Source organism: Rathayibacter iranicus NCPPB 2253 = VKM Ac-1602, from assembly GCF_003149025.1.
Classification (GTDB): domain Bacteria; phylum Actinomycetota; class Actinomycetes; order Actinomycetales; family Microbacteriaceae; genus Rathayibacter; species Rathayibacter iranicus.
In genome coordinates this window covers 397290-454960 of record NZ_QGDV01000001.1, presented here as the reverse complement: position 1 = coordinate 454960, position 57671 = coordinate 397290, and the positions used below count along the sequence as shown (strand labels likewise).

Below are 57671 nucleotides of genomic sequence, written 5' to 3'. Positions count from 1 at the left end.
CCCTGGTCGCCTCCCTGCTCACCATGGGCATCGCGACGGTGTTGATCGGCTGCCTGCCGACCGCCCTCACCCCAGGCTGGGAATTCTTCGCTCCGTTTCTGCTCGTCGTGATGCGCTTCTGCCAGGGCCTCGGGCTCGGCGGTGAGTGGTCCGGAGCCGCGCTACTCGCGACAGAGAACGCCCCGGCCGGCAAGCGCGCCATCTACGGCACCTTCCCGCAGCTCGGCGCACCCATCGGCTTCATCGTCGCCAATCTGCTGTTCCTGGCGCTGTCGAGCACGATGAACGATGAAACCTTCGCTGCATGGGGTTGGCGGGTGCCATTCCTCGCGAGCGCCGTGCTCGTCATCATCGGCCTCTACGTGCGCGTGAAGTTGGTGGAAACCCCCGCGTTCCAGAAGGTGGTTGAGAAGGGCGAGGTGGCTAAGCTGCCCCTGGTCCGCGTGTTCGTCACCAGTTGGCGACCGCTGATCCTCGGCACCTTCATCATGCTGGCGACCTACGTGCTCTTCTACCTGATGACCACGTTCACCCTGACCTACGGCACCGCACCGGCTGACGGCCCCGCCCCGGGCCTGGGCTACAGCCGCAACAACTTCCTCATCATGCTGATCATCGGCGTCGTCTTCTTCGGAATCTTCACCCTCGTATCCGGACCCCTGGCGGAGAAGTTCGGGCGCCGCCGCACGCTGCTCGTTGTCACCACCGCAATCCTCGTATTCGGCTTGCTCTTCGTCCCCCTGTTCAGCGGTGGTTTCGTCGGCGTGATGGCGGTCCTCATCCTCGGCTTCACCCTGATGGGCCTGACCTTCGGACCGATGGGCGCGGTCCTGCCCGAACTCTTCCCGACGAACGTCCGTTACACCGGGTCGGCCATGTCCTACAACCTGGCGTCGATCCTCGGAGCCGCGCTCGCCCCGATCATCGCGGTCGCGCTCTGGCGGTCGGCCGGCGGCAGTACCGTCCTGGTCGGGCTCTACCTCAGCGCCGCAGCGGTACTGACGCTGATCGCACTGCTGCTCTCGACGGAGACGAAGAACGCCTCGTACACCGACAACGTCTCGTAGGAGGCCCTGCTCGCGCGCGATCTGCAGGGCCAGGTGCGATGTGCAGGGACACGTGCGATGTGCAGGGACACGTGCGATGTGCAGGACTACGTGCGATGTGCAGGGGATCTGCGAGGAATCCGTCGATCCGCCGTTGGCTACGTAGGCGGACATGTGCATCCCCTGCACATCGCACACGCCGTCGCCGCCAAGGTCGCCACCCGTTGACGCAGGTGCAAGCGCCACCCTCGTGTCGACCAAGATCGACAGGCGTCCGCGCCCCGGCCTGTTCGCAGCGAGGAGGGGGCACAATGAACGACGGCACGATCACGGCGCTCGCGGACGACGCCGGAGCCGACGATCAGATCACGGCGTGGCGCTCTACCGTGTAGAGAACTCGATCGAGCAGAGAGTGGCGCCGTCAGGCGGGCGCGCACCGCGAATGCGTTGCGGCAGCTGATCGCTCTCGGCGTCAGCGGTCAGCCGGTGCACAAAAAGTACGGCCGAGCATGAGCGGGGAAGAACGAGCGATGAGCACCACGGGCACGAGGCGGAGCGGACGACGACCGGGCAAGGACGACGGCCCCCGCGCCTCCTTCTCGCAGCTGGTCCCCTATCTCCTCGAGCACCGCGGCGTTCTCTCGATCGTCGTCGTGCTGAGCCTGTTCGGGGCGGCGACAAGCCTCGGGCAGCCGCTCCTCGTCGGGCAGGTCATCACTCGCGTGCAAGAAGGACTCGACCTTGGTCCCCTCGTCTGGGCACTCGTGGGCCTCGTCGTTGCCTCCGGTCTCCTCTCGGGCTTCGCGCACTACCTGCTCCAGCGCACAGGGGAGGGCATCGTCCTGTCGAGTCGGCGCCGCCTCGTGGCCCGGCTCCTGCGACTGCCGATCCGCGAGTTCGACGCGCGCCGCACCGGCGATCTCGTCTCCCGCGTCGGCTCCGACTCCACGCTGCTGCGCGCGGTCCTCACCCAGGGGCTCGTCGACTCGATCGCGGGCTCGCTCGTCTTCGTCGGTGCGATCATCGCGATGGCGATCATCGACTGGGTGCTGCTGCTGATCATCGTGGTCGTGGTGGCGGTGGCCCTCGGACTCGCGCTGACGCTCGGGCGCGGTATCCGCACGGCCAGCCGTCAGGCACAGGAAAAGGTCGGCGATCTGGCTGCCTCGGTCGAGCGCGCAATCAGCGCCGTCCGTACGATCCGGGCAGCGGGCGCCACCGACCGCGAGATCGCTGTCGTCGACCGGCACGCAACAGAGGCATACCGGCTCGGCCTGCGCGTGGCACACGTCTCCGCCCTGGTGGTTCCGGTCGCGGGCATTGCCATGCAGGTCGCATTCCTCGCGGTCCTCGGAGTCGGCGGCTACCGGGTTGCGTCCGGAGCGATCGACATCGCCCAGCTGGTCTCCTTCATTCTCTTTCTCTTCATGATGGTGATGCCGCTCGGTAACTTCATCGGCGCAATCACCTCCGTCAACTCCGCGCTTGGCGCCCTCGGCCGTATCCAAGAGATCATCGACCTGCCGATCGAGGGTGACGGCGACGGCTCGGCGGGCGGGCTGGGCGCCGGCGTAGCGGAGAAGGCGATTTCGTTCGAGGACGTGATGTTTTCGTACGCGGAAGGCCCGGTTCCTGACGGACTCACCTCACCGGAGCGCGACCGGACCGTTCTGCGCGGCGTCTCGTTTACCGTGCCGCGCGGCAAGCGGACTGCGCTCGTCGGGCCCTCCGGCGCCGGCAAGAGCACGATCCTTGCGCTGATCGAGCGGTTCTATGACCCCGAAGCGGGTGTCGTTCGCCTCGGCGGAGTGGACATCACGGCGATCGACCGCGATGCGCTCCGAGCGCAGATCGGCTATGTGGAGCAGGACGCGCCGGTGCTCGCCGGCACGATCCGCGAGAATCTCGTCCTCGGCCGGCCCGACGCCGACGACGCCGACTGCTTCCGCGTCCTCGAAGCCGTTAACCTCACGGACGTGCTCGAGCGCACTCCGCTCGGCCTGCACGCGCCGGTCGGCGAGAACGGCGTGATGCTCTCGGGAGGCGAGCGTCAGCGGCTCGCCATTGGACGCGCCCTCCTTGCCGCGCCGCCCGTCCTCCTTTTGGACGAGTCGACCTCGAGCCTGGACGGCCTCAACGAGCAGCGCCTGCGCCTCGCGATCGACGCAGTGGCCGAGAACCGCACGCTGCTGGTCATCGCGCACCGCCTGTCGACCGTCGTCGACTCTGATCAGATCGTCGTGCTGCACAAGGGCGAGGTCGTCGGAGTCGGTACCCACTCCGAGCTGGTCGAGTCAACGCCCCTCTACCGCGATCTCGCCAAGCACCAACTGCTGGTCTGACCACCCCTGCTCGTTTACCACGGACCATGCCGGTCGCAGAGCCCCTGCACACGACCTATCGACGCCCGCGTCAGCCCGTCGGAGTCTCGGTGGATGACGCGTCGCCACCCTCCTGGGGCGCTTTTTTCGCCATCGCCATCGCCTCGGCGGAGCAATTCGTCAGCGTCGCGTCGTACGTCTCGCGCAAGCGCTGGGCCGTGACCTGGTCCTGCTCCTGCGCCAGCGGGTTGGCCGGCGGAGGCCGCTGATCCAGCCCGTACCGGGAAAGACAGTCCTGGATGAGCCGGGTGATAAGTGCTCCGTCCGGGCCGTTGATGTCGGGGGTACCGGGGTCAGTGGGGGTAGCCGAATCGACGGGTACGGCGGGCGCGCTCGACGTCGACTCCTGCACCGAGCCTCCCGGAACGTCGGCCGGGCGAGGCATGCAGCCTGAGAGGCCGAGCACGAGACCCACAGCAACTAGCAGAGCGACAACCGGGCGGAGCCTCGGACGCTGGAGCATGGGCTACCTCGATCACGACTGCGCGGGTGGGAGTGGCCCCACGGTAGCGCAGCGATGGTTAGCGCGGGAGGACGGGCGCTCTCTCCTGCCGAGTGGCACCCTTGAGGGGTAAGGATGCTCACGAGTAACCACCGACCGAAGCCTCATGTCACATCGGCCAACGCCCACATCGCGACGGCGCTCGCGGCCGCAACGTTCAGCGAGTCGATCCCGTGCTGCATCGGGATCTGCACAGCGATATCGGCCGCGGCGAGGGCCTCCGGCGAGAGGCCGTCGCCCTCGGTCCCGAGCACCAGCGCAACTCGCTCGGGAGCTGTGGCCGCGAAATCGCGCAGCGGCACCGCCTCCGGAGTGAGCGCCATCGCCACGATGGTGAAGCCCGCACCGTGCAGGAGGCGCTGCGTCGCAGGCCAATCCCCCACGCGTGTCCACGGAACCTGCAACACCGTACCCATGCTCACCCGGATCGCGCGGCGGTAGAACGGGTCAGAGCAGCGCGGAGTCACCAGCACAGCATCCGCCCCGATCGCTCCGACGGAACGGAAAATCGCACCCACGTTCGTCGGGTCGACCACGTCCTCGAGCACGACCACCCGTCGCGCTCCCGCCAGCAGCCGCACCGGGTCGGCCAGCTCCGGGCGGTCCATCGCGGCGATCAGCCCGCGGTGCAACGTGTAGCCGGTGAGCTCCGCGAGCAATTCGCCGGGCCCGATGAAGATCGGCACGTCGCGGTCTCCCACCAGTCGCTTCGCCTCGGCTGCGGACCCACCCAGCGCGAGCACGGACCGCGGTTGGTGGCCTGCGGCCAGGGCCCGCTCGAGCACGCGAGCCGATTCGGCAATGTAGAGGCCATGCGGACCCCGGGCGTTCTTCAGCGCGACATCCGTGGCGTGCGCGTAGTCGCGCAGGCGTGGCTCCGCGAGCGAGGTGACCTCGATCATCTCCACCGGTTCAGGCGAAGGGATCAGGGGTGAGCGTGTACTTGGTGCTGAGGTACTCGTGAATGCCCTCGAGCCCACCCTCGCGTCCCAGTCCTGACTGCTTCACCCCGCCGAACGGCGCCGCCGCGTTCGAGACGACCCCGACGTTCAAGCCCATCATCCCTGTGGCCAGCCGATCGATCATCCGCTGCCCACGGGCCAGATCACGGGTAAAGACGTAGGAGACGAGGCCGTATTCGGTGTCGTTGGCGAGAGCGACAGCCTCGTCTTCGTCGTGGAACGGCACGATTGCGACGACCGGCCCGAAGATTTCCGTGCGGAGGATCTTGCTGCCGCCGTCGACATCGGAGAGCACGGTCGGCGCGTAGAAGTGGCCGGGGCCTTCACTGCGCTTCCCGCCCGTTCGCAGCCGGGCTCCCCGCGAGACGGCGTCGTCGACGAGGGAGGCAACCTTGGCGACGGCCCGCTCGTCGATCAGCGGACCGATGCTCACACCATCGTCGGTCCCGCGGCCGACCCGCAACTCCAGCACCCGCTCGGTGAGCCGGGTGGCAAACTCCTCGGCGACCGATTCGTGCACGACAAAGCGGTTGGCCGCCGTGCAGGCCTGCCCGATGTTGCGGAACTTAGCGAGCATCGCGCCGTCGACTGCGCGGTCGAGATCTGCATCGTCGAAGACGACGAACGGCGCGTTTCCGCCCAGCTCCATCGAGGTCCGGAGCACGTTCTCGGAGGCCTGCTGAAGCAAGGTGCGCCCGACCGGGGTGGAGCCGGTGAACGACAGCTTGCGCAGGCGCGGATCGGACAGGATCGGCGCCGAGACCGCTCCCGCCGACGAGGTCGTGATCACGTTGACGACGCCCTCGGGCAGGCCCGCCTCGGCGAGCAGACCGGCGAACGCGAGCGTGGTCAGCGGAGTCAGCTCGGCGGGCTTTACCACCATCGTGCAGCCCGCGGCCAACGCCGGTGCGATCTTGCGGGTCGCCATGGCGAGCGGGAAGTTCCACGGGGTGATCAGGTAGCACGGACCGACCGGGTGCTGCGAGACGATCATCCGGCTGCCGCCCTCGGGCGAAAGACTGTACCGGCCAGAAATGCGTACCGCCTCCTCACCGAACCAGCGGAGGAACTCGCCGCCGTAAGCGACTTCGCCTAACGCCTCCGCGACCGGCTTGCCCATCTCGAGCGACATCAGCAGGGCGAAGTCGTGCCTGCGCTCGTACAGAAGATCAAAGGCACGGCGCAGGATCTCGCCGCGTACTCGGGGCGCCGTCGCTGCCCATGCCGGTCCTGCCGCCACCGCCGCGTCGAGCGCCCGCACGCCGTCCTCCGGCGTCGCGTCCGCGATCGTCGTGAGGACCGAGCCGGTGGCGGGATCTTCCACGTCGATCGTGCCACCTCCCGAGGAATCGACCCACTCACCGCCGATCAGCAACTGTGTGGGAGTATGCGCGAGGAGAGCTGCCTCGGCGGAGCGGGCGGCGGCGGAATCGGTCACGGGAGGGAACCATTCTTCGGATCGGTCCGCGCCAGCCACGCGGTGAGGGGCTTTTTTCGTTCCTCCAGCTTAGGTTGAGCGGTTCGTCGACGGAGCCGAGAAGACCCGATCCTGCAGTACTGCCCCCCGCGCTGTGCCTGTGGAGGGACGACATGGCGGACGGCTTGCCCGAAACGAGACGGCCGGTTAGCGGGACTGCTCGATGCGGACTCCTGCTGTAGCAAGCTCGCGCAGCGCCTCGGCGCTCCTTTCACCCGAGACACCGGCGACGAGATCCTCGAGCACACGCACCTCAAGCCCTGCCCTTCGCGCATCGAGTGCCGAGGCGCGCACGCAGTGGTCGGTCGCGAGGCCGACCACGTCAAGCACGGTCACGCCGAGGCCCGCCAGGGTGTCCGCAAGGGCCTGACCGTCAGTCGTCGTCCCTTCGAACGCCGAATACGAGGGCCGCCCCTGCCCTTTGCGGATGTGCACGTCGATCCGATCGAGGTCGAGCGCCGGGTGGTACTCCGCTCCCGGCGTCCCCGCTATGCAATGTACCGGCCAGGTGTCGACGAAGTCGGGCTCTGCGGCGAAATGCCCGCCATTGTCGGAGGAGCCGTCATGCCAGTCGCGCGACGCGAGCACCGTCGCGTATCGCTCGGGGTGGGCGGCGAGGTGCGCAGAGACCCCCGCCGCGACGGCCTCGCCACCGGACACGCCGAGCGCACCGCCCTCGGTGAAGTCGTTTTGCACATCGACGATGAGGAGTGCCGTGGTCATAGTGGTCCTTCCGAATCAGGAGTCCGAGAGCGAGCCGCCGCAGCGGTAGAAGCCGGTGACGAGGGTGTCGATCGCGATCTTGGCGGAGTCGGCGACATCGCCAAGAGCGTAGACCGCAAAAGTGAGGACGGTGCCGTCCTGCGCGGTGACGATTCCGGCCAGCGTGTAACCGGTGTCGATCCAGCCCGTCTTTGCGCGTACCGCTCCATCGGCGACCGCATTATCACCAGTGAAGCGGTCGGCATAGGCCAGCGAACCCGTCTGACCCGACACGGGCAGACCGTCGAGAAGGACGCCCAGCTTCCCCTCTCTCGCCGCCACCTTGCGCAGCAGCTCGGTGAAGGAGGCGGGAGCGACGGCGTTGTCATCGCTCAGCCCCGAACCGTCCACGATCGTGATGCCCGCCGTGTCCACTCCGTCACCGGCGAGACCCTGCACAATCCCCGCCTGTTCGGCGCCGAAGTCGCTGCCCGACCCGGTGCGGATCGCGACGAGCCGCGCCAGCATCTCGGCAATCGCGTTGTCCGAGACGAGCAGCATCTGCTGCACGAGCGCGCTCACCGGTGCGGATTCGACAGTGCCCAGCACCTGAGCACCCGCGGGCGCGGTGCCGGTCGAGATCGCCGGCGACCCACTCAGTTCATCAGCGAACGCCTCCCCCGCCCGCCCAACCGGGTCGGTGCCGCGCTTGGACGTGGAGGCGGACGGGTCATCGCGGTCGCCGTCGACCTGGAGCGCCGTGATCTCGGGCATGTAGCCGTCGACCTGCTCCTTGCGGTTCCAGCTCGCCCGCCACGTCTCGCCCGAGTAGAGCGACGCGTCGAGGACGAGACTGGTGATCGGCGTGCCGACTGTCGCGGGGTCGGCGTCCCGCGCACGCTCGACCTGCGCCGCGAGAACGTCGAGGTGCGCCGCTCCGGCGTAGGTCGATTCCTCTCCACTCGGCAGCCGCGTCAGCGTGAGATCGCCGCCGCCGACCAGGACGACCGACCCCGGCTCACTGCCGCGGACCACGGTCGTCGGGATGCGCGTGTCCGGCCCGAGCACCTCGAGTGCGGACGCAGCGGTCAGAATCTTGAGCGCCGACGCAGCACGGGAGGCTGTCGTGCCGCCACGATCGAACAGCACCTCGCCGGACGCCGCGTCGACTGCACGGGCCTGCATCGAACCCAGCCGCGGGTCGGCAGCGAGATCTGCCACGGAACAGGTCCGCAGACTTCGGGCCTGTGCCTCGGCGGTCGGACGCGCGACAGTCGTCGGAGTCCATGTCTCGCTGGGCGTCGCGATCGACGCAACGGGCAGCGCCTCCGACCCGACGCGACTGCCCACAGCAGTGCCCATTCCGAACGCACCCGCACCAGCCACCGCGAGCACGGCTACGATCGCGAGCGTCCAGCGACGGGGAGGGAACTCGATCATCCGCGCCATGGTAATCGCATCGGCATGGCCTAAGGGTGCAGGAGGAGGAGAGCCGCCTGTGGGAATCGAACCCACGACCTTCTCATTACGAGTGAGACGCTCTGCCGACTGAGCTAAGGCGGCGTGCACACGGGGCCGGAGCCTCGGACACGATTACAGAGCATAGCCTGCCCGCACGCCCCCGGGTGAATCGAGCGCGGGCTGTTCCTCAGACCAAGACGTCGCGCAACTCCTCGAAGGAGCGGGAGATCCGACCAGACAGAGACTCCCGGCCGTCATGGTCGACCCAGGCTGCCCACGCATGCCGCATCGCTGCAAGACCCAGAAGGGTCAGCATCCTCGCGTGGCTGCGCGCTCGTTCGGCGTCGTCGTCATCACGCTGAAGGCGCTCGACGACCAATCCCTCAATGACGAGTTCGAACTCGCGCATCCCCGCGATCTTGAGGCCCACCAGGTGGGGCTGCTCGCGGAAGAGAGCACGCCGCAGTACGTGCAACTCGCGGTCGTCCTCAAGCTGCTCCATGACCGCGACGAAGACGCGCTGCAGATCATCGAGCACCGGCCCCTCTCCAAGAACGAATGCGGCGGCGGTCTCGTCGGAGATCACCGGAAGTGTGCCGACGAGAGCGTCCTCCTTCGAGGCGAAGTAGTTGAAGAAGGTCCGGGTCGAGACATCCGCGGCCCTCGACACGTCCTCGATCGTCACCCGCTCCGGCCCACGCTCGCTGGCGAGGTGGAGAACGGCAATCTCGATCGCCCGCCGAGTCGCGAGCCGCTTGCGCTCACGGAGCCCGGGCAGCTCGCGAGGTCGCTCCTGTTCGGTCAGCACTGCGGATCCTCCTCAGGGACGGTGCCGTCGATCAGGTACGCGTCGACCGCGTCGTTCACGCACGAGTTCGACTTGTTGTAGGCGGTGTGACCCTGGCCGTTGTAGGTGATGAGGTGGCCGTCCGCGAGTTGGCCCGCGAGCGCCTGCGCCCAGATGTAGGGCGTCGCGGGGTCCTTCGTCGTGCCGACGACGAGAATCGGTGCAGCGCCCTCCGCTCGGATCGGCGCGCGCGAGCCCTGAGAAGCGACCGGCCATTCGCCGCAGGCGATGTCGCCGTACGCGAGGTACCGACCGACGGTGGGCGCCGCCTCCTCGAGAGCGGCGGCGTCGGCACGCATTGAGGCGGTGTCGGCGTTGAACGAGTAATCCATGCAGTTGATGGCGAGGAACGCCTCTGTGCTGTTGCCCGAGTAGGTCCCCTTGGCGCTGCGGCTGTTGTAGGCGTCGGCATACTGGAACGCGATCTCGGCGCCGCCACGGCGCACATCCGAGAGCATCTCGCTCAGCGGGCGCCATCCGTTCGCGTCGTAGAGCGGATAGATGATTGCCGTCCAGAGCGTGTTCGCTCCGAGCTTCCGACCGTCGTTCGCCCGAATCGGGGACTCGTCGACCTGCGCGAGCATCGAGTGTAGCTGCGTCATCGCTTCGTCGACCGAGCCGGTGAAGGGGCAGCCCGAGGAGCCGAGGCAGTCAGCGAGGTAGGCCCGCAGCGCTCTCTCGAAGCCTTTCGCTTGCTCGCGGAGGACATCGAACGAGGTCGCCGCAGGGTCGATCGCTCCATCGAGCACGAGTCGTCCGACACGCTCCGGGAACAGGCCGGCGTAGGTGGCGCCGAGGTAGGTGCCATAGGAGTACCCGAAGTAGTTCAGTCTCTCGTCGCCGAGAGCCGCGCGCAGAACGTCCAGATCGCGGGCGGCGTTGGGCGTGCCCACCTCGGGCAGAAGGGGACCGCTGCGCTGCTCGCACCCGGCGGCGAAGGCCGCAGCCGAGGTCCGCTGGGCCTGGATCCACTCGTCGCTACCTCGCTCGCCCGGTGTGATGTCGTAGAGGTAGGAATCGAGGCCGGCAGCATCGAGGCACGAGACCGCAGTCGAGGCACCCACGCCGCGGGGGTCGAAGCCGACCACGTCGTAGCGGGCAGCGAGCCGGGTGTCGACAGCCAACGAGGCACTCTTGCGGATGAAATCGACGCCCGAGCCGCCCGGCCCGCCGGGGTTCATCAGGAGGGAGCCGAGAGCGGGGCCCTCCGTCGCTGGCCGGCGCACAAGCGCGATCGACGCGGTGTCACCGGCCGGGTTATCCCAATCGAGCGGGACCGTCGCATCGGCGCAGAAGGCTCCGCCGCCGCAGTCGTCCCAGACGAGGACCTGCGAGTAGTAGCGGGCAAGGTCGGCGTCAACGCTCTGCGGCGCCGGCGTCGAGGTCGTCGCAACGGTCGAACCGGTCGTGAAGCAGGCCGTCAGGAGCGAGACGACCACGACGAGGGCCGCGAGCGCCCAGGAGCGATGAGCGCGCGTCATGCTGCCACCGCCTGGCGAGCGGCGACGACCAGCATCGCCTCGAGGGCAAGCACCGGGGAGACGTTGGCGTCGATCCGTTGACGTGCAGCGCCAACGGCGTCGAGTACGTCCAGGGTGCGCTCGGGCGAGGTGGAGTCGGCGAGGGCACTCATCTCGGGCCGCACCTCCTCGTTGATCACTCCCCCCGGCGCCCCCAGCTGGAGGCGGACCACATCGCGATAGAGGGAGAGCAGGTCGACGAGGATCCGGTCGAGACCGTCGCGGAGGCTGCGAGTCGCCCGCCGCTTCTGGTCCTCTTCGAGCGCCCGCAGTTGCGAGCGGAGCTGCGCAGGCACCGTCCCGCCGGGCTCGACGCCGAGGGAGCGCAGAGCCTGCTGCCGCTCCACCTCGTCGCGCTCGAGGGTGATCGCTTTCGCGTCCTCGGTCGCGACCTCGATCATGCGGGCCGCTCCGAGGACTGCGTCCGAGACCCCCCGCAGGCGCAGGGCGATCCGGAGCGTCTCCTCGCGCCGCTCCCGGGCGTTCGCATCGGTCGCGAGCCTGTGCGCCATTCCGATGTGGCTTTGCGCCTGACGAGCAGCCCGTTCCGCGGTCGCTGCGTCGACGCCGTCGCGACGCTGTAGCAGCCCAGCCACGTCGTCAACGCTTGGCACCCGGAGGCGCACCGAGCGTGTCCGGGAGCGGATCGTGGGCAGGAGGTCGGCTTCGCTGGGTGCGCAAAGGATCCACACGGTGCGCTCCGGCGGCTCTTCGAGTGCCTTGAGCAGAACGTTGGAGGTTCGTTCGCTCATTCGGTCGGCATCCTCAATCACCATGACGCGGTAGCGCGAGATCGAGGGGGAGTATTGCGAGCTGCTGACCAGCCGACGTACCTCCTCAATCGAGATGATGACGCGTTCAGTCGTCAGGACGGAGAGATCGGGATGCGAGCGCGCCGCGACTTGGCGGCAGTCGGGACACTCGCCGCAGCCCCCACGCCGACACAACAGTGCGGCGGCGAAGGCGTAGGCGAGGTTCGAGCGGCCGGATCCGGGTGGACCGGTGATCAGCCAGGAGTGCGTCATCGAGGTCGACTCGTGTCCGCGGTCATCCCGGGGTATGGAGGCATCCTGCAGGGCTCCGATTGCGTGTTCTTGTCCTACGAGGTGGCTCCAGACGTTCATGCGCACCAGGTTAACGGCGGGCCCTGACAGTGTGCCGCTGGAGCGCCACGACCCGGGCGCGCACCTGCTCGGCGATCACGGAGACGGAGAGTGCGGCATCGACCACGAGAAACCGCTCGGGATCAGCCTCGGCGATGGCGAGGAAGGCCTGTCGGACGCGCTCGTGGAACTCCTCCTTCTCGGCCTCCAACCGGTCGAAGCGGGTGCGGGCCGAATCGAGGCGCGTGCGAGCGAGGGAGGGGTCCAGATCGAGCAGCACCGTGAGATCGGGACGCAGGTCGTGCGTCGCCCACTCCGAGAGCGCCCGAACTTCGCCTGCATCGAGCACGCGTCCGGCGCCTTGGTAGGCGACGGAGGAGTCGATGTACCGGTCCTGCACAACCACCTCACCCCGCTCGATTGCCGGGCGGACGAGCGTACCGATGTGCTGGGCGCGGTCAGCGGCGTAGAGCATCGCCTCGGCGCGCGGATCGATCTCGCCGCGATGGTGCAGGACGATTTCGCGGATCTGGACGCCGACGTCGGTTCCGCCGGGCTCCCGCGTGCGCACCACTGTCTCGCCGCGCGCCGCCAGCCATTCTTCGAGCAATCGGGCCTGGGTGGTCTTGCCCGCGCCGTCTCCGCCCTCCAGGGTGACGAACAGCCCGCTCACGACTCCGTCGCGCCCGTCGTCTTGGGAGCGGCAGGCTTCTTCGCGGCCGTCCTCGTTGTAGCAGGCTTCTTCGCGGCGGTCGCCTTGGCAGTCGTCGCCTTCGCGGCCGTCGTCTTGGCAGCCGCTGTCGTCTTCGCGGCCGGCTTCTTCGCCGGTGCCCGCTTAGCCGGCGCCTTCTTGGCCGGACCCTTGGCCCGCTTGTCGGCGAGCATCTGGACCGCCTGCTCAAAGTCGATCTCCTCGATCGTCAGACCCTTCGAGATCGTGACGTTGGTTTCACCGTCAGTCACGTAAGCGCCGAAGCGGCCGTCACGGATACGAATCGGCTTTCCACTGACGGGGTCGGCGTCGAACTCCTTGAGAGCGCTCGAGGCACGGCGGGCGCCGTACTTGGGCTGCGCGAAGATCTCGAGCGCCGCTGGCAGATCGACCTCGAAGATCTGGTCCTCACTCGTCAGAGATCGACTGTCGGTGCCCTTCTTGATGTAGGGACCGTACCGCCCGTTCTGCGCGGTGATCGGCTCGCCGCTCTCGGGATCCGCACCCACCGTGCGTGGCAGGTCGAGCAGACGCAGCGCTGTCGCCAAGTCGATCGACGCGACGTCCATCGACTTGAACAGGGAGGACGTACGCGGCTTCACGACGGCCGGCTTCTTGGTGCCGCGCTTCGCGGGCGCTGGCTCGACAATCTCTCCGGTGGTCCGGTCGGCGGTCGGCTCGGGTTCTGGATCGGTCTCGGTGACGTACGGGCCGAACCGGCCGTCCTTGACAACCACGGTCTTGCCCGTCTCGGGGTTGCTGCCAAGCACGCGGTCCGTCTGCACTGGCGCATCGACAAGTTCCTGCGCCTTGGCCGGGGTGAGTTCGTCGGGTGCGAGTTCGAGCGGCAGGTTCACCCGGCGAGGCGCCTCCTGACCCTCTTCCTGCGCGACTTCGAGGTAGGGCCCGTACTTGCCGATCCGCAACGTGATGTCGTCGGTGATCCGAAGCGAGTTGATGCTCTTCGCGTCGATCTCGCCGAGGTTGTCGACAACGTGGCGGAGCCCGGGGTGGGTGCCGCCGCCGAAGTAAAAGCGGTTAAGCCACGTAACGCGGTCCTCCTCGCCGCCGGCGATCCGGTCAAGATCACCTTCCATCTCGGCCGTGAAGTCGTATTCGACCAGGTCGGAGAAGAAATCCTCGAGCAGGCGCACGACCGAGAAAGCGATCCAGTTGGGCACGAGCGCCGTGCCGCGAGGGGTGACGTAGCCTCGATCGACGATGGTCGAGATGATCGAGGCGTAGGTCGAGGGGCGCCCGATCCCCAGCTCTTCGAGCGACTTGACGAGGCTGGCCTCCGTATAGCGCGGGGGCGGTGAGGTCTCGTGGCCCTTGGCCTCGACCTCCGAGACGACCAGGCTCTGGCCGACCTCGAGCGGAGGCAACTTGGCATCCTTGTCGTCGCGGGCGCCGTGACGCTCCTCGTCGCGGCCCTCTTCGTATGCGAGGAGGAATCCGCGGAAGGTGATGACGGTTCCGGATGCAGTGAACTCGGCGGTCTGAGCGATGTCACCTGTCGGCTCGGCCAGGATCGTCACTGTCGCCGTCGACCCCTTCGCGTCCGCCATTTGCGAGGCGACCGTGCGCTTCCAGATAAGTTCGTACAGGCGCAGGTCGTTGCCACGGAGAGTGCCCGAAAGCTGATCGGGAGTGCGGAACGTCTCGCCTGCGGGGCGGATCGCCTCATGCGCCTCTTGCGCGTTCTTGTTCTTGCCGGAGTAGAGACGCGGCTTGTCGGGCACGGTCTCGGACCCGTACAGCGACGCCGCCTGCGTCCGCGCCGCGTTCAGAGCCTGCTGCGAGAGCCCGGGCGAATCGGTCCTCATATAGGTGATGAAGCCGTTCTCGTAGAGCGACTGCGCGACGCTCATCGTCTGGCGCGCCGAGAAGCGGAGCTTGCGCGCCGCCTCCTGCTGGAGCGTCGAGGTGGTGAACGGGGCTGCGGGGCGGCGCGAGTAGGGCTTGGACTCAAGGTTTGACACCCGCACGGTGGTGGCCGGATCACGCAGCGCCACCGCGAGCGCGCCGGCACCCGCCTCGTCGAGGACAGTCACGTCGCTCTTCAGCTGGCCGCGATCGTCGAAGTCGCGCCCACTCCCGACACGCTTGCCGTCGAGCCGCGCCAGGCGCGCGTCAAAAGCCGCCGCCGTATCGGACTCGGGGGCGAGCACGGTTGCAAGGTCCCAGTAGGTCGCCGAGACAAAGGCGAGACGCTCGCGCTCACGGTCGACGACGAGGCGGGTGGCCGCGGACTGTACGCGTCCGGCGGAGAGCCCGGGTCCGACTTTGCGCCACAGGACGGGGGAGATCTCGTATCCGTACAGCCGGTCGAGGATGCGGCGGGTCTCCTGCGCGTCAACGAGGGACGTATCGATGTCGCGGGTGTTGTCGCGGGCTTTCTGAATCGCGTCCTTCGTGATCTCGTGAAAGACCATTCGGTGCACGGGCACCTTGGGCTTGAGTTCTTCGAGGAGATGCCATGCGATGGCCTCGCCTTCGCGATCCTCATCAGTGGCGAGATAAAGTTCGTCGGCGTTCTTAAGGGCGCGTTTGAGATCGGCGACCGTCTTCTTCTTTTGGTCGGAGACGACGTAGTACGGCTCGAAGCCGTTGTCGACATCGACGGAAAACTTGCCCAGCGGGCCCTTTTTCAGCTCCGGAGGAAGGTTCTTCGGCTCAATAAGGTCGCGGATGTGCCCGACGGAAGCGAGCACCTCGTAGCCGTCGCCCAGGTACTGGGCGATGGTCTTGGCTTTCGCCGGTGACTCGACGATCACCAGCTTCTTCGTGCCGGACACAGTTCTCCTCGATTGATGCTGTCGGGTTGGACGACCAGTGGTCCGATGATCCCCTGCTGCGGGGAGGCGGTGCGCGGGGACGTGGTGCGACGAACGGACACGCGTCCGCATTGGCGGAGCGTCCGACAGGCACACCATACACACTGACTCCGGACGTCCTGCCCCCTCCCTCTACCTCGGGGGGCTCACGACGCCAGGCGGGTGCCACCTCTGCGCCATCGGCTCCGCCCGCGCAGCACGGGGTGACGGGCGGCGCCGATCAGCGCATGATAAACGGCATGGCAACGATGCATACCACTACCACTTCCGCCTACACCGCCAAGCTCCTTGACGGTCCGCTGGAGGGCAAGACCCTCCGCCGCTCGTACGGCAGCGACTCCGCTCCGGCCGCTCGACTCGAAATCGCGAGCGCCCGGGAGGGCTCTCACTACATCTACCTCCTCTCGGGCGGATTCGAGCACGACGAGGGCGCGGGCTCCCTGCCGACGGCTGCCGCGTACCGCTACCAGCGCCTCAGCTCGGTGTGATCGGCGCGCCGCTCCCCTCTTCCACCGGGGCGAACGGAGCGGCGTCGACGACCACGTCCTCGAACGTCCATCAGGGCGGCGGTCCGGCCCTCGAATGCGCCGTCAGCGGCAGCGGCCCCACCGCAACCTCCACAGTCGCGACGCCGCTCTCGAACCTGCAGGTGAGGAGGGAGGCTCCGCCCGCCACCGCGACACGCTCGGCCTCTGCGCACGGCTCCCCCGGCACCAGACCGGACCCGACGTCCGCGGCGGCGAGCGCCGACGCGTCCGCGGCTGCCACCGCACGCTGATGCCCCACAACAGCGCCACACCCAACGAGCACCGCGATCGTCACCAGGATCGTGCCCACGACGACGGCGACCGCAACGATCGACGCGGATCCGTCCTCCTGAGCGGCACCGCACATTGGTGTCGTCACCGTCCACTCCCCAGCGCGCACGAGCGGATGGAAACTGGCAGGACCAGCGCCGGGACCGGCTGCAGCGTGGCTGCAACGTCGACGCAGACCAGCCCGTCCTGCTCCTGCGTCGACACCACGGCATGGGGTTGTGCGCGGGCGACCGGCGCCCGCGGGTCATCGCCCCTCGCAGCCGAGCGCGCCCCGTCAGCCGCCGCATCAATGAGCCGCACGTACTGCGCCGCTGAGACCACCGACCCCAGGCACAACGCCAGCACCGCCACAACCGCCGGCAACACCAGCGCGAGTTCGGCGGTAGCCGAGCCCTCCTCCTGCACGAGTCGTCTGCGGAGGATCGCGACCGCTCTCATCCTGCTGCCGTGAGCGCTCGGGTGACCAGATCGGTCAGGATCCCCCGCACCTCGTCGCCCTTGAGGATCACCACCAGCAGGCCCGCGAAGCCGACGGCGGCCATCGTCGCGATCGCGTACTCCGCGGTCGCCGATCCTTCCTCGTCCCCCAGTACGCTCACGCACGATCCCAGAGGTCCGCTCCCCGTGCCGTCCAGCCGCGGAGTCTCGGACCACCGTTCCTTCTTTCTGCTCCCTCTGCCGTGGATCACACTCTCGCCATTCATCGTTCTGCTCCATTCCGCCCTGTCTCGTGCCCCTGTTCCGAGGATCGTGGACCGCCAACGGCCGCGGGACTCGGACCGCCGATCGGTGGAGAGTTCGGGAATCCGGCCGCTGTGGAGGAGCCACCGTGACCCGTCACATCGCAACCGAGAAGGTCGAGAGGAGCACCGACACCACCATCGGAGCGACCCCGAGCAGCAGGAATGCCGGAAGGACGCAGACCCCCAGGGGCAGCATCAGCGTCACCCCGAGTCGTGCCGCGCGCTCCCGCGCGACCGAGGCAGCGCGCGCCCGGGTCAACGCCGCTTCATTGCGCAGCAGGCGCCCGGCGGGCACACCCGCCGCCAGCGAGAGCGCCAGCACTGCCTCGCCACCAGCGAGCGCCTGCTCGCCCGCGCCGATTCCACATTCCGTCAACGCCTCGAGCACTCGGTGTCGCGCGGAGTCGATGGAGCCGCCTCCGGCCAGCGCCACCGCCAGCAGATCAAGCGCGAGCCCGGGAGCGGCATCGCCCGTCGACGCGCCCCGAACCAGCCGACGAGTCCACCCATGAGCAGCCGCCATCAACCCCAGACCACCGACGAGGCACACGAGACCCGGAATGGTCCCGACGAGCACGCCAAGGACGTCGAAACCGAGCAGAGCACCCAGCCCGAGGGCGACGACCGGCAGTACGCTCACCACACGTCCGGTCGCCGACGGACCGGCAAGCGCCACTTCAATGTCGCGCCGCGCCCGCGCCAGCTCACGGAGCGACTCCGCCAGCTCGTTCAAAGCCGCCGCGACCGGAGCACCGGAGTCGGTCGCCACTCGCCAGCATGCGGCGAGCGCCGCCCACGCCGCCTCCTCCTCGGCATCGATCGGCCCGCTCCGGCGTTTCGTCGTACCACCGATCGAAGCGTCAGGTGGCTTTCCTCGACCAGGCCCCCGCGCCACCAGCCCCCGCGCTAGACGACGGCCTGCCGCGCGGGGCGCCCGTCGTGAGGCCGGACGTCCCCGAAGCAGCGCCACCGACACATCGCCACCGCGAGCCGCCTCCTCCGCCACGGCACGCAACAGGCGACGCCGACGGGCCGCCCCGCGCCCCGAGCCCCCCGCCGCCGCGAGATGACCCAGCGCGGATCCCGGAGCGACCCCCGCCGCGAGGAGCACGGCGAGCCGCTGCACGACTGCGGCGACCTCGTCGACCTCGTCTCCGCCGCTCACCGCTTCGACCGCGAGCGCGGCGGTAGCGCGCTCTCCTCGACGCGAAGCCGTCCGGCTGAATCGAGCGCGAAGATGCCCGATGCTGCAAGCCTGCGCCGGCCGCCGCGTCGCTCCAGGTGCAGGACGAGATCAATCGCGCTCACTGTCTGCCGGGCGATCGCCTCCGGTCCCCACCCGGCGAGTACCCCGAGTGCTTCGAGGCGCGCCGGAACGTCCTCGAGTGAGTTGGCGTGCAGTGTCCCGGCACCGCCGTCGTGCCCGGTGTTCAGCGCCGAGAGCAGCTCTCGCAGCTCGATGCCCCGGCACTCGCCGAGTACGAGCCGGTCCGGCCGCATCCGCAGCGCCTCCCGCACCAGCCGATCGAGGCCGACCGCTCCCGCGCCCTCGAGGTTTGGCTGCCGCGATTCGAGCGACACGACGTGTGGATGCGCGGGACGCAGCTCTCCGACGTCCTCGATCGTCACAATCCGCTCGGAGGACGGAGCGGCGCCGAGGAGCGCACCGAGCAACGTGGTCTTGCCCGATCCGCCGGCGCCGGTGATCAGGAGGTTCCACCGCTCGCGCACCGCCCTCCGCAGTAGCTGCACACCGAGCGCATCGAGCATCCCCGCGACCTGAAGTTCGCCGAGCGTCCAGGAGTCTGCGCGCGGCACCCGAACCGAGATGAGGGCCCCGCCGGTGGCGACGGGTGGCAGCACCACATGGACTCGCACGCCGTGCCGCAGACGCACGTCGACGCAAGGGCTCGCCTCATCGACGTGCCTGCCGCCGGCCGCAACGAGGGCGACGGCGAGGCGACGCACGCCCGCGGCGTCGAGCGTCCACTCCGGCACCCTTTCCACCCCGCCACCTCGATCGACCCACAGACCAGAGTCCCCGTTGACGAACAGGTCCGTCACCGCGGGATCGGCCGCGTGAGGTGCGAGGAGGCCGAGGCCGGCCGCTGCCGGACGCACGGGCGTCTGGTCACGGCGATGCTCGGGCGGAACAAGGGGCACGAAGTCAGGGCTCATCCCCGCACGCTAAGACTGCGACGGCCAAGGCGGTGGCGAGGAGGCGGATCTGTGGACAGCGCTGACAGGACAAGCCTGGGGAGGAACGACGAACGCCCCCGCGAACCAGGCTCGAGCGGGGGCGTTCGTTCCGCCGAACACGGTCCGGCGGGAAGAAGGGGGCGGCACCCATTGGGGGGAACAGGTGCCGCCTCGGCGGCGCTGGATTGGGGGGAATCACTTGCGCCGCTGAGCCGAAGTTCATTCGGCCGTATGCAACTCTAGGGGAAAGATCGCGAATCGCCAAGTCCGTGCTCCGTTCTCGGCTGACTCTTATCAGAAGCGGTCCGGACACTCAGGTTCCGCGCCTGCACCCTCCGGTCTGCACCGTCGCTGCCCGGGCTGAGCGATACGGTGGTGCCAGCCGGCCGCGCGCGTCGGCGAACGTCGCACTCGCAAAGGAGCGAATCGCAGATGTCCACTTCCCTCGACGCCTCCGGCACCGGTTCGGCCATCGACAACCTGCTGCACGAGACTCGCCGCTTCCCACCGCCCATCGAGGTCGCGAGGGACGCCGCGGCGACCGCTGCGCTCTATAACGAGGCCGCTGCCGACCGCCTCGCCTTTTGGGCGGCTCGTAGCCGAGAGCTTCTGCACTGGCACCGGCCGTTCACGAAGATCCTCGATTGGAGCGAGGCGCCATTCGCGACGTGGTTCGACGACGGCGAGCTGAATGTCTCCTACAACTGCCTCGACCGGCACGTGCTCGCAGGCCACGGTGACCGCATCGCGATCCACTGGGAGGGCGAGCCCGGCGACTCCCGCTCGATCACCTACGCCGAGCTCACCGCCGAGGTGAAACGTGCGGCAAACCTCCTGACCAGCCTCGGTATTCGGGCTGGCGATCGGGTCGCAATCTACCTGCCGATGATCCCAGAGGCTGTCGTCGCCATGCTCGCCGTCGCCCGCCTGGGAGCGGTCCACTCGGTCGTCTTCGGCGGCTTCAGCGCCGAGAGCTTGCGGGCGCGCATCGACGATGCGGAGGCGGCGCTCGTCATCACCGCCGACGGCGGCTGGCGCAAGGGCGCGGTCTCGCCGCTGAAGCCCGCCGTCGACGCGGCTCTCGCCCTCGGCGGTGAGTCCAGCGTGCGGCACGTCCTCGTGGTGCGCCGCGGTGGCAATGAGGTGAAGTGGCACGAGGGCCGCGACCTGTGGTGGCACGACGAGATCGTCGCGGTCGACGCCGACCACGTTGCGAAGCCATTCCCCGCCGAGCAGCCACTGTTCATCCTCTACACCAGCGGCACCACGGGTAAGCCAAAGGGCATCCTGCACACCAGCGGCGGCTACCTCACACAGGTGGCCTTCACGCACCGCGAGGTGTTCGATCTGCGCCCCGCGACGGACGTTTACTGGTCGACGGCCGACGTGGGCTGGATCACCGGTCACAGCTACGTCGTCTACGGCCCGCTCGCCAACGGCGCCACCCAGGTGATGTACGAGGGCACTCCCGACAGCCCACACCCGGGCCGCTGGTGGGAGATCATCGAGAAGCACGGCGTGACGATTCTCTACACGGCGCCTACAGCGATCCGCTCGTGTATGAAACTGGGCAGACAAATACCGCAGCGCTTCGACCTCTCGAGCCTGCGGCTGCTCGGCTCGGTCGGCGAGCCGATCAATCCCGAGGCCTGGATCTGGTACCGCGACGTCATCGGCGGCGGGCGCACCCCGATCGTCGACACCTGGTGGCAGACGGAGACCGGCGCAATGATGGTCTCGCCACTGCCGAGCGTCACGACGCTGAAGCCGGGATCGGCGCAGGTCGCGCTGCCTGGTATCTCGATCGACGTGGTCGATGACGACGGCACGCCGGTCGGCGTGAACGCGGGCGGACTCCTGGTGGTCACCGAGCCGTGGCCGTCGATGCTTCGCGGCATCTGGGGTGACCCCGAGCGCTACGTCGAGACCTACTGGTCGAAGTTCGGCGACCGCTACTTCGCAGGAGACGGCGCCCGACGCGACCGTGACGGTGACCTCTGGCTACTGGGGCGCGTGGATGATGTGCTGAACGTGTCCGGACACCGCCTCTCGACCGCCGAGATCGAGTCAGCGCTGGTCTCGCACCCGGTCGTCGCCGAGGCTGCGGTCGTCGGAGCCGCGGATGACACGACCGGTCAGGCCGTCGTCGCGTTCATCATCGCCAAGGCCAGCCAGACGGAGGCGCTCGCGAGCGGGCATGACGAACTGGCGGCGACACTCAAGTCCCATGTAGCCGAGCACATCGGTGCGATCGCTCGGCCGAAACGGATCATCGTGGTGCAGGAGCTGCCCAAGACCCGCTCCGGCAAGATCATGCGCCGGCTGCTCCGCGACGTGGCGGAGGGACGCGCCGTCGGCGACACGACGACCCTCGCCGACACGCAGGTCATGGCCGCGATCACCGCCGCGATTGCCGCTGACTGACCAAAGCCCGCGCCCGCGAAATGTCGCGAGATGTTCTGGGACGGACGAGATCGAGGCTCGCGGACGAGATGCCGTGCCACGGCAGCACATCTCGTCCGGGAGCCCGTATCTCGCGACATTTCGCGAGAAGGGAGGGGACGGATCAGGCGAACGCGACGATCAGTTCGACCTCGACCGGCGCGCCGAGCGGGAGTTCGGCCACGCCCACAGCCGAGCGGGCGTGGCGTCCCGCCTCGCCGAAGACGTCGCCCAGCAGCTCCGACGCGCCGTTGATCACGCCCGGCTGTCCGGTGAAACCGGAGGCGGAGGCGACGAAACCAGTCAGCTTCACGATCTGCGTCACGCGGTCTAGCGACCCGATCGCGTCCGCGACCGCGGCTAGCGCGTTCAGCGCGCAGATCCGCGCAAGGTCCTTCGCCGCCTCCGGCGTCACCTCCGCTCCGACCTTGCCCACGAGCGGCAGCACGCCATCGACGAACGGGATCTGCCCCGCCGTGTAGACGAGCGACCCGTTCACGACTGCGGGCACGTAGGCACCGGCCGGCGCCGCCACTGCGGGTAGCTCGACACCGAGCTCCGCCAGCCGCTCGGCGATCACGCGTCGGCCTCGGCGACGGGTCGCTTGAGATAGGCGACCAGCCCGCCCTCGGGCCCGGTCACGATCTGGACGAGCTCCCAGCCCTCCGAGCCCCAGGTGTTCAAGATGGCCGTGGTGGTGTGGATCATCAGCGGGGTGGTGATGTACTCCCAGCGGGGGACGGACATGGCTCTCCTTGAGTGCGGCCGGTGCGGGACGACTGCTGAGCGCCGCGCATCGGCGGGATGAGCGCCACGGCTCGTCCGAGCGCGGCGACTACGCTGATTCTATGTCGGGGCGGGGCGGAACCAGTGTTGTGAAGACCATCGGAGGCGCCCTCGCGGGCTTCGTCGGCATCGTCGCCATGAGCGTCGTCGCGGGAGTCCTGGTCGCCGCCTCCATCACTCCGGCGATCGCCCTGAGTGGAATGGCCGCCAGCGACGCCGTCGAGATGTTCGACAACTTGCCCGAGTACCTCGAGATCGGCACGCTCGCCGAAAAGAGCGACGTCTATGCGAAGGATGCGTCCGGCGGCGACGTCCTGCTCGCCTCCTTCTACGCGCAAAATCGTGTGCAGGTCGGCTGGGAGGAGATCTCGCCATCTGTGACGGACGCGGTCGTCGCCTCCGAAGACCCGCGCTTTTACGCGCACGGCGGGATTGACCTGCTCGGCACGGTGCGCGCCGCCGCGACCACGGCGATGGGCGGTGACGTGCAGGGCGGCTCCTCGATCACTCAGCAGTACGTCAAGAACGTGCTCGTACAGAAGGCAGAAGCGCTCAGCGACCCGATCGAGCGCGACGCGGCCTACCGCGAGGCGACCGAAACCACTCCGGAGCGCAAGATCGCCGAGATGCGCCTCGCGATCGGCCTCGAGAAGGAGTACCCGAAGAACGACATCCTGCTCGGCTACCTCAACATCGCCCTCTTCGGCGGCACGGTGTACGGGATCGAGGCGGCCGCCCGTTACTACTTCGGCATCAGCGCAAAGGATCTCTCGCTCGCTCAGTCGGCGGCGCTGGTCGCCATCGTCAACAATCCCGAGAAATTCCGCTTCGACCGCCCCAACAACCCAGCAAATCCCGCGGCCGACGGCTACCCACAGACCCTCGACCGACGCAACTACATCCTCAGCCGCATGGACCTCGAGTCGAAGGTGACTCCCGAGCAGGCACAGGCAGCTGCTGCCGAGCCGCTTGCCCCCGCGATTACCGAGCCCAGCACCGGCTGCCAGACGGCCGGAGCCGCGGCCTTCTTCTGCGACTACGTCACCTGGGTGATCAAGAACGACGACGCGTTCGGAGCGAGCCAGGACGAACGTGACGCCACCTTCAAGCGCGGCGGCTACAAGATTTACACGAGTCTCGACTCCGAGCTCCAGCAAGCGGCTGTCTCGGCAACCGACGACTGGGTGCCCAAGTCGATGGCGAACATCAACATCGGCAGCGCCACCGTCTCGGTCGAGGTCGGCACAGGACGCATCCTCGCAATGACGCAGAACAAGGACTACTCGAACGATCCGTCCGAGACGGGCGCACATATCACAGGCATCAACTACAACACCGACTTCGGCTACGGCGGCTCGTCCGGCTTCCAGGTCGGCTCGACCTACAAGGTCTTCACCTTGGCGGAGTGGTTGCAAGAGGGGCGCTCGCTGGGTGAACGGGTCGACGGCACGCGGCGTGCGTATACGACGTTCCGCGACAGTTGCGAAGCCGACGGCGTCTACACCGGCGCGGAGCCGTGGAACCCCGGCAACGACGAGGGCGGCAACGGAGGCGTCACCACGGCGCTCCAGGCGACCACCGGCTCCATCAACACCTCCTTCGCTGCGATGGCGCAGCAACTCGATCTCTGCGGCATCCGCAACACGGCACTGGCGATGGGCGTGCATCGCGCCGACGGCACTGAACTGCAGCGGATCGCACCGACCATCCTCGGTACCAACGAGATCGCACCGCTGACGATGGCGACCGCGTTTGCCGGCTTCGCCAACAGGGGCACGGTCTGCACGCCGATCGCGATCGACCGCATCGTCGACCGCTCGGGCACCGATATCGCCCCACCCGCCTCCGAGTGCACGCAGGGACTGTCCGAGGAGGTCGCCGCGACGGCCGGCCACGCCCTCCAACAGGTCGTGACGAGCGGTACCGGCGCGCCCTCGAATCCGAAGAACGGTATCCCCCACATCGGCAAGACAGGCACCACCGACGACGCACTGCACACCTGGATGGTCGGAGCCAGCACTGAGGTCGCGACGGCGACCTGGGTAGGGAACGTCAGCGGCTTCACCTCGATGCGCGGCTTCACCCTCGACGGCGTGAATGCCGGCCAGGTGCGCCACCAAATCTGGCCGCGGATCATGCGGGTCGCCGACGCAAAGTACGGCGGGTCCGCATTCCCGACCCCGTCGCGCTCCCTCACCGACGCGCCACAGGAGGCGGTGCCTCAGGTGACAGGGCAAAGTCCCGCAGCAGCCACCGCTCGTCTGAGGTCTGCTGGGTTCACGGTCAGGGTCGACGGCACGCCGATCCCCTGCGACCGGCCCGCCGGCTCCGTCGCGCAGACGGACCCGCCAGCGGGCGCGCGGGCCGCGAAGGGCACTGCGATCACCCTGCAGATCAGCGCAGGACGAGGCGATCCTCCGCCGGAGAATTGATCAGGCAGGCTCCAGCAGTAGTGTCCGGCAGAATGAACGCGGTCGCGGTCGCGGCCGTCGTGTGAGAGAAGGATTCATGACTGGACGCAGCAGCCGCCCCCTCACCATCGCCCTCGCGACGGTCGCCGCGGTCGGAACAGCATCCGCCACATGGGGCATCGGGATAGAGCGGACGCTGTTCACCGTCCGTCGCACGACATTTCCCGTCCTGCCCGCGGGCGCCGAGCCCGTGCGCATCCTGCATGTGTCCGACCTGCACATGGCGCCCTGGCAGACGAAGAAGCAGGACTGGATCCGCTCTCTGCTCGCACTCGCCCCGGACATCGTCGTGGACACCGGCGACAACCTGGGGCACCCTGACGGCATTCTCGGCATCCGCCGCGCACTCGAGCCCTTCACAGGTATCCCCGGCGCGTTCGTCAACGGCTCCAACGACTACTTCCGCCCCCGAGTCAAGAATCCGCTGCGCTACTTCCGCGGGCCGTCGGTCACTCCGAAGCCGAACGAGCCCGACCTCGACGTCGAGGGCCTGCTGGGCTTTTTCACCGGCGAGCTGGGCTGGGTCGACCTGAACAATCGCGCCGAAAGCGTCACGGTGAAGGGCAGCCGCATCGAGTTCTTCGGCGTCGACGACCCGCACATCGGGCTCGATCGGATCGACGTGGTCGCCGGCGCCGTCGACGAACTGCGTGCGGCGGAGGACGGAGCGGCGGACGTCAGCATCGGCGTCGCCCACGCGCCCTACCAGCGCATCCTCGACGATTTTGTCGCACGCGGGGCAGACGTGGTCCTCGCCGGACACACGCACGGCGGACAGGTCCGCGTACCCGGCTTCGGAGCGCTCGTCACGAACTGCGACATCCCCCGTGACAAGGTGTCCGGCTCAACGACCTGGGACACCGGGCTCCGGCGCTCGTACCTCAATGTCTCGGCGGGAGTCGGTACTTCGATCTTCGCTCCCGTGCGCTTCGCCTGCCGCCCCGAGGTGACCCTGGTGACGCTGACGCCCTCGGCCTGACGAGAGTCGTCAACACAGTCCGGGAAATCGGCTACTATTGTTGAGGCTCGTGCACGGTTAGCTGTCGTGAGAGTACACCGGGGTGTGGCGCAGCTTGGTAGCGCGCCTCGTTCGGGACGAGGAGGTCGTGGGTTCGAATCCCGCTACCCCGACCGGTGAGAAGCCCGGCTAGGATCGCTGATCCGGCCGGGCTTCGTCGTTTCTGAGGGTCGCGTTGTTCGGACGGCTTTCCGGACAGGTAAAGCTGCCACCGCAAGAAATTGCGCCTTCGGATGTTCTTACCCGCGAATTCCCACTTTGCCCCAGCCGACGCAGGCGACACTTGAACATCGTTGCGGTCGTCCCTCGTCCGTCGTACCCGAGAGGAACACTGTGACCCGGTCGCTGACCCGCCTCACACTCGCGCTGGGAACGCCGTACCTCATCGCCCTCGCGTTCATCGCTTTTTGGCCGACCCCAGTCGATGCAGGGCTGCGCGGTGACCTCACTCGGGCGACCGCCTGGTTCGCCCGTCACGGGCTAGCCGCGGTCAACTATTCCCTGATCGAGAGCGGGGCAAATGTCGTCCTCTTCATCCCCCTGGGGCTACTGGTGGCTCTGCACGTGCGAGCGCGTCTCGCGTGGATCGCCGTCGCCGTCGGGGCGCTCACGAGCTGCCTCATCGAGCTCGGACAGCTGCTGTTCCTCGCAGCCCGATTCGCGACCCTCGAGGACGTAGCGGCGAATACAACGGGAGCGGCACTCGGTGCTCTCGTCGGGTGTGTGCTGCGCGCGATTCTCCTCGTGCGCGAACGCCGGAGGGCTGCGAAGCACAACGATGCTTTCGCGCACATTCCCCTCCGCAACACCTCCGGCGTCGTGGCGGATTCACCGACTATAGGGCGCTAAACCCCGCCCGCTCGCCGTCCGCGACCGATCAGCGGCCGAGGCCTCGATAGTCCCAGCCGGCCGCACGCCATGCGGCGGGGTCGAGGCAGTTGCGGCCATCAACGATGAACCGCTTGCCGACCCGCGCGCCAACAGCGACCGGATCGAGACCGCGGAACTGCTTCCACTCGGTCACGACCACAACAGCGTCTGCCCCCTCGAGCGCTTCATCCACGTCGGTCGTGTAGGCGATGTCGGGGTAGCGACGCCGCGAGTTCTCGATCGCCTCGGGATCGGTCGCGACGACGGTCGCGCCGAGATCGTGGAAGCGGGCCGCGACGTCGAGGGACGGCGAGTCGCGGATGTCGTCCGACTCGGGCTTGAATGCGAGGCCGAGGACGGCGATTCGGCGGCCCTCGACCGAGCCGCCGAGTCCCTCCGCGACCAGGTCGACGACCCGCTGACGGCGGCGCAGGTTGATCTTGTCGACCTCCTTGAGGAACGCGACGGACTCGCCGACGCCCAGCTCATCGGCGCGGGCCGAGAAAGCACGGATGTCTTTCGGCAGGCATCCCCCACCGAAGCCGATGCCCGCGTTGAGGAAGCGGCGACCGATGCGCACGTCGTAGCCGATGGCGTCGGCGAGCTGCGTGACGTCGGCGCCGGTCACCTCGGCAATCTCGGCGATCGCGTTGATGAACGAGATTTTGGTCGCGAGGAACGCATTAGCCGAGACCTTCACCAGCTCGGCGGTGGCGTAGTCGGTCACGACAAGGGGCGTGTGGGCGGCTAGCGCAGTCGCGTAGACCTCGTCGAGGGTCGCCTTCGCCCTCTGCCCGGCCTCGCCCTCAGGAACGCCGTAGACAAGGCGGTCGGGGCTGATGGTGTCCTGAACAGCGAAGCCCTCACGCAGGAACTCAGGGTTCCACGCGAGCGTCGCACCAGACGAGGCAATCCGCTCGGCCAGGCGCGTCGCGGTGCCGACCGGCACGGTCGACTTGCCGACGATGAGGGAGTCCGCATCGAGGTAGGGCAGCAGTCCGTCGATTGCAGCGTCGACGTAGGTCATGTCTGCCGCGTTCTCCCCGGGCTTTTGTGGGGTCCCGACGGCAACGAAGTGCACGGCGGCACCAACGACAGCGGCTGTGTCCGTTGAGAAGCGCAGGCGACCCGAGGCGACACCGGACGCCAGCAGTTCGGGCAGGCCGGGCTCGAAGAATGGAGCAGTGCCGGCGGAGAGGGCGTCGATCTTCTTCTGGTCCACGTCGATACCGATGACGTCGTGGCCGAGTTCGGCCATCGCGGCAGCGTGGACAGCGCCGAGGTAGCCGCAGCCAATGACAGAAAGCTTCACAGGGGGTCTCCGAATCGTGGCAGGTTCGCGTCGCGGTCGCGACGGTGAGGAGGAGCAGGCGATACGGCGACCGGCCGACGCGCATCACCGCGCGACTATCGCCGCGCCAATGCTCTCAGATCACGGGAGATGTCGGCGACCGCAGCGGCGATCTGCGCGGCAACGCGCTCGTGCGTGGCCTCGCTGCGACCGATCGGGTCCTCAATGTCATCACCGCTCTCGCTGCGTGGTGCCCGGCCGCGATGAGCCGCTGCAAGACGCACCACAGCACGCAGGCGCGCAACCGGATCCTCGAGAGTGGGTAGCGGAACTTCGCGGAGGACGAACGGCATAACCCGGGCGAATTCGAGCAGCGTGAAGCCGCGAAGCAGTACCGAGGGGAAGCGACGCGATGCATCAATAAGGTGATCGCGCGTCATTGTCAGCATCAGGTCGGCTTCGCCGACGAAAGCCTCACTCAGTACGGCGCTCAAGTGGTTCGATGGATCGCCACCGTGCTGAGCGGAAAAGCGCGCAGAGATCGGATCCATCGGGTAGCCATCGCGAGTCGCGACGCCGGCGCTTGCAAAGGCGAACAAGGGCGTACCCGCCGCCGATATGACGTCGGCGAGCGACGCGCGCAGGAGCTGCTCTGCCATGGGCGAGCGGCAAATGTTGCCCGTGCACACCGACAGCATCGTGAACACCGGCGCGCCGGAGTCGACGGCTGATTCGTCCGGCCGCCATCCTCGACGCGCGCGCCGGGAGGGATCGTCTCCCGGAAAGGTCATCGCGTGCCGCTCACACGGACGTCGGGGCGGGCTCGACGGCCGCATCAGGGCGGGCGCCCGAGCGAGTGGAGCCATAGTAGCTGGTGTAGTAGTACCCGTAGCCACGGCCGACCTGCCCGCGCGGCGGGACGCGGTTAAGGATGACGCCGAGCGTGTGACCGCTCACGCGCTCGAGGTTCTGGATCGCCTTGCCCAGCTCATCGGTCGTGGTCTTACCCGCCGTGATGACGACAAGGGCGCCGTCAGTCCTAGCAGTCAGGATTGCGCCGTCGGTCACGGGCAGCAACGGCGGCGCGTCCACAATAACGATCGCTTCCCGAGCAATCTCGTGCAGGAGGATGTCCATCCCGTTGGATCCGAGGAGCTCGGAGGGATTCGGCGGGATGGATCCCGCGCCGAGAATCCAGAGATTGCCGGACGGGCCCCAGGGCTGGAGCACGTCCTGCAACTCGGCCTTGCCGATCAGAAGGTCTGTGAGGCCGACCCCGGGGACGAGGCCGAAGGACTTGGCAACCGTGGGCTTTCGCAGGTCGCCGTCAACGACGACGGTGCGCTGTCCGGACGCGGCGAGGGTCACCGCGAGGTTCGCCGTCACGGTCGACTTGCCGTCGGCGGGTAGCGGGCTCGTCACGACAATGATCCTCGGCGGACTGTCGATGTTCATGAACTGCAGGTTCGTCCGCAGCTCGCGAAGCGACTCCGCCAGCGCATGTTTGCCATCGGCAGCCACGTAGTCAGTCGTGTCTGCCTCGGGAACGATGCGATTGGTCTCGCTCAGCCGCTTGTCAGTGGGCAGCGTACCGACGACAGGGAGGTCGAACAGTCGCTCGACCATCTCGGCGGTACGGATACGTCGATCGAGCGTATTGCGGACGAAAGCGTAAATAAGCCCGATGACGAGCCCGATGAGAGCACCGACCGCAAGAAAAAGCCGGGTGTTCGGGAAGGCAGGCGAAGTGGGCAGGGCCGCTGTCTGGAGAACCGTGAGAGTAACGCTGTCGCCCACCCCGGTCTCCTGGTTGACCTGCTTGACCTTGGTGGCGATTGCGCCGACCCAGGCATCCGCGAGCCTCTGCGCTCCCTCGGGTGTCGAGGCCGTGGCGCTGACTTTGAGGACGGGAGCCACCGTGTCCGGGACGACTTGGATCGACGAAATCAGCGCCGCTGGCGAGACCGTGAGCCCAAGGGTGTCGATGACGATCTGAGCGACGTCGCGCGAAGTGGCAATAGGCACGTAAGTGGCCAAGCTTGATTTAGCGACAGTCTGAGCCATCTGCTGGGTGTAGATCTCCTGGCTCGGATCGGAGCCACCTCCAGTGGCGACCGACACGAGGCCCTGCGAGTCGGCCACGAACTGCTTGGACTGCAGGGACGCCCAACCGAAGGCGACGAGGGTACCGAGGAGGATCGCCGCGATGATCGGAATCCAGTGGTCGCGAAGGAGCCGGAAGACGTCTCGTAGTTCCACTGAGTCAAGTTCCTTCGCTCTTCGAGATCACGCGGCGCGAACCGGCGACGGGTGCTGTCGAATTGTGCCACAGCGCCTGCGTGCCACCAACGGCAGGCGCATCATGCGTGCCACCCGTCGGGGGTAGGCGGACGCGCAAGGGTTCTCGTGACGACCCCGAGGTCCTCGAGTTCACTGAGAGCCTCCTCGACGGCTTTCCTGGCGTCGATGCCCGCGGGCGGTTCCCCCACCTCGGCCAGTACCGCGGCGACCAAGTCGTCCAGCCCGGGTCCCCGCTCAGCGAGACGCCAGATTACCGGGCCGATGCCGGACAAACGCACAAGAGTATCGACGCAGAAGAGCAGTAGTTGCCCGTCGGGGAGCAAAACCGCATCGTCGGCGGGCGACCGGACGATGGCTCCGGGAGGCGCGTCATCGACCGCCTCGAGCGACACCGGGACAACCTCGTTCCATACCGACGGGGCCACGGCGCCGAGTTCAGCGAACGTCTCCTCCACCAGCCGAACGACGCTCGCGGCCTCGGAGTAGACGAGGCGCCGGACCCCGCCGAGCGCGGTCACGGTGCGAATGAGATCGGTGATCGGGCGGGACCGAGCCGACAGATACGACGTCTGTGGTACGAGGTCTTCGATCGCGTCCACTGGATCGACGTGCTCGAGGCGTGGCGCTTCGAGCACGTCGCGGCGCTCGAGCAGGATCACCCCCGCGAGGGTAAGGGGCGCATCGGGCACCGGCCGGAGATCGAGCGCGTCGGGCGCCAACTGCGCCTTGGGAGCTGAGCCGGTCAGCGGCTTCACCGAGAGCGGCTTCGGATAGGCCAGCACTCGGCCCTCAGGAGTCACCGCCACTGTCTCGTCCGTGACGTAACCGAAGCGCGCGCCGAGCGCGCGCGCAACCGTGGTCTTGCCGGTACCGGAGGCGGCAACGAACGCCAGCACACGACCAGACTCGTCGGCGACTCCACACGCGTGCAACATCAGCAGCTCGTGTCGACGCGCGCCGATCGCCTCCACTGTGAGGGTCGATGTGAGCGACTCCTCGAGCTGGGCGAGGTTAGTGGTCGAGACCTGCACCGTCTCGCCGTCCGTCGGAGACGCGACCGCGGCGACCTCGGCGAGGACGTCACGAGACGCCGCATCAGGCTCGGCCGCGCAGGACGCCCAGCTGGCGACGATCCTGATCGCATCGTCATCGGTGATGCCCTGGCCGAAGACGACGCGGAACGGCGTCTCGAGCACTGACACCGTCATAATCCTGGGCGCTTCCGCCCTCACGCCGGCGATCAGTACGCCCCGTCCCGCGCGAGCACAGCGCGCGCCGTCTTGAAAAGAATGACAATATCGCCGGTCATTGACCAGTTCTCCACGTAGTAAAGATCTAAGCGCACGGTGTCCTCCCAGGACAGGTTAGAGCGTCCGCTGACCTGCCAGAGCCCAGTGATACCAGGCTTCATCAGGAAGCGGCGATGCACGTGCTCCTCATATTGCTCGACCTCGCGCGCCAACGGTGGGCGGGGTCCAATGAGTGACATGTCACCGCGGAAAACATTGAGGAATTGGGGCAGCTCATCGAGACTGAAGCGGCGAAGGACGGTGCCGACGCGCGTCACGCGCGGGTCCTTGGCCATCTTGAACAGGATCGAGTTGCCCTCGGCCCGCTGCTGCGACGCGAGGGCAGCGAGACGTGCCTCCGCATCGACAACCATCGAGCGGAACTTAAGCATCTCGAACGTCGCACCGTTCAGCCCAATCCGCTCCTGCCGGAAGAGGACGGGACCCGGGCTGGTCACCTTGACCAGGACCGCGACAGCGATGAGAACGGGTGCGCTGAGCATGATGAGAAGCGTCGAGGCGAGGATGTCGAACAGGCGCTTCGCGAAGCGCTGTCGGCCGTCGAAACGCGGAGTTTCGACATGGATCAGCGGAAGGCCGGCGACCGGGCGGGTATGGATGCGGGGGCCGCCGATGTCGGTGAGGCTCGGAGCCACGACCAGGTGCTCGCGCCCCGGCTCAAGCGTCCAGCTCAGCTCCCGGATGCGCTGCGGTGCGAGTTCGTCCGAGCTAGTGACCACGACGGTATCCGCTCCGGTCGCGTCCATCACCGCTCGGACGCCGTCCACCCCGGTGAAGCCATGGACCGCGAGGCCGGAGAGTTCTTCCTCGCCCTGCAGCGCCTCCGCACCGCCGACCGAGGTCGAGACGGCACCGACCAACTTGTAGCCGGCCTCCGTGCCTCGACGCAACTCGCGAGCCGTGTGCAGCACACTCGCGCGGGAGCCCAGCAACACGACCTGGCTGGAGAAACGACCGGAGCGGCGCTGGCGAGTCAACCACGACCGCCAGAACAGGCGGCCTGCGCAGAGCAGGATGATGCCGGCTGGGAAGGCCGTGATGATGTATCCGCGCGCCAGCAGGATCTGCAGAAGGTAGGCGATGATCGCCACGATCCCGAACAGCCAGATGGACGAGTCGACGACCCGGCGGTACTCGACGTAACCCGTGCCGACGATGCGGCGGTCGCGACTGTCGAAGACCTGGAGCGCGACGAGCCAGCCCAGCGAGAGCACGATGGAGACCCACGTGTAGCTGATCACGATGTCTGCCGGGTTCTTGAAACCGACGTCGGAGCTGAGGTCTAGGTCAAACCAATAGAACTGAGTGCCGAACACGGAGACGACGATGGCGATCACATCCGAGATCAGCAAACGTCGACGGTAGTCCTGCTCCCACGACGGGCGGCGCTTCGGCGTGGTTCCCTGCGCCGTCATCGATTCCCCCGACCTTTCCTGCTGCTCCGAAAGGCGGAGTTCCGTTTCCGGTGAAGTCACGTCGCCAGGCTACCCACTTCCCCGTTTCCCGTGGGTATCCAAGCCCCAACGGATCGTCCTGTGGTCATCCGCGGAGCCGCCCGCGACTCTCCTGGAGGTAACACGCGCCGCACAGAGACTCGTAGGTCACCGCCACTCCGTCGATCGCGAGCTGATCGCCATCAAAGACGAAACGTCCGCCGACGACGCGCCCGTTGAAGATTGCTTTGCGCCCACAACGGCAGATGGTCTTCAACTCCTCGAGGCTGTGCGCGATCTCGAGGAGCCGCCGACTCCCCGGGAAGGCGGCTGTGCGGAAGTCTGTGCGGATGCCGTAGGCAAGTACCGGCACGTTCTCGAGGATGGCGATCCGGAGCAGATCATCGACGTGCGACTCCGGCAGGAACTGCGCCTCGTCGACGAGTAGAGCGCTGATATCGCGCGCCGTCCTGGCGAGCACCCGGGCGCGGGCGGCAGCGAAGACGGCGACCGGATCGCCGTCGGGCTCGAACAGAAGGTCGACAGCACGAGACACGCCGAGGCGCGACACGATCAGCTCATCGCCCTTGGTATCGACCGCCGGCTTGGCGAGCAGCACCTGGTGACCACGCTCTTCATAGTTGTGCGCGGCCTGAAGGAGAGACGTACTCTTCCCGCTGTTCATTGCGCCGTACCGGAAATAGAGCTTCGCCATCAGGTCTCCTCGGGGCGGGTGCAGCGGCGGCCCCGGTACGAGACAGCCATCATTCGAGGAACCCGTCCTCGCCGGCGCGTCGGACGAGGTCGACGCGCCGACTCGCGGATCGACCGACCTCTTTGTACTTCCGGCGCACTCGCCGCAAATAGGTCTTTGCGGTCTCGAACCGCACATTCATCGACGCCGCCACCTCGGGAGTGCTCGATCCCGACGCGTACAGCCTCAGCGCCTCCAGTTCCCCGGCACTCAGACGCGGTCGCCGGAGCACGGCGACTCCCGACGGAAGCGGCCGCCACTGCACCGCTGCGACGGCGTCCGTGCGCATCGCGAGAGCGGCCCGGGTTTCCTCCAGCAGGACGCGAGTCGGTCGGGACCTGCAGAGGTGCAGCACGGCGCCCGCCCGAAGCACACGTTCGTTCATCGCACGGTCCTCGCTCGCGGAGAGGACGACGACCGCTGCGCCCGCTGCCCGGCAAGTACGGACCCGCGCCTCGAAAGAGATGGGCTCGTCAAGCTCGAGATTCATGATGACGACCTGGGTGGGAAAGGCCGCGCTCGTGACGAGTTCCAGCCAACTGCTGGCGCTGACCGCGAGCTCGAAATCAGGGGCGTGTTCGTCAATCCAGCCGCCCCTCTCGGCAAGGAGGCCCTCGTGAGCATCGAGCAGACCGAGACGTACCCGCCGCGTCATCCCGTCGTTGGCGCTCCGAGTGGAGGAGCCGCCCGAGGGCTCACCGGAGCGGGTGACCATGCGGACGATCCTAGCCGCGGCACGACGGAAGGCCGGCTCAGAAGAGGGTCGGCTGGCCGACTCCGGGCAGGATGGCGGCGCGGTCGGGGCCGAGTTCGCCCATGAGCAGGCCGTCGCGCTGAAGGGTGCCACGCTGGCCGCCGAGTGCGCGCAACGTGCCCAACGAGCCGAGTGCGGAGGAGCGTACGGAGCCGGTAGCCGGATCCTCCTCGCCACGCTCGAGCCGGTGATCGCGCATCAGGGGCCGGATTCTCGCGGACAGCCAGCGGCGGTACTCCAGTGGCGCGTATGCAGCGCGACCTGGATAGAGCGAGCGGTACCGGTCGAGTAACTCCGGGTGCTCCTGCGAGAGCCAGTGCAGGAACCACTCCTTCACGCCGGGCTTGAGGTACAGGGTCGAATACATGATGGTGCTCGCGCCAGCCTCGCGGCAGGCACGCAGCGACGCGTCGAGATGCGCCCGGGTGTCGGTGAGAAACGGCAGGATCGGCATCAGAAACACCGAGCAGTCGAACCCCGCCTCGCGCGCCGCGGTGACCGTGGCTAGGCGAGCCGCCGCGCTCGGCGCTCCCGGCTCGACAGATCGCTGCAGCTCCTCGTCGTACACCGCTATCGACACTCCGAGATCGACCGGAACGTGCTCCGCCGCCTCCCGCAACAGTGGCAGGTCGCGCCGCAGAAGCGACCCCTTGGTGAGGATCGAGATCGGCGTGCCTGAGGCCGCCAGCGCGGCGATGATGCCCGGCATCAGCCGATAGCGGCCCTCGGCCCTCTGGTACGGGTCGGTGTTCGTGCCGAGCGCGACGGGATGCCGCCCCCAGCTCGGGCGGGCCAACTCGCGGGCGAGGACCTCCGCGACGTTGACCTTGACGACGATGTGCGAGTCGAAGTCCCGACCGCCGTCGAACTCGAGGTACTCGTGGGTGGGCCGGGCGAAGCAGTAGGTGCAGGCGTGCGTGCAGCCACGCATGGGGTTGATGCTCCAGCCGAACGGCATCTGTGACGAGGTGTGCACCTTGTTGAGCGCGGACTTCGCCAGCACCTCATAGAAGGTGATGCCATCGAACTCCGGAGTGCGCACCGTCCGGACGAGATCGGTGAGCTTCACGAGACCGGGCAGCGCGGCCTCATCCGCCGCACCGATCGACTGCCCGTTCCATCTCATGCAGCTATTAGAACATACGTTCGAACCTCTCGCGCATTCGAGGCGCCGCGCGAACTAGACCGCGGCGGAGAGTTCCAGCGCCTCGGCCGTCGCCGTCACCGTCCGCTCGGCCTTGTCGGGTGCATCGTTCAGCGTCGAGCCGTAGCTCGGCACGAGCGCGCGAATCCGGGGCTCCCAGGCCGTCATCTGCTCAGGAAAACACTTTTGCACGATGTCGAGCATGATGGGCACCGCGGTCGAGGCGCCGGGCGAGGCACCGAGGAGACCGGCAATCGTGCCCTCTCCCCCGGTGATGACTTCGGTACCGAACTGCAGCACTCCGCCCTTTTTGTCGTCCTTCTTCATCACCTGCACGCGCTGGCCGGCCGTAATGAGGTACCAGTCCTCGTCGCGGGCGGTGGGCAGGAACTCGCGCAGAGCCTTCATTTTCTTGCCACGGCCGGCAAGAACTTCGCCGATCAGGTACTTCATCAAATCGAGGTTGTCGCGAGCCACAGCAAGCATCGGGCCGATGTTGTGCGGACGGATGGAAAGCGGCAGGTCGAGCCACGAACCCCGCTTCAGGAACTTGGGAGTGAATCCGGCATAGGGGCCAAAGAGGAGCGAGGACTCGCCATCGACGACCCGTGCGTCAAGGTGCGGTACCGACATCGGGGGCGCGCCGACCGCGGCCTTGCCGTACACCTTCGCTCTATGTTGAGCGACCAGCTCGGGATTGTCGGTGCGGAGGAACTGACCTGAAATCGGGAAGCCGCCGAAGCCCTTGATCTCGGGAATGCCCGACTTTTGAAGGAGGTGCAGCGCCCCTCCACCGGCGCCGACGAAAACGAAGCGGGCGGTGACACGCTTCGGCGTGCCTCCAACCGCCTGCTTGAGGTCGAGGCGCCAGGTGCCATCCTTCTGTCGTGCAATGCGAGTTACCTCGTGGCCGGTGTCGAGAGTGCCGCCGCGAGCGACCACGTGGTCGAACAGCTGATGTGTGAGCGAGCCGAAGTCGACGTCGGTGCCAGCGGGCATGCGGGTCGCCGCGTAGGGACCGCCGCCGGCGGGACGCTTCTCCATCAGCAACGGCGCCCACTCGTGGATGGTCTTGATGCTCTCGGTGAACTCGATACCGGCGAAAAGCGGCTGGTCCTTGAGCGCCTGATAGCGCTTGCGGAGGTACTCGACGTTCGCCTCACCGTGCACGAAGGTCATGTGCGGAGCCGGATTGATGAAACTGGAGGGTTCGCGAATGTCGCCCGACTCGACCAAGCTCGACCAGAACTGGCGTGAGATCTGGAACTGTTCGTTGATCTGGATCGCCTTGGCCGGGTCGACGGAGCCATCGGTCGCCTCGGGCATGTAATTGAGTTCGCAGAGGGCAGCATGCCCCGTGCCCGCGTTGTTCCAGGGGTTCGACGACTCCTGAGCCACATCACCGAGGCGCTCGTACGCCGCGATCGTCCAATCGGGCTGCAGCTGGGTGATCAGCGCGCCAAGAGTGGCGCTCATGATGCCCCCACCGATGAGGGCGACGTCGACCGGTTCCGAGGAGCTCACAAGGATCGAGTTTACCGTTGCTTCGGTCGAGGACGGCCGGGCGAAGGTGCACTCGCCCGTTAAATTCGTGGCTTTTCCACTCTCAAGGTTCCAACGCGCTCGGCCTCAGCCCCGCCACGAGTCAGGCGACGGGCTGCTTCGCCGCTATCAGTTCGGCAATCTGCACCGCGTTCAACGCCGCGCCCTTGCGCAAGTTGTCGTTGCTGATGAAGAGAGCAAGACCGCGACCCTCCGGAGCGCCCTCGTCGGAGCGGATACGGCCGACGTAGCTCGGGTCCGTGCCCGCCGCCTCGAGCGGCGTCGGCACCTCGCGGAGGACGACCCCTGGAGCATCGGCGAGCAGTTCGCGCGCTCGATCCGGGCTGAGCGCCCGCGCGAACTCGATGTTCACCGAGAGCGAATGGCCGGTGAAAACCGGCACGCGCACGCACGTTCCCGAGACGAGCAGGTCGGGGAGTTCGAGGATGCGGCGGCTCTCGTTGCGGAGCTTCTTCTCCTCGTCAGTCTCGTTCGAGCCGTCCTCGACGAGGCTCCCGGCGAAGGGGATCACATCGAAGGCGATCGGGGCGACGTACTTCTCGGGAGCAGGGAAGGCGACCGCGGAGCCGTCGTGCACAAGGTCCAACAGGTGCGAGTCGGCAACCGCGGCACGGACCTGGCCGGCCAGCTCGTTCGCGCCGGCGAGACCGCTGCCTGAGACGGCCTGGTAGGTGCTGACGATGAGGCGAGTGAGGCCGGCCTCCCGGTCGAGAACCTTGAGGATCGGCATCGCGGCCATCGTCGTGCAGTTGGGGTTGGCGATGATGCCCTTGACCGCCTGGTCGATGGCATGCGGGTTGACCTCGCTGACGACCAGCGGCACTTCGGGGTCCATCCGCCAAGCACTCGAGTTGTCGATCACGGTGACTCCGGCCGCGGCGAAGCGGGGCGCCTGCGCGCGCGAGCCCGTCGCTCCGGCCGAGAACAGGGCGATGTCGAGGCCTTCGGGGTCGGCGGTCTCGACATCCTCGACCACGACGTCCTCGCCGCGGAACGGCAGCGTCGTACCTGCCGAGCGGGCGGTGGCGAAGAATCGGATCGACGCGACCGGGAAGTCGCGCTCGTCGAGAAGGCGGCGCATCACCGTGCCGACCTGTCCGGTCGCGCCGACGACTCCGACGTGAAGGGGGGTGCTGCTCATGCTGTGCTCTTTCGTCCGTGCGGCGCGCGGGCCGCTCCTGGCGGAGGTACCGAGGGAGACGGTACCGGGGATCCGACGGATCGGGTCGATCCCGGACGTCAGCGGCCGGTGCCGGCGTAGACGACGGCCTCATCGTCGCCGTCGAGGCCGAAGGCGGTGTGCACAACGCGTAAGGCATCGTTCACCGTGTCCGCTCGAGTCACGACCGAGATGCGGATCTCGCTGGTCGAGATCATCTCGATGTTGATCCCCGCCTCATATAGGGAGCGGAAGAGCTTGGCCGAGACGCCGGCGTTGGTGCGCATTCCGGCGCCGACGAGCGCGAGCTTGGCAATCTGGTCGTCGTACTGCAGTGATTCAAAACCGACCTCGACCTTCTCGGCGTTGAGCGCCATCAGGACGGTCTGGCCGTCGGCCTTGGGCAGCGTAAACGAGATGTCCGTGCGGCCGGTTGCCGCAGCCGAGACATTCTGCACGATCATGTCGATGTTCGAGCCGGTCTTGGCGACAATCGTGAAAATTTGCGCCGCCTTGCCCGGGATATCCGGTACTCCGACGACGGTGATCTTCGCCTCGTTCAAGTCGGCGGCGACTCCGGCGATGATGGGCTCTTCCACGGCTTGTCCGTTCTGTTCGGCGCCGGCGATCTCGGCGTTGTAGACGATCGTGCCCTCATTGGGGCTAAAGGAGGAGCGCACGTGAAGCGTGACTCCGTGGCGGCGGGCGAATTCGACGGCGCGGATGTGCAGCACCTTCGCGCCGGCTGCGGCAAGCTCGAGCATCTCCTCGCTCGAGATGCGGTCGAGCTTGCGGGCCTTCTTGACGACGCGCGGATCAGCCGTGAAAACGCCATCGACGTCGGTGTAGATCTCGCAGGTATCAGCGCCGAGGCCGGCGGCGAGCGCGACCGCCGTGGTGTCGGAGCCGCCCCGGCCGAGGGTCGTGATGTCCTTCGTGTCGCGATTAAAACCCTGGAAGCCCGCGACGATGACGACCGCGTTCTGGTCGAGCGCCTCGCGGAGGCGGACCGGCGTGATATCGACGATGCGAGCCGCGCCGTGTTGACCATCGGTGATCATGCCGGCCTGGCTACCGGTGAAGGACCGGGCCTCGTAACCCATGCTCTTGATAGCCATTGCGAGCAGAGCCATCGAGATCCGCTCGCCGGAGGAGAGGAGCATGTCGAGCTCGCGCGGAGCCGGGATCGGCGTCACCTGATGAGCAAGCTCGAGCAAATCATCAGTCGTGTCGCCCATCGCCGAAACGGCGACGACGACGTCGTTACCGGCCTGCTTCGTGGCGACGATGCGCTTCGCGACCCGCTTGATGCTCTCCGCGTCGGCAACGGAGGACCCGCCGAACTTCTGGACGATCAGGCTCACGCGTTACTCCCGGGTCGGTCGGTGGGCCACCGTCGCGACCCGACGGCCGAGCCTACCGGTGGAGACATGCCGACGGGACCACGGAGAGGAGCGGAGCTGCCGAGTCAATTCTCGACCAGGCGGCGCCCCTCGAAGGCGCGGCCGAGGGTGATCTCGTCGGCGTACTCGAGGTCGCCGCCGACCGGCAAACCGGAGGCGAGCCGGGTGATGCGGATGCCGAGGGTGCTGAGCATGCGCGAGAGGTAGGTGGCCGTCGCCTCGCCCTCAAGGTTGGGGTCGGTTGCGATGATGACTTCCTGCACCTCCCCATCGGCGAGGCGTTGCAGCAGTTGACGGATGCGGAGCTGGTCCGGGCCGATACCGTCGATCGGGCTGATAGCACCGCCGAGGACGTGGTACAGCCCACGAAACTCGCGGGTGCGCTCGATCGCCGGGACGTCCTTCGCCTCCTCGACCACGCAGATAACCGCACGGCTGCGACGCGGGTCGCGACAGATGCCGCACGTCGCCTCCTCGGCGACGTTGCCGCAGATGTCGCAGAAGTGCACACGGTGACGCAGTTCGAGCAGGATCTCGGCCAGGCGGGTGACGTCGAACGTCTCGGTCTGCAGGATATGGAACGCGATGCGTTGAGCCGATTTCGGACCGATGCCGGGGAGTCGACCGAGTTCGTCGATCAGCTCCTGGACGATGCCTTCGTACATATGGTCGCCTCCTCTCGGGGATGGCGGACAGGAAGCGCCGCCGGAACGACGGCGGGACGGTTGACGATGCTGGGAGTCATGCTCCGGTCACCCGGGGTCCGCGCGGCGTGTGCGGCTGCTCCTCGATGAATTGCGCGCCGAGGATCTCGCGTACCACGGCCTCACCGTAACGCTGCCGCCCGTCAGCAGTCGCCGCGCGGGTGGTGCGGGTCGCGGGGCGAGCGGCGGGCGCGGAACGTTCCGGAATCACGCTCGTTCGGGGCCGGGTGACGGGCTCCGGAGCGGGCTCTCCCGGAGGAGAGACCGTGGCCCAGGAGTCGGGCATCGACGGCTCAACCGGCGGCATGTCCTCCTCCGGCGGCTCCTCGTCGAGGGGGGGCGCGGTGTCGGAGGGGGGCTCGTCAGTGGTCGACCGGCGAGCGTGCTCTGCGGAGGCGGCCTCCGGCCTGGCAACAACCTCAGCGGCAGGCACCGGTGCGGGCTCTACCGTGGGCACAGGGGTCGGATCGGTAGGAATGGCGACTGTCGTCCAGCCGTCATCATCGCGCGGGCTTTCACTGGCGGGTGGCGGCGCGGTCGGCGTCTCGACCGCGGCGCGCTCCGCCTCCGGGGCCGCGGCGCGCGGCTCGACTCGGGCAATGTATTTGACCCTCAGGCCGAGGACCTGCTGGATCGCCTGTCGCAGGTACTCGCTGACACCGGGCTGGCCCGCAGTGCCGGGCATCTTGAACGATTCGACGTCGTTCTGGCTCGGGAACGAGAGCGTGAGCACATCGTCCTGCAGCGCGCGGACTTGCGCGGTATAGGCGACGAGCCAGGCCGTCATCTTCGCCTTTTGCACGACCTCGAGGATCTCGGGCCAGGTGTCCTTCATGCGCTGGAGGGAGATCCCGCCGTCAGTGGGAGGCGCTTCCGGCGTCGTGCGGGAGTCGTCGCCGTCCGAGACCGGGGCCGGCGACGGCGCACGTGCCTCCTGGGCAGGATCCGGCGGCGGTGCTTCCGGCCGTGACCGCTGCTCCGGCGCTGTCACTGGAGGCGCTTCAACCGCAGTGGCGGCCGTGACCGGCGCCTCGGTGCGTGGAGCGGCGGCGAGTGACTCCGGCACGGATCCGGGGTTCGCGGCGTGGGATGCTCGCGACCGCTCGCGGACATTCGTCGGCTGGGTTGGGGGCTGCGCGGCGGCGGGACGAGACGCCGCGACATCTCGAGCGTGCTCCTCCTGACGCGGCGCCGGGGCGATGCCCGCACCGGTGCCGTGGACGAGCGTGCGTGCGATCATCAGCTCGAGGTGGAGGCGCGGCGAGGTCGCGCCGGTCATCTCGGTCAGGGCGTCGTTGACCACGTCGGCGATTCGCGAGAGTTCCGCCAGGCCGAGTGCGCGCGACTGGCCGGCCATTCGGTCGAGTTCGTCCTGTGAGACGCCGCGGAGCACGGCGGAGGCAGCGCCTCCCGTGGCCGCGACGACGATGAGGTCGCGCAGCTTCTCGAGCAGATCCTCGACGAAGCGGCGGGGATCCTGGCCCGTCTGGATGACCCGATCGACCGCTCCGAACGCCTCCGCCGAGTCGTGCTCCGCGAGCGCGTCGATGACCTCGTCGAGCAGTGCGCCGTGCGTATAGCCGAGGAGCGCGACAGCTCGCTCGTACTCGATGGTCTCGGCCTCGGAGCCGGCCATCAGCTGATCGAGGAGGGACAGGGTGTCGCGGACAGAGCCGCCCCCTGCGCGAACCACCAGCGGCAGCACACCAGCGGCCACGTGCACGCCCTCCCGCTCGCAGAGCTCCTGCGTGTAGTCGAGCATCTGCGCCGGCGGGACAAGGCGGAACGGATAGTGGTGGGTACGGGAGCGGATCGTGCCGATGACCTTGTCGGGCTCGGTCGTGGCGAAGATGAACTTGACGTGCTCCGGCGGCTCCTCGACGATCTTGAGCAGGGCGTTGAAGCCCTGTGGCGTCACCATGTGCGCCTCATCGAGGATGAAAATCTTGAAACGGTCGCGGGCGGGCGCGAAGATGGCGCGCTCACGCAGGTCGCGCGCGTCGTCGACTCCGTTGTGGCTGGCGGCGTCGATCTCGACCACGTCGAGCGAACCTTGGCCCTCACGGCTGAGTTCGATGCAACTCTCGCAGACACCGCACGGGATGTCGGTGGGGCCGGTAGCGCAGTTGAGGCAGCGGGCGAGGATGCGCGCCGACGTGGTTTTGCCGCAGCCGCGCGGACCGCTGAAGAGATAGGCGTGGTTGACGCGGTTGGTGCGGAGCGCGGTCATGAGCGGATCGGTCACCTGGGACTGGCCGATCATCTCGGCGAACGTCTCGGGCCGATACCGGCGATACAGGGCTGCAACCACCCGTACAGAGTAGCCGCGACCTCCGACACCGCCCCGGCCGACTCCCGCACTCAGGAGCGGCTCATCCGCCCCGACCCTCCGCTCCACCTCGACCGCGCCCCTCCCACCCCACGCCACACCCCCCGTCTCCTCCCCCAACCCGACGCCCACAGGACGAGACACAACCCAACGCCCACAGGACGAGGCACAACCCGACGTCCGCAGGACGAGACACAACCCGCCGCCCACAGGACGAGACACAACCCGACGTCCGCAAAACGACCCCCAAGTCGATGTCCGAAGGACGAGGGCACGACCCGTAATCGCGTGCCAGCGATTCCGGGCAGCCCGACGCTCCCCGCTCCTAGGAACGCACCCCCCACACAAGCCAACCGCGGTCGTGTAGCGGCTCCGCCGCTACACGACAGACAAGCATTGCCGCGCAATCTCCAGTTCTTCGTTCGTGGGAATCACGAGGACCGCGACGCGCGAGTCGTCGGTCGAAATGCGGCGGGCACCGCTGTCTCGGGCGATATTGCGTTCGTGGTCGAGTTCGATGCCGAGCCCTTCAAGGCCGTGGAGGGCGCCGGTGCGGACGGCAGCGACGTTCTCGCCGACTCCTGCCGTGAAGACGATGGCGTCGACTCGGCCGAGCTGGGCGTAGTAGGCGCCGATGTAGTGCCGGAGCCGGTGGTAATAGACGTCGAGTGCGGCGCGGGCCTGCTCGTTGCCTGCCTCGGCCGCCTCCTGCACGTCGCGCATATCGCCGCGGCCGCTGAGGCCGAGCAGGCCACTGCGCCGGTTGAGGAGTGCGTCGAGATCGTCGATCGAGAGCCCGGCCTTGCGAACGAGGTGGAAGACGACGGCCGGGTCGAGATCGCCCGAGCGCGTTCCCATGACGAGGCCTTCGAGCGGGGTCATCCCCATCGACGTCTCGACGGAGGCACCGCCGTCGACGGCACAGGCGGAGGCTCCGTTGCCGAGGTGCAGCACGATGGTCTTGAGGTCGGAGCGGCGACGACCGAGATACGCCGCGGCTGCCTCCGACACGAACTTGTGCGAAGTGCCGTGGAAGCCGTAGCGCCGGATGCGGTGCTTCTCTGCGAGTTCGATCGGGAGGGCGTAGCTCGACGCCGCGTCGGAGATCGTGTGGTGGAACGCGGTGTCGAAGACGGCGACGTGGGTGACGTCCGGGAACGCCTTCTGCGCCGCCTCAATGCCCTCGAGGTTGGCGGGGTTGTGCAGCGGTGCGAGATCGGCGAGGTCCTCGATGTTGATCTTGACCAGGTCGGTGACGACAGTGGGCGCGAAAAAGCGCTTGCCGCCGTGCACCACGCGGTGGCCGACGGCCACAGGAGGGAATTCGTCGAGGCTCGGGCCGTGCTCACCGAACGCGCGGATCATCGCGGAGAAGCCCGCGGGGTGGTCCGGGATCGGCGCCTCGACCTCGAACGACTCCCCATCGCGGGTGTGCTTCATGCGGCCGGTTTCCTCACCGATCCGCTCGACGAGGCCGCTGGCGAGCGTCTCCTCGGTGGTCATTTCGATGAGCTGGTACTTGAACGACGATGAACCGCTGTTGACGACGAGGACGACGGACATGAGGGACTCCTGGGGGATCGGGGTCGGAAGGGGCGGCGACCGGCCGCTAGCGCACGACGGGGATGGCGGAGGTCGGCGGGACGATGGCCTGCGTGGCGGCCTGGATGGCCGTGATGGCGACGGTGTTGACGATGTCCTGCACGAGGGCGCCTCGTGAGAGGTCGTTGACCGGCTTCCGGAGGCCCTGCAGCACGGGGCCGATCGCCACGGCACCGGCCGAGCGCTGCACGGCCTTATAGGTGTTGTTGCCCGTATTGAGGTCCGGGAAAATGAACACGGTTGCGCGGCCGGCGACCTGCGAGCCAGGCATCTTCGAGGCGGCGACCGCCGCATCCGCCGCCGCGTCGTATTGGATCGGCCCCTCGACGAGCAGGTCGGGTCGGCGCTCACGCACCAACGTCGTCGCAGCACGGACCTTCTCGACGTCGGCCCCGGCTCCGCTCTCGCCGGTGGAGTAGGAGAGCATCGCGATGCGCGGGTCGACGCCGAACTGCTGTGCCGTCTCGGCAGAAGAGATCGCGATGTCGGCCAGCTGCGCCTCCGTCGGATCGGGATTGACCGCGCAGTCGCCGTAGACGAGGACCCGATCGGCGAGAGCCATCAGGAACACACTCGACACGACCGAGACGCCTGGGCTGGTCTTGATGATCTCGAAGCCGGGACGGATGGTGTGGGCCGTGGTGTGCGCTGCTCCCGAGACCATGCCGTCGGCGAGCCCGAACTGGACCATCATCGTGCCGAAGTAGGAGACGTCGGTGACGGTGTCGTACGCGTGGTCGTACGTCATGCCCTTGTGCGCGCGGATGCGGGCGTACTCCTCCGCAAATTGAGCGCGGTGCACGGGATCGAGGGGGCTGAGCACGCGGGCGCCGTCGAGGTCGAGGCCCAGGCCAGCCGCGCGAGCGCGGATCTCGGCCTCCTCGCCCAGGATCGTCAGCCGCGCGATGCCACGCTTGAGCACAGTCGCAGCGGCACGGAGGATGCGGTCGTCGCCGCCCTCGGGCAAGACAATGTGGCGATCAGCGATGCGGGCGCGCTCGATCAGGCCGTACTCGAACATCAGCGGCGTGACGACCTCGGATCGGCCGACGTCGAGCAGGGTGAGCAGCTCGACGACGTCGACCGCCTCCTGGAACAGCGCGAGCGACGTGTCGCGCTTGCGTGGCGAATCGGCGGCGAGGCGCCCGCGAGCGGCAGTGACGCGGACTGCGGTGTCGTAGGTGCCGAGCTCGGTCATGATGATCGGCAGCCGGGTGTCGATTCCCTCGATCAGACGCACGATCGGCTCGGGCAGTTCGAACCCGCCGTTGAGGATGATGCCCGTGACCGTAGGAAAGGTGCCGGAGGCGTAGGCCATGATCACCGCGAGGACGACCTCGGGTCGGTCGCCGGGGACGATGACCACTCCGCCCTCGGTCAGGCGCGGCAGGACATTGACCATCGACATGCCGGCGACGACCACTCCAAGCGCCTCGCGACCAAGCAGCTCGGGGTCGCCGGCGACCACGACTCCGTCGACCGCCTCGACCAGGCGAGACAGGCTGGGAGCGACGAGGTAGGGGTCCTCACGGATCGCCCAGACGGGCACGGACGCGGGGATGCTCTCGTGGATAGCGGCAACCGCTTTGGACGCGGTGCCCGGATCGGCGCGGTTGGCGATCACTCCGATCAGGCTCGCATGAGCCGTGCGCAACTCGACCGAGGCGAGCTCGGTGATCTGGCGCATCTCCTCGGGCGTGCGCGCGGGCGCCTGACCGAGCTGCTCGCTCCGAGAGGGGTCGCGGCCGGTGAGTACGAGCAGGACCGGCGCCCCGAGGTTGGCGGCGATCCGGGCGTTGTAGCCAAGTTCGGTCGGGCTGCCGACGTCGGTGTAGTCGGAGCCGAGAATGACGACCGCGTCGCACTGCCCCTCGACGCCCTTGTAGCGCTCGACAATGCGCGAGAGTGCGGCCTCGCCGTCGGCGTGGACGTCCTCGTAGGTCACACCGATGCAGTCCTCGTAAGCAAGGCCGGACTCGGCGTGCCCGAGGAGCATCTCGAGGACGTAGTCGGGCTCGGAAGTGGAGCGCGCGATCGGTCGGAAGACGCCGACGCGCTGCACTCGGCTGCTGAGCGCGTCGAGGACGCCGAGGGCGACCGTGGACTTGCCAGAATGACCTTCGGCGGACGAGATGTAGATGCTCTGAACCATCGGGGTCAGCCTACCGAGGGGGTCGCTGCGGCTGGCTGGGCGTCAGGCATCGGCGGGGAGGGCATCGAGGCGGAACGGGCTGTGGAGGGACGTCGTGGTCGCCGCGTGCCGGCAGCGCGAGCCGTCTCGGCGGAACGGCCTCTGTGTTAATAAGGAAAGACCCCCCGCGCACCCGCCAGAGCCCGGTTACCCTTGCTGCGTTTCCGCCCTGGGGGAGTTGGCCTGGATGGCGCCACGCGGGGAGCCGGGAGATAGTCTAACCGACGTCGACGTCCTGCGAGCGCGGCCGGGACCGGTCGTGGTCGGCAGAGGGGTCCGACACCGGCTAGTATCGATGAGTCGCGGCCACGGTCGCGCCAGGAGGATTCGCCTAGTGGCCTATGGCGCACGCTTGGAAAGCGTGTTGGGTGAAAGCCCTCGGGGGTTCGAATCCCCCATCCTCCGCGAACGGTGTCCGTAGCTCTCGCCAGCACGGGCACCGTTTTTGTGTTGTTGGCGGAAGTCAGCGAAGCCGGGCACCCGACCCGCTCCACGACAACCCAGACGTTGACGTCGGCACTCGCAGTAGCGGCACACCCGGACCAGCAGCTGGGTTGGTCGCCGACTGAGGGGCTCGTGGGCGACACGGCGGGTCTTCGTGTTTCTCGGGATGCCCTCGCACCCGCACCGGCGGCACCAGCCGTCTGGCTCGACGACCCGACACTCCAGGACAGCACGATCTGGTTCGAGGTACTGCCCAACAGCTTCGAGACCGAGCACGTCGAGGCCGCAAAACGTCGTCAGATCGGGAGTCGCGAAGGCAGCGTGAGACATATCGAGGTCTTCCGGACGGGCTGTGTGAGGACTCCCATCATCGGAAGACCTCGACCCCATCCCGGCCAACGACACGGTTACCTCACACGCGTCTGCCTGCACCCTCGTTTGCGATGAGCCCCTATGCTGGCACCGTTGGCGCGGCGGGAGCCGCTGGCGCAAGGGCGGCGAATGCACATCGGCTTCCGAACTTCAGGTGGACGTGGAGAGTACGAGGTTGTGGGTAGTCACTATGCCTACAACGCGCTTGGCCTCGAGGGATTCGCTTTCCATATGCGGTGGCCGGATGGCATAGTTCGCGACACTGGCTTGATGCTGGAAGCTGCCGAGAGCGGAAAGCCCCGACTGCGATCGATGTGGAGTCCACCCTTCCAGATCGGTCGAATGATTGCGTCCATGTTACTTCTCCCGGACCCACGCCGCGAATTTGCGCAGACCAACGAGGGACTACCGGTTGCACGCGATAAAGGATACATTCTCTCGCGAGTGGGCTTTGGGCCAGAAACAGAGATAACAGGCATGGCCGACATGGTCACAATCGTCCCGTCGTTTGTCAATTTGGACAACACTACAGACAAAGAGTCAATCGGCGTGAACCACCGATTTGACCGCATTTCGACGATCTACGCAGTCGGAGACATTCTCCCCTGGGACGTCAGAAATGCGCTTTTTGAGCATAGAGACTATCTCGCGAGTGGGGAGAACGTTGATATCACTCTCACAAGGATAGTGTCGAAGCTCCTGAAATCCCTAATCACTGTCGTTCCTACTATCGTGGAACAGGAGAGGGATCCCCTCAGGGTGCTTGAAGAGATGCTTGAGATCGTGCCTCCCCGCCTGCCCTCGCTTCCGCCACCCGACGAGATCGGCGAGGAGGAGCCGTTTGTCAGTGCTCGTTCGGCGAACCAGTACCGTTTGGCAAAGATTCGGGGGACGTCTGGGCGCAAATTCAGTACCCTTGTGCACGCCGCCTACGCAGGCCGTTGCCTCTTTTGCGGCGCTGTATACGGTGGTGTTCCCGGCGTGAGGCCAGGAGTTGACGCTGCGCATATCCTCGCCTGGAGCAAGTACGATCTGGACGTCGTGCCGAATGGTATGAGTTTATGCAAGCTTCACCACTGGGCATTTGACGCTGCGCTCTTGGTTCCAGAACTAATTAATGGGCGGTACGTGCTTCGCTTCACGGAGTTGTCCGTCGAGTTCGAAGTCCACACCATCAACAAGCTCGGCCAGAACGGTTTTTCTATTCCTGAGAGTTGGCTCCCCGCCGAAAAACAGCTCTGGCCGAGCCAGAAATATCTCGATCGGCTCTATGCCGATTTAGCTATCAGTTTCTTGGAATGAACACGAGCCCCGACGAGCGCAGAGCCAACTTGATCGACAATTCGCTTGCCAATCCACTCTACTACCGGGACGGATACGGCATTTCCGCACGCGTGATATCGGGCGGAATCAAGGGTGTTCACATTCGAAATCTCATGGACCGGCATCGTCCAGTCGTCAGGGAACCCTTGGAGTCGCTCCGTCTCAAGAGGAGTCAGCCGACGGACCCTTCCGTCCGGGTAGGAGACGTAGTTTCGAGACCAGTCGGTTCCAGTGTGTCGAGCGGATTCAGCGTAGAGACAATGTGCGAGCTTTTTGACGAACCCTTGCTTAGGATTTCCAACGCTGATCGCAAAGGGGGAAACAAGTTTCTCCCCATTCGGTCGGCTCTTCTCAGAATCCCGGTCGCCGCATTCGGGCTCAAAAAGTATCGATCCGGCGGCGTCTGTCCCTCTAAGAGATCCGACAATGAAGACTCGAGTGCGGCTTTGGGGGACGCCGAAGTGTCGACTGTCAAGAACTCGCCATGCGACACCATACCCGATGTCGGCCAACGTCCGTAGGATGATTGCGAAATCTCGTCCGTCATGGGAAGAGAGGAGTGCCGCAACGTTTTCGAGGACAACAACTTCGGGGCGACGCGCTTCAATAAGCTTCGCAAAGTCGTAGAAGAGACCAGACTGCTTGCCTCGGAGTCCGCTTCTCGGACCCATTCGAGCGAGGCTAACGTCTTGGCACGGGAATCCTCCGACCCAGATATCCGCTTCGGGGATGTCATTTGGCTTTACCTCCGTAATGTCTTCGGCGCGGGGAACCGCAGGCCAATGTTTTTCGAGAATGTCAAGGCAAAACGATTTCTTCTCGCACTGCCACACGGTTTCCATACCGGCGTTCTCGAACCCGAGATCGAACCCGCCGATTCCTGCAAAGAAGCTCGCAACGCGAAGCTTCGGTTCCGATGCAGCCCTGTCGTCCATGGGGGGCAGACCGACGAGGGCATGCTCTTCGATCGTGGGTGCGTTCGTTAACAGCGTCACCGGTTCTCCAACTTCCTGTAGCGTGAGGCCAGCGTTGGTCGGGCACCGACCTCGGCAGTTCGCTTCCGTAAGCTTACGAGACACGCGCCATCCCCGAGAGGGGGCGCGCCACTTGTCATGTACCGGACCGACCAATTCGTTCCGACCGCATCGGTGGGAGCAGCGCGGTCGTGACACTCGGTATGCCCGATCCGCGCGCAGCTCGTCTCATTCGCGCCGTGCTGGTGCTGGCCCGTAACGCAATTGCGGGCCAGCACCAGCACGCGCTACCCCTTCGGCGGGTTCGGATCGTTCCCGTATGAGTTCTTCTGGCCGATCAAGCCGTCCCCGTTACGGGCGGTGTGCTCTAGACTATGCTCCTGCGCCATGCCTCGGCCGACTGCCTGCTGACCAACCTTCGTACCGCCCGCGTGGGCCGCTCGCGAGCTACCTTCAACCTTCGACTTCCACTCACCGTTTTGGTAGTAGGTCGAGATGCCTCCCTTTGCCATGCTGTTCACCTCATGTTGTGGTAACTGGTGCCATGGTGCAGCAGACCACCGACATTGAGTTTCCGACCGTCAGCGTCAATCCCCTAGAGTCGTTCCGACGCCGCTCATACTCTCGCCCGCATGGGTGGCGTTTCGTCGTCCGCGCCACCGTTGCGTCGCACGGATGGAGATTCTTCAGGCACGCGGAACCGGTCGAGCAACCGCTTCGTCTCCCACGAGGGGTTCTAAAGCCATCGCGTAGGCTCCGCGAGCGGTGTCCGTTGCTCTCGCCAGCACGGGCACCGTTTCCGTTCGTCCGGGCTCCCCGATGTGCCACGGCGTCGGTCACGCCTCCGCGCTGTCGCGTACGCCTGCTGGGGCTTTCGGCCGGCGCAAGGGCGGAGGGGACCTCGCGGCCCCGGGCTCGCCCTCGGTCACAGCCCGCCGTCCGGTCGGATCCGCCCGCACGGTGCGGCGTCTCGCGGAGAGGCACGGCCGCTCGTCCCGCAGCGGACATGCACCGCCGCGGACAGGCACGGGCTCCGATGGGAATTACTCGGCAATACGCCCGAGCCATTCGTCGAGGAGCAGGCGCTCCCCCGGGCTTAAAGGCTCGATCTCCGGGAGGGCGGTGCGCAGCGCGACAGCGTGCGCGACGACTGCGCGGGCCGCGGGATCGGTGGGGCCCGCCTCCGCCGTGATGATTGCCGCGAGGACGGACTCGCGCGAGCGGGACGAAAGTTCGTCGTCGGGCACGGCGAGCGCGGCCAGGGTGAGGGTGCAGCCGAGGGCGGCGGACTGGAGCATGCGCGAGGCGCGGTCGACGTCGACCATGAGCCGGCCAGCCTCGGCGATGGCGCGGACCGCGTCGAGGAGGACGCCCCGGGACAGGCGCGCGGCCTCCGATTCTTCGCGCGGCCGGGCGGTGAACATCAGTGCGTAGAGGTGCGGCTCGGCAAGACCGAAGGCGACGTGGTGGTCCCATGCGGCACGGAGAGCGTCGATGGGGTCGGCCGGGGCCTCGCTCCGCGCGAAATCGGCAAGAGCTGAGGCGAAACCCGCGGCGGCGGCGGAGTCGAGTAGCCCACGCAGGTCTCCGAAGGTGCGGTAGATGGTGGGCGCCTGCACTCCTGCCGCCGCGCTGATAGCCCGCGTCGACACCGCATCCCGCCCGCCCTCGGCCAGCAGCTCCACCGTCGCCCGGAGGATGCGCTCCCGCGTTGTCCCGCTGTCACTCACAGCTACCGACGCTAACACGCACCCGTTAGCACCCGTTGCTCTGCGAGATGCCGCTCTTCGGAGGTGGGCGCGCTGCGGCGGGAGCGCTCGGCGGCCTGGTCGGCGACGCAGCCGGCCATCGAGAACCGCCAGTTTTGTGCGTCCCGGCCACCGTATCCGTCATTCCAGGCCCGGTCTGCTGCGTTCGAGGAGGCGGAGGAAACCCGAGAGCCGTTCGAGCTCGGTGAGCGAGGTGGGCAGCGAGGCGGCGAGTGCTGGCGAGTGCACGAGGTACGCGGCCCACTTCGCCCGAGAGATCGCGACGTTGAGCCGATTGGGCAGGAGGAGGAACTCAAGGCCGCGCGGGACGTCGGCGCCGGACGAGGCGGCGAGCGAGACGATCGCGATCACCGCCTCCCGTCCCTGGAACAGATCGACTGTGCCGACCGCGGTCTCGTCGAGCCCCGCCGCGTCGAGGGCGGCTCGGAGGAGCCCGCCCTGCGCGTTGTAGGGGGCGACGACGATGACGTCGGCCGCGGCGAGACTCCGCTCACCGTGCTCGTCGGCCCAGGCGCGGCCAACCATCGACACCACGATGTCGACCACGCGCCGGGCCTCATCCGGCGAGGACGTGGTATTGCCGGTGTGCTCGACCGGAACCGAATGCACACCCGGCGCAACGCCCTCCAGCCGACGCTCGGCGGGGGCGCGGGACGCGAGGGCACCCTCGTAGGAGAGCTCGGAGACGGCGGCAGCGAGCGCGGGATGCATCCGGTACGTCTGCGCGAGGAAGTAGCCATACTCGGCGGGCAGGACGTCGTGGCCGTCAGCAAGCCAGCCGAGCGCTGACTCGTCGACCGGCTCGGGGTGCGACCCCTGGCTGACCTGCGGTAGCTGCTGCGGGTCGCCAAGCAAGAGCAGACGCTGCGCGGACACGGAGGAGGCGATGGTCGGCGCGAGAGAGAACTGGCCAGCCTCATCGACGACGAGCAGGTCGAGTAAGCGGCGGGGAACGGTGGCGGCGTTGGCGAAGGTCCACGCGGTGCCGCCGACCACGCAGCCGCCGCCCTCCTCCAGGACCGCGGCAAGCGCCGCTGAGTTCTTCACCGGCGACCACGCCACGGCCTCCAGCGCCTCGGCCGAGGTGCCGACCTTAGGCACCTTGGCGACGCGGGACGGATCAACGCCTCGGCCGACCACGGCACTCAGGACGTTCTCGACCACCGAGTGCGACTGGCCCACCACACCGATCCGCCAGCCGTGTTCGCGGACGAGTCGAGCGATGACGTGCGAGCCGACATAGGTCTTGCCGGTTCCGGGCGGACCCTGGACCGCGAGCGTCGCCCGATCGAGGCCGAGAAGGGTCGCGACGACCGCGCCGATCACGTCGTTGCCCACCACCGGGGCGACGGCGCCCGGCGGCACGCGGCGCAGGATGGCGAGGGCGGGATCGGGCAGGAGTTCGGGCAGCGCGTCGAGGATCTCGCCGCCCCACTGGGCAATGGCCTCGGGTTGCGGAGCGGCGCGCGGCGGCGGCGCAGGGGCGAGAGCGACAGGAACGTCGTCGTGCGGTTCCTCCCCCGCCTTCAACCCCTCCTTGAGCAGCAGCGCGATCTGCTCGCCGTCGGCAGTGACGGCGAGGATCGCGGAGCGGTCGGACGCTCCGCGCAGACCCTGACCGGGCGCGGGCGCACCGGGCGGCGGCGGCACGTCGTAGACGAGGTACGGCGAGGCGCCGACGCTCAGGCGGCTGCCGGGAGCGAGCCGGCCGAGGATCCGCAACCCACGCGACTGTGTGCGTGCCTTCGGGAGCATCGACCAGTCGCGGACGACCTCGACCCGGTCGATCATCACGACATCGCGGGCGTCGGCCCAGTCGTCGAGCGGCTGGCGGAGGCGGTCGAAATGCTCCTGCCAGAAGGTCTTCGCCTCGCGGCGATGGTAGTCAATGGCAGCACCGGCGAGGGCGAGCGCCGTCTGGTCGGCCGTCCGCTCACGCGGCGGAACGCCCTCGACCTGCTCGAGCAGTGCGACCGCAACGGGGTGCGGCTCGCGTGGGACGGGAGCTTCGACCTCGACGAGGGGCGGCAACTCCTCGCGCGGCGGAGCGAGCGACAGCAGCCAGTCGCGCAGCCGAAGAGTCGAGCGGCAGTCGTAGGCGTTGTACTCGGCGACCCCGTCGAGCAGCCGCTGCCCCTCAATGGGGTCGGTGAGCAGAGCGGCTCGTGCCCTGACGTACCCGTCGATGCTGTCGATCGCGGTCGTCACTCCGGATGCATCGCGCACCTCCTCGCCCATGTAGAGCGGCTCGAGCTTCTTGAGGGAGTAGCTGCGCGAACCGACCCGTAGCGCGCGCCGGACGATTGGGTAGAGGTCGACGAGCACGCCGTCGCGCAGCAGGGCGTCGACCTCCTCCTCGCCCACCCCGTGGCGGAGCGCGAGCGAGAGCAGGTGCGCTCGCTCATACGAGGCGTAGTGGTACACGTGCATCCGCGGATACCGCGCGCGGCGCTCGCGCAGGTGCGCCAAGAAATCGAGGAGCGCCTGCCGCTCGGCAGCGAGGTCGTGTGCCCAGAAGGCAGTGAATTCCTCGTGGTCGTCAACCATGCCGAACAGGTAGTCGAGACCCCACTCGCGGTTGTTCTCGGTGTACAGCGGGTCCCCCTCGAAGTCGAAGAAGAGATCGCCCGGGTCGGGGGCGGGCAGGGCGGCGAGGACGGTGGGGTCGATCACCTCGACGGCGGGCACCGGCGAGGTCTCGGAGCGCAGTTGCAACCGCGCCTGCGCGCGCAGCGTCTCGAGGGCGGCGGAACCGAGGCCGGGGATGGGGCCGTCGTGCTCCGCCAGAGCGTCGAGGGTCATCACTCCGGCAGCGGCGAGCTTGGCCCGCTGGTCCAGCCGCATTCCGGCGACCAGGATCGGGTCGCGGTGCGCCTGCACCTCGGGAGCGCAGACGGAGCAACGCCCACAGGCGACGTAGCGCGAGTCGCCCCAGGCCAGTGGCTCCTCGGCGGCAAGCCGATCGGTCAGCACCTCCCGCAGCCGAGCGCTCTGCACACGGTAGACGGGTGCGATCACCGCCAGCGCGTGACTGGTGACGGACCCGTCGCCGAGCACCAGATGCACCTGTTCGCCCACCCGAACGCCACGGGCGATCATCTGCTCGGCGTAAGCGGCGAGTTGCAGCAGCGCCGGAATCTTCGCGTGCCGAGCGAGCTTCGTGTCGTAGACCTCGTAGGCACCATCCGCGGTACGGAGGAGAAAATCGGAGAAACCGAGGAAGTCACCGTCGAAAAACGTGGCCTGGTAGAGCACGTCGACTTCGGCGCGCATCGCCTCGACCGCGGCATCGGCCGCCGAAGCGTAGTCGGACGGCTCGGGGCGCGCGAACTCCAACACCTCGTGGGTGCGCTTCAGCTCCGCGAGGAAACGGTGCTCGTGGTCGTCGCCGAGGGCGGCCGTGCGCTCGAGCATGCCGTCCTTCTCGACCTCGAGGCGAGGAGCGCGTCCGAGCATTGCGTCGAGGCGCCGCAGCACCGCCCACTCGCAGGCGGCCCAGTTCGAGAGGTCGGTAGGGCTCGTGACCAGCCGGCCGGAATCAAGGTACACGCGACTCCCTTCAGGACCGCCGGGCGACGACCGCCTTCAGGCTAGGGCGACCCTCCGACATTGGGCGCATGGAGTGGGCGGGATCGTTCACGAGGAGGAGCGGAGCGCGACGGACCGGCAGACCGCGCTGCGCACCCCTCCGGGGAGCGCAGGGCCCATGCCAGGCTGGAGCGATGACCCCCGCGCGCTTCGAGATCATCCCGTCGAACGACATCGCCGAGCGCGCCGAACGAGCGTTCCCGGATCCATCGGCAGTGACCCTGACCGTCACCAGCCTCCCCAAACACGGGACGCAACGGACCGTGGATTGCGCGGTGGAGCTGGCCGGCCGCGGGTTCCAGGTCGTGCCGCATCTCGCGGCGCGCACCATCGAGGGGCGCGACGCCCTGCAGCGGCTCCTCGCGCGGCTGGGCGACGCAGGGATCAACGAGGCGTTCGTGATCTCGGGCGACGCGAGGGAGGCTGCGGGCTCCTACGCGACGAGCCTCGAGCTGATCCGCGATGCCCGTGAGCTGGCTCCCTCGCTCGCACTCGACATTGCGGGCTACCCGGAGGGGCATCCGCACCTCTCCGCCGAAAGCATCGAGCGGCACCTGCATGAGCGTGCTCCGTTCATCCGCTCGGTCGTTACTCAGATGTGCTTCGACGTGGATGCCGTCGTGCGCTACGCGGACCGGCTGCGCGAGCAGGGCGTGACCGCGGACGTGTGGGCCGGTGTGCCGGGGCCGGTCGAGCGCTCGAAGCTACTGACGCTGGGGGCGCGGATCGGAGTCGGCGCGTCGCTCGGCTTCCTCAAGCGGAGCACGTCGGTAGCTGGCGGGCTGCTGCACGGACGCCGCTTCGACCCGACCGCATTCGTCGCGCGCCTCGACTCCGCCGCCGGCGACCGCCTCGCGGGCCTGCACGTCTACACCTTCAACGAAGTCGACGCCCTCGCCACCTTCGCCTAACCCACACCCGTCGCTCCCCCTCCTCCCCGGCCGCGAGATACCTCTTGGGTACGGGCTCTTCGGCGTGTCGCGTACCCAATTGGCATCTCGCGAGAAGGGGGACGACGGCTACGACGAAGGGGAGCGGATCCAGAGTGGGGGGTGGGGGAGTTCGGCCTCGGTGCGGAGGCGTCCGGCGAACGGCGCCCAGACGACGAGTGCGACGCCGATCCCGAGCAGGAGGCCGCCGACAGTGTCGCTGAGCCAGTGCGCGCCGAGGTAGGTGCGGCTCGCCATCATGGCGACGGTGTACAGAAACCCGGCGATCCAGACCCAGAGCAGAGGGAAGACGAGCGCCAGCACCATCGCGGTGGTGGCCGCATTCGCGGTGTGACCGGAGGGGAACGAGCCGTAGTCGCTGGTCACCAGCATCTCGTCGGGACGAGCGCGGCCAACCAGCCCCTTGATGAGCTGGGCGGCTCCGACGCTGAGGAGAGCCGCGATCGCGTAGTACAGCGCGGCCCAGCGTCTCCGGAACACGAGCAGAACGGCCACGATGCCCAACGGAATGATGGCCGTGCCGGTGATGCCCGCGCCAACCGTGTTCATTATCAGCGCGGGGATGTTCCAGATGGACGATCGGTGCTCGACGATCTCGTCCATCCACTCGACGTCGAAGCCGAAGGCGGTGCTCGGACGAAACGCGATCAGCAAGGCAAGAAGCCCCGTGAGCAGAAACGCCACCGACGCTGAGACCAGCGGCCAGCGGCGCGAAACGCGGTGGGCCGCCTCCGTGCTGAGGAGCCGAGCGGCGACGCCGTCGGAGGGTACCCGCTCCCGGAGCCGCTCGCGCTGAACGGCGTCGGGGTGGGCACGTCCGGGAGTCGGGGGAAAGTCCATCCAGACATGATGCCTCCACCCGTTCCCCGCCCGCGGGGGCTTGCGGACCTCCCCCGCTGAGGGAACCCCGAAGTGGCCGGTCCGGGCGGGCCGGTCCGGGCGGGTTAGACCGGGTGGAGAGGGGTGGTGAGGGGGTCGGCGAGGAGGTGCTCGAAGGCGAGCTCGGCGGCACCGAGCATGAGCAGGTCTGGGCCGAGCTCGGTGCGGACGATCCGGACGGAGTCGAGCGCGACGCGGAAGGGGCCGCCCTGAGCGAGGCGGCCCTCGAGGACACCGGGCGCCACTCCGATCAGGGCGCCGAGAAAGCCACCGAGCACGACGAGCTGCGGATTGAAGACGTTGATGACGTTACGCAGCGCGACGGCAAGATGGCCCAGCTGCCGTTCGACCTCCGCGCGCACGGCCGGGTCCTCGGAGGCGGCGAGCGCCTCCTCCAGCCGCTCGCTCTCGTCGAGGCCGAGCGCCGTGAGCAGCTTGGCACGGCCAACCTCCGTCTCGAGGCAGCCGACCGCGCCGCAGTGGCAGTCGATCCCGACGCTGTTGACGAGGGTGTGGCCGATCTCGCCCGCGTAGCCG

47 protein-coding genes, 3 tRNA genes, 1 other RNA gene and 1 pseudogene (2 of these 52 cut by a window edge) are annotated in these 57671 nt (G+C 67.6%); 11 read left to right on the top strand and 41 right to left on the bottom strand.

Annotation, left to right across the window (positions count from 1 at the left end; all coding sequences use genetic code 11):
• Positions 1 to 1067, top strand: the 3' portion of a protein-coding gene (locus B0H03_RS02195) for an MFS transporter (RefSeq protein ID WP_104263671.1). It extends 283 nt beyond the left edge of the window; 1067 of the gene's 1350 nt are visible here — the last part of the coding sequence; the start codon falls outside the window, past its left edge; the stop codon is at positions 1065 to 1067.
• Positions 1068 to 1576: 509 nt separating this feature from the next.
• The gene (locus B0H03_RS02185; protein WP_104263670.1) at positions 1577 to 3388 is read left to right on the top strand and encodes an ABC transporter ATP-binding protein; all 1812 of its coding nucleotides are present in this window, start codon (positions 1577 to 1579) and stop codon (positions 3386 to 3388) included.
• Positions 3389 to 3458: 70 nt separating this feature from the next.
• Here the strand turns inward: B0H03_RS02185 and B0H03_RS02180 are convergent, their stop codons facing one another.
• From B0H03_RS02180 to topA, 11 genes are all read right to left on the bottom strand, one after another.
• Positions 3459 to 3890, bottom strand: coding sequence for a hypothetical protein (locus B0H03_RS02180; protein WP_104263669.1), 432 nt, complete (start codon positions 3888 to 3890; stop codon positions 3459 to 3461).
• Between the two features lie 143 nt (positions 3891 to 4033).
• Positions 4034 to 4837 (bottom strand): TrmH family RNA methyltransferase, encoded by an 804-nt coding sequence (locus tag B0H03_RS02175; protein ID WP_104263668.1) that lies wholly within the window; start codon positions 4835 to 4837, stop codon positions 4034 to 4036.
• A 4-nt stretch (positions 4838 to 4841) separates the two neighbouring features.
• Entirely contained in the window at positions 4842 to 6329 is a 1488-nt protein-coding gene (locus B0H03_RS02170) for an NAD-dependent succinate-semialdehyde dehydrogenase (RefSeq protein WP_104263717.1), read from the bottom strand.
• Between the two features lie 186 nt (positions 6330 to 6515).
• Positions 6516 to 7091, bottom strand: coding sequence for a nicotinamidase (locus B0H03_RS02165; protein ID WP_104263667.1), 576 nt, complete (start codon positions 7089 to 7091; stop codon positions 6516 to 6518).
• Positions 7092 to 7106: 15 nt separating this feature from the next.
• A complete protein-coding gene (gene dacB / locus B0H03_RS02160; RefSeq protein ID WP_160487214.1) occupies positions 7107 to 8510 on the bottom strand; it encodes a D-alanyl-D-alanine carboxypeptidase/D-alanyl-D-alanine endopeptidase in 1404 nt (467 codons plus the stop codon).
• Positions 8511 to 8560: 50 nt separating this feature from the next.
• Positions 8561 to 8633 (bottom strand) — tRNA-Thr (locus B0H03_RS02155).
• Positions 8634 to 8718: 85 nt separating this feature from the next.
• Positions 8719 to 9339 (bottom strand): TetR/AcrR family transcriptional regulator, encoded by a 621-nt coding sequence (locus B0H03_RS02150; protein WP_241560358.1) that lies wholly within the window; start codon positions 9337 to 9339, stop codon positions 8719 to 8721.
• Positions 9333 to 10859, bottom strand: coding sequence for an alpha/beta hydrolase (locus B0H03_RS02145; protein WP_104263665.1), 1527 nt, complete (start codon positions 10857 to 10859; stop codon positions 9333 to 9335). The genes B0H03_RS02150 and B0H03_RS02145 overlap by 7 nt, the downstream gene beginning before the upstream one ends.
• Positions 10856 to 12022: a DNA polymerase III subunit delta' gene (locus B0H03_RS02140; protein ID WP_104263664.1), complete on the bottom strand. Its 1167-nt coding sequence runs from the start codon at positions 12020 to 12022 to the stop codon at positions 10856 to 10858. The genes B0H03_RS02145 and B0H03_RS02140 overlap by 4 nt, the downstream gene beginning before the upstream one ends.
• A 10-nt stretch (positions 12023 to 12032) precedes the next feature.
• The gene (gene tmk / locus B0H03_RS02135) at positions 12033 to 12674 is read right to left on the bottom strand and encodes a dTMP kinase (RefSeq protein ID WP_104263663.1); all 642 of its coding nucleotides are present in this window, start codon (positions 12672 to 12674) and stop codon (positions 12033 to 12035) included.
• Entirely contained in the window at positions 12671 to 15511 is a 2841-nt protein-coding gene (gene topA, locus B0H03_RS02130; RefSeq protein WP_104263662.1) for a type I DNA topoisomerase, read from the bottom strand. Before topA ends, tmk begins: the two co-directional genes overlap by 4 nt.
• A gap of 278 nt (positions 15512 to 15789) precedes the next feature.
• Between topA and B0H03_RS02125 the strand changes: the two genes are divergently transcribed.
• Complete coding sequence (locus tag B0H03_RS02125) at positions 15790 to 16038, top strand: hypothetical protein (RefSeq protein ID WP_104263661.1); 249 nt, start codon at positions 15790 to 15792, stop codon at positions 16036 to 16038.
• Positions 16039 to 16108: 70 nt separating this feature from the next.
• Here the strand turns inward: B0H03_RS02125 and B0H03_RS02120 are convergent, their stop codons facing one another.
• The 5 genes from B0H03_RS02120 to B0H03_RS02100 all read right to left on the bottom strand — a co-directional run bounded on the left by B0H03_RS02120 (position 16109) and on the right by B0H03_RS02100 (position 19289).
• The gene (locus B0H03_RS02120) at positions 16109 to 16456 is read right to left on the bottom strand and encodes an Rv3654c family TadE-like protein (protein ID WP_241560357.1); all 348 of its coding nucleotides are present in this window, start codon (positions 16454 to 16456) and stop codon (positions 16109 to 16111) included.
• Positions 16453 to 16806: a TadE family type IV pilus minor pilin gene (locus tag B0H03_RS02115; protein WP_127843836.1), complete on the bottom strand. Its 354-nt coding sequence runs from the start codon at positions 16804 to 16806 to the stop codon at positions 16453 to 16455. The genes B0H03_RS02120 and B0H03_RS02115 overlap by 4 nt, the downstream gene beginning before the upstream one ends.
• Entirely contained in the window at positions 16803 to 17003 is a 201-nt protein-coding gene (locus B0H03_RS02110) for a DUF4244 domain-containing protein (protein ID WP_237399310.1), read from the bottom strand. The genes B0H03_RS02115 and B0H03_RS02110 overlap by 4 nt, the downstream gene beginning before the upstream one ends.
• Positions 17004 to 17205: 202 nt before the next feature.
• On the bottom strand, positions 17206 to 18276 hold the full coding sequence (locus B0H03_RS17015; RefSeq protein WP_104263657.1) for a pilus assembly protein TadB: 1071 nt from the start codon (positions 18274 to 18276) through the stop codon (positions 17206 to 17208).
• Positions 18273 to 19289, bottom strand: coding sequence for a TadA family conjugal transfer-associated ATPase (locus tag B0H03_RS02100; protein ID WP_104263656.1), 1017 nt, complete (start codon positions 19287 to 19289; stop codon positions 18273 to 18275). The genes B0H03_RS17015 and B0H03_RS02100 overlap by 4 nt, the downstream gene beginning before the upstream one ends.
• Before the next feature lie 453 nt (positions 19290 to 19742).
• Here B0H03_RS02100 and acs point away from each other — a divergent pair, with 453 nt between their 5' ends.
• On the top strand, positions 19743 to 21734 hold the full coding sequence (acs, locus tag B0H03_RS02095) for an acetate--CoA ligase (RefSeq protein WP_104263655.1): 1992 nt from the start codon (positions 19743 to 19745) through the stop codon (positions 21732 to 21734).
• Positions 21735 to 21876: 142 nt separating this feature from the next.
• Here the strand turns inward: acs and B0H03_RS02090 are convergent, their stop codons facing one another.
• Entirely contained in the window at positions 21877 to 22332 is a 456-nt protein-coding gene (locus B0H03_RS02090) for a RidA family protein (RefSeq protein WP_206612076.1), read from the bottom strand.
• Positions 22329 to 22499 carry a Sp36 family protein gene (locus tag B0H03_RS16450; protein WP_164860211.1) on the bottom strand — a complete coding sequence of 57 codons (171 nt, stop codon included), beginning with the start codon at positions 22497 to 22499 and terminating at the stop codon, positions 22329 to 22331. The genes B0H03_RS02090 and B0H03_RS16450 overlap by 4 nt, the downstream gene beginning before the upstream one ends.
• A gap of 128 nt (positions 22500 to 22627) precedes the next feature.
• On the opposite strand from B0H03_RS16450, the gene B0H03_RS02085 reads away from it, so the two are divergent.
• From B0H03_RS02085 to B0H03_RS02070, 4 genes are all read left to right on the top strand, one after another.
• Positions 22628 to 24970, top strand: a complete 2343-nt coding sequence (locus B0H03_RS02085) for a transglycosylase domain-containing protein (protein ID WP_165827968.1) — start codon at positions 22628 to 22630, stop codon at positions 24968 to 24970.
• A gap of 76 nt (positions 24971 to 25046) precedes the next feature.
• Entirely contained in the window at positions 25047 to 25988 is a 942-nt protein-coding gene (locus B0H03_RS02080) for a metallophosphoesterase (RefSeq protein ID WP_104263653.1), read from the top strand.
• A 78-nt stretch (positions 25989 to 26066) separates the two neighbouring features.
• A tRNA-Pro gene (locus B0H03_RS02075) sits at positions 26067 to 26140 on the top strand.
• Between the two features lie 220 nt (positions 26141 to 26360).
• The gene (locus B0H03_RS02070; protein ID WP_160487213.1) at positions 26361 to 26876 is read left to right on the top strand and encodes a VanZ family protein; all 516 of its coding nucleotides are present in this window, start codon (positions 26361 to 26363) and stop codon (positions 26874 to 26876) included.
• 28 nt (positions 26877 to 26904) lie between these two features.
• On the opposite strand, the gene B0H03_RS02065 is transcribed toward B0H03_RS02070, so the two are convergent.
• The 16 genes from B0H03_RS02065 to ffs form a co-directional block, all read right to left on the bottom strand.
• Positions 26905 to 28209: a UDP-glucose dehydrogenase family protein gene (locus B0H03_RS02065; RefSeq protein WP_104263651.1), complete on the bottom strand. Its 1305-nt coding sequence runs from the start codon at positions 28207 to 28209 to the stop codon at positions 26905 to 26907.
• Positions 28210 to 28304: 95 nt separating this feature from the next.
• Complete coding sequence (locus tag B0H03_RS02060) at positions 28305 to 28886, bottom strand: arsenate reductase/protein-tyrosine-phosphatase family protein (RefSeq protein WP_258061851.1); 582 nt, start codon at positions 28884 to 28886, stop codon at positions 28305 to 28307.
• Positions 28887 to 28989: 103 nt separating this feature from the next.
• Positions 28990 to 30447: a tyrosine-protein kinase domain-containing protein gene (locus tag B0H03_RS02055; RefSeq protein WP_104263649.1), complete on the bottom strand. Its 1458-nt coding sequence runs from the start codon at positions 30445 to 30447 to the stop codon at positions 28990 to 28992.
• A 101-nt stretch (positions 30448 to 30548) separates the two neighbouring features.
• A complete protein-coding gene (locus B0H03_RS02050) occupies positions 30549 to 31691 on the bottom strand; it encodes a PqqD family peptide modification chaperone (RefSeq protein WP_160487211.1) in 1143 nt (380 codons plus the stop codon).
• A gap of 38 nt (positions 31692 to 31729) precedes the next feature.
• The gene (locus B0H03_RS02045) at positions 31730 to 33274 is read right to left on the bottom strand and encodes a sugar transferase (protein ID WP_241560485.1); all 1545 of its coding nucleotides are present in this window, start codon (positions 33272 to 33274) and stop codon (positions 31730 to 31732) included.
• Between the two features lie 64 nt (positions 33275 to 33338).
• The gene (locus B0H03_RS02040) at positions 33339 to 33947 is read right to left on the bottom strand and encodes a thymidine kinase (protein WP_104263646.1); all 609 of its coding nucleotides are present in this window, start codon (positions 33945 to 33947) and stop codon (positions 33339 to 33341) included.
• A 49-nt stretch (positions 33948 to 33996) separates the two neighbouring features.
• Positions 33997 to 34701, bottom strand: a complete 705-nt coding sequence (locus tag B0H03_RS02035; protein WP_237399268.1) for a response regulator transcription factor — start codon at positions 34699 to 34701, stop codon at positions 33997 to 33999.
• A 37-nt stretch (positions 34702 to 34738) separates the two neighbouring features.
• Positions 34739 to 35866: an Rv2578c family radical SAM protein gene (locus B0H03_RS02030; RefSeq protein WP_104263645.1), complete on the bottom strand. Its 1128-nt coding sequence runs from the start codon at positions 35864 to 35866 to the stop codon at positions 34739 to 34741.
• A 54-nt stretch (positions 35867 to 35920) separates the two neighbouring features.
• Positions 35921 to 37408 carry a malate:quinone oxidoreductase gene (locus tag B0H03_RS02025; protein ID WP_104263644.1) on the bottom strand — a complete coding sequence of 496 codons (1488 nt, stop codon included), beginning with the start codon at positions 37406 to 37408 and terminating at the stop codon, positions 35921 to 35923.
• Between the two features lie 121 nt (positions 37409 to 37529).
• Entirely contained in the window at positions 37530 to 38588 is a 1059-nt protein-coding gene (locus tag B0H03_RS02020; RefSeq protein WP_104263643.1) for an aspartate-semialdehyde dehydrogenase, read from the bottom strand.
• Positions 38589 to 38686: 98 nt separating this feature from the next.
• Positions 38687 to 39970 carry an aspartate kinase gene (locus B0H03_RS02015; protein WP_104263642.1) on the bottom strand — a complete coding sequence of 428 codons (1284 nt, stop codon included), beginning with the start codon at positions 39968 to 39970 and terminating at the stop codon, positions 38687 to 38689.
• A 104-nt stretch (positions 39971 to 40074) separates the two neighbouring features.
• Positions 40075 to 40674, bottom strand: a complete 600-nt coding sequence (gene recR, locus B0H03_RS02010) for a recombination mediator RecR (protein WP_104263641.1) — start codon at positions 40672 to 40674, stop codon at positions 40075 to 40077.
• Between the two features lie 76 nt (positions 40675 to 40750).
• Positions 40751 to 43024: a DNA polymerase III subunit gamma and tau gene (locus B0H03_RS02005; RefSeq protein ID WP_104263713.1), complete on the bottom strand. Its 2274-nt coding sequence runs from the start codon at positions 43022 to 43024 to the stop codon at positions 40751 to 40753.
• A gap of 396 nt (positions 43025 to 43420) precedes the next feature.
• Complete coding sequence (locus tag B0H03_RS02000; RefSeq protein WP_104266465.1) at positions 43421 to 44605, bottom strand: acetate/propionate family kinase; 1185 nt, start codon at positions 44603 to 44605, stop codon at positions 43421 to 43423.
• A 46-nt stretch (positions 44606 to 44651) separates the two neighbouring features.
• Entirely contained in the window at positions 44652 to 46796 is a 2145-nt protein-coding gene (gene pta, locus B0H03_RS01995) for a phosphate acetyltransferase (RefSeq protein ID WP_104266464.1), read from the bottom strand.
• A gap of 152 nt (positions 46797 to 46948) precedes the next feature.
• Positions 46949 to 47045: signal recognition particle sRNA small type (ffs, locus tag B0H03_RS01990), an RNA gene on the bottom strand.
• 110 nt (positions 47046 to 47155) lie between these two features.
• Between ffs and B0H03_RS01985 the strand changes: the two genes are divergently transcribed.
• Positions 47156 to 47240: transfer RNA gene (locus B0H03_RS01985), tRNA-Ser, on the top strand.
• Positions 47241 to 47345: 105 nt separating this feature from the next.
• Here B0H03_RS01985 and B0H03_RS01980 read toward each other — a convergent pair.
• Positions 47346 to 47609, bottom strand: a pseudogene (locus B0H03_RS01980) (ISL3 family transposase); the annotation flags it as partial.
• Positions 47610 to 48005: 396 nt separating this feature from the next.
• Between B0H03_RS01980 and B0H03_RS01975 the strand changes: the two are divergent.
• The gene (locus B0H03_RS01975) at positions 48006 to 48953 is read left to right on the top strand and encodes an HNH endonuclease (RefSeq protein ID WP_160487210.1); all 948 of its coding nucleotides are present in this window, start codon (positions 48006 to 48008) and stop codon (positions 48951 to 48953) included.
• On the opposite strand, the gene B0H03_RS01970 is transcribed toward B0H03_RS01975, so the two are convergent.
• The 4 genes from B0H03_RS01970 to B0H03_RS01955 form a co-directional block, all read right to left on the bottom strand.
• Positions 48920 to 49969, bottom strand: a complete 1050-nt coding sequence (locus B0H03_RS01970; protein WP_241560484.1) for a DNA cytosine methyltransferase — start codon at positions 49967 to 49969, stop codon at positions 48920 to 48922. The genes B0H03_RS01975 and B0H03_RS01970 overlap by 34 nt on opposite strands.
• Before the next feature lie 266 nt (positions 49970 to 50235).
• Complete coding sequence (locus tag B0H03_RS01965; RefSeq protein ID WP_104266462.1) at positions 50236 to 50460, bottom strand: DUF2188 domain-containing protein; 225 nt, start codon at positions 50458 to 50460, stop codon at positions 50236 to 50238.
• Positions 50461 to 50991: 531 nt separating this feature from the next.
• The gene (locus tag B0H03_RS01960; protein ID WP_104266461.1) at positions 50992 to 51678 is read right to left on the bottom strand and encodes a TetR/AcrR family transcriptional regulator; all 687 of its coding nucleotides are present in this window, start codon (positions 51676 to 51678) and stop codon (positions 50992 to 50994) included.
• Between the two features lie 159 nt (positions 51679 to 51837).
• Complete coding sequence (locus B0H03_RS01955) at positions 51838 to 55266, bottom strand: TM0106 family RecB-like putative nuclease (protein WP_104266460.1); 3429 nt, start codon at positions 55264 to 55266, stop codon at positions 51838 to 51840.
• 173 nt (positions 55267 to 55439) lie between these two features.
• Here B0H03_RS01955 and B0H03_RS01950 point away from each other — a divergent pair, with 173 nt between their 5' ends.
• On the top strand, positions 55440 to 56216 hold the full coding sequence (locus B0H03_RS01950; protein ID WP_160487209.1) for a methylenetetrahydrofolate reductase: 777 nt from the start codon (positions 55440 to 55442) through the stop codon (positions 56214 to 56216).
• Positions 56217 to 56324: 108 nt separating this feature from the next.
• Here B0H03_RS01950 and B0H03_RS01945 read toward each other — a convergent pair whose 3' ends face one another.
• Positions 56325 to 57095: a phosphatase PAP2 family protein gene (locus tag B0H03_RS01945; RefSeq protein WP_104266458.1), complete on the bottom strand. Its 771-nt coding sequence runs from the start codon at positions 57093 to 57095 to the stop codon at positions 56325 to 56327.
• A 104-nt stretch (positions 57096 to 57199) separates the two neighbouring features.
• A protein-coding gene (locus B0H03_RS01940) for an ROK family transcriptional regulator (protein WP_181075099.1) crosses the window boundary here: on the bottom strand, positions 57200 to 57671 show its 3' portion. The gene runs 713 nt beyond the window's last position; the window shows 472 of its 1185 coding nt (coding positions 714-1185); the start codon falls outside the window, past its right edge; the stop codon is at positions 57200 to 57202.

Bases quoted from the DNA above. Each gene is read 5' to 3' on its own strand.
- B0H03_RS02185 (WP_104263670.1), top strand. From the start codon at position 1,577: ATGAGCACCACGGGCACGAGGCGGAGCGGACGACGACCGGGCAAGGAC.
- B0H03_RS02180 (WP_104263669.1), bottom strand. From the start codon at position 3,890: ATGCTCCAGCGTCCGAGGCTCCGCCCGGTTGTCGCTCTGCTAGTTGCT.
- B0H03_RS02165 (WP_104263667.1), bottom strand. From the start codon at position 7,091: ATGACCACGGCACTCCTCATCGTCGATGTGCAAAACGACTTCACCGAG.
- dacB (WP_160487214.1), bottom strand. From the start codon at position 8,510: ATGATCGAGTTCCCTCCCCGTCGCTGGACGCTCGCGATCGTAGCCGTG.
- B0H03_RS02145 (WP_104263665.1), bottom strand. From the start codon at position 10,859: ATGACGCGCGCTCATCGCTCCTGGGCGCTCGCGGCCCTCGTCGTGGTC.
- B0H03_RS02140 (WP_104263664.1), bottom strand. From the start codon at position 12,022: ATGAACGTCTGGAGCCACCTCGTAGGACAAGAACACGCAATCGGAGCC.
- B0H03_RS02125 (WP_104263661.1), top strand. From the start codon at position 15,790: ATGGCAACGATGCATACCACTACCACTTCCGCCTACACCGCCAAGCTC.
- B0H03_RS02115 (WP_127843836.1), bottom strand. From the start codon at position 16,806: ATGAGAGCGGTCGCGATCCTCCGCAGACGACTCGTGCAGGAGGAGGGC.
- B0H03_RS02100 (WP_104263656.1), bottom strand. From the start codon at position 19,289: ATGAGCCCTGACTTCGTGCCCCTTGTTCCGCCCGAGCATCGCCGTGAC.
- acs (WP_104263655.1), top strand. From the start codon at position 19,743: ATGTCCACTTCCCTCGACGCCTCCGGCACCGGTTCGGCCATCGACAAC.
- B0H03_RS16450 (WP_164860211.1), bottom strand. From the start codon at position 22,499: ATGTCCGTCCCCCGCTGGGAGTACATCACCACCCCGCTGATGATCCAC.
- B0H03_RS02080 (WP_104263653.1), top strand. From the start codon at position 25,047: ATGACTGGACGCAGCAGCCGCCCCCTCACCATCGCCCTCGCGACGGTC.
- B0H03_RS02060 (WP_258061851.1), bottom strand. From the start codon at position 28,886: ATGCTGTCGGTGTGCACGGGCAACATTTGCCGCTCGCCCATGGCAGAG.
- B0H03_RS02040 (WP_104263646.1), bottom strand. From the start codon at position 33,947: ATGGCGAAGCTCTATTTCCGGTACGGCGCAATGAACAGCGGGAAGAGT.
- B0H03_RS02035 (WP_237399268.1), bottom strand. From the start codon at position 34,701: ATGGTCACCCGCTCCGGTGAGCCCTCGGGCGGCTCCTCCACTCGGAGC.
- B0H03_RS02030 (WP_104263645.1), bottom strand. From the start codon at position 35,866: ATGAGATGGAACGGGCAGTCGATCGGTGCGGCGGATGAGGCCGCGCTG.
- B0H03_RS02020 (WP_104263643.1), bottom strand. From the start codon at position 38,588: ATGAGCAGCACCCCCCTTCACGTCGGAGTCGTCGGCGCGACCGGACAG.
- recR (WP_104263641.1), bottom strand. From the start codon at position 40,674: ATGTACGAAGGCATCGTCCAGGAGCTGATCGACGAACTCGGTCGACTC.
- B0H03_RS02000 (WP_104266465.1), bottom strand. From the start codon at position 44,605: ATGTCCGTCGTCCTCGTCGTCAACAGCGGTTCATCGTCGTTCAAGTAC.
- pta (WP_104266464.1), bottom strand. From the start codon at position 46,796: ATGGTTCAGAGCATCTACATCTCGTCCGCCGAAGGTCATTCTGGCAAG.
- B0H03_RS01975 (WP_160487210.1), top strand. From the start codon at position 48,006: ATGTTACTTCTCCCGGACCCACGCCGCGAATTTGCGCAGACCAACGAG.
- B0H03_RS01965 (WP_104266462.1), bottom strand. From the start codon at position 50,460: ATGGCAAAGGGAGGCATCTCGACCTACTACCAAAACGGTGAGTGGAAG.
- B0H03_RS01950 (WP_160487209.1), top strand. From the start codon at position 55,440: ATGACCCCCGCGCGCTTCGAGATCATCCCGTCGAACGACATCGCCGAG.
- B0H03_RS01945 (WP_104266458.1), bottom strand. From the start codon at position 57,095: ATGGACTTTCCCCCGACTCCCGGACGTGCCCACCCCGACGCCGTTCAG.